The following is a 52,681-nucleotide window of genomic DNA, read 5'->3' as shown; positions in this document are numbered from 1 at the left end:
GCCACCACCTGTTGGTAGCGCGCCTGCAAGTCGGGGTTGTCCCCATCCACCGTCAGGGCAAACTTGAGATTGTTCAAGGTGTATTCGTGGGCACACCAGACCCGCGTGGCTTCCGGCAACTGCCGCAGTTGATCCAGGGATCCCAGCATCTGCTCCGGGGTGCCCTCAAAGAGGCGCCCGCATCCCCCGGCAAACAGGGTATCGCCGCAGAAGAGATCCCCGCTTTCGGGAAAGTAGTAGGCAACATGTCCCCGCGTATGGCCGGGCACAAACAGCACCTTCGCCTGCCGGCCCGCAAATGCCACCGTCTCTCCCGCCTGCAGCTCCACCGTCTGGCCCGGGATCCGTCCCCGATCCGCCTGGCTGCCGTAGACGACGGCACGGGGGTAGCGGGCCAAAAGTTGCAGGTTGCCCCCCACATGGTCGTGGTGGTGGTGGGTGTTGAAGATGGCCACCAGCTCCGCCCCTAGCTCAGCCAGTTTATCCAGCACCGGCTCGGCCACTGTCGGATCCACCACCGCTGCCGTGGCCGTCTCGGGATCGTGCAGCAGATAGATGTAGTTGTCGCGCAGGGCAGGCAGTTGCAGAATGCGCATAGCCGGCTAGTCCTCAAAAATGGCCTGCTCTACATCCTGGCGGCTTAGCGAATAGGGAAAAGACAGAGTTTTGGTGTTGCCATCAGGATAGGTATAGCGCACCCAAATGCTGGTCTCCTCCAGGCGCAGGCAGGCTTTCCAGCCGGGCCGCTCGCAAAACCACTGCTCCACATCCTGCGGGTCACGGGTGCAGCCCTGATCCTCCAGCCAGCGTTCGATGGCGTGGAGCGGGTGATTGTAGAGAGGCGTAGTTGCAGGAGGCAAAGGCATGGCGAGATGGCGCGCAGAGAAGCCGTCGAACAAAACAAAAGTTAACAACCTATTCCATTCAAGCACCTTATCAATGGGAAGCCCTGAGCGCTTTGTCTTAACCTCATCCACAAGCAACCGGAGTTGGTCAGCCCACCCCACCCTCCCGTAGCCAGGCCAAAGCAACCGCCAACACCAAACACGCCACGAAGGTGGAGCCCATCAGCAGCAGGGCGCAGAGCTCGCCCGCCGAGAGAGGCCGGGTTTCCATGCGCAGCTCCAGAGAATCAGCACCGGGGGATCCCATGTTGGCCGTCACCGCCCGCAGGCTGGCATCGTAGATGGCCCGTTTTGCCGGGTTGCTGAGGACAAGGTAGGCTTCCTGGAGTTCTTGGAAGCAACGAATCGCCACCTCTGGCGCCAGAGGAGAAGTGTCGGGATGGTAGCGTTTGCTCAACTGCCGGTAGGCCCGCCGAATGTCCTCAGGAGAGGCCCCTGGAGACAAGCCCAGCCGCTGGTAGTAGGTAAGAGAGGTCAACGAGCGCATGCAAGTCGCTGAACAGCCAAGACTGGGAGGTAGCAGAACAGCTCTCAAGAGAGCCTGACCCCAATGTAAACCACTCTTCCGGCTATGGGGATCCCTATTCTTCTCCCTCCTCTTCTTCCGACTTGGCTTTGGGGTAGTAGAAGCCGGTGTTGCGACCGCTGAGGATGGCGCGCCCAATGGTCATCGCCCGCTGGGCCTGAAGCTTGGCTTTGCCCAGCCAAACCGCATACCGCCTGCGACTGCGGGCTTTGGAGGTTTTCTTCTTAGGAACAGGCATAGCTTGTACAAAAACACAGCTTTACTAGGCTAACACTGAGTTTGCACGCTCGATCCCAATCTAAACCCGGCCCAATAAAGCGGGTCAAGCTTTTTCCGGCAACTCACAAAGGGCGAGCATCTCTGCTCAGTCTTAACTGTTGAGATCTGTCAACTCCTCTGTGCCAACCTTCTCAATCCCTTCTCCCAATGGCCTTGGAATCGGTAGAGTATAGGACATCTTCTGGGAACAGGCGCCCAGGTGATGCCGGTCACCGCCCCGCTTTTGGGTGCAAGCTGAGAATGGACTGTGGCCACCTCTTCGATTTCGATCTAGGAGATCGCTCAACCATGCGCAGCCTCTCTTCCATTCTGCTGTTCGGGATCCCGCTGCTGAGCTTGGGTTGGATGGGGATCCCGGTGGCTGCCCAATCCACCAATCCGGAGCTGTGCCAGAAGTTTCCCCAAGACCTTCGCTGCAATCTCTCTGCCCCCAGCCAGGTAGGACAAGCGCCTCAACCCACCACTCGCCCGCGCGTTGCGGTTTTGGATTTTGATTTCAGCAGCCTCAGCAATTCCTAAAGCCTGCGCGAGGCATCCCGGGGGGTGAGCGATCTGCTGGTGGATCGGCTGGTGAGAGATGGCACCTTTTCGGTTATCGAGCCCTCGCGGCTGGACGCGATCTTGGCCGAGCAGAACTTGGGGCTATCGGGGCGCTTAGATGCCAACACCGCCGCTCAGGTGGGCCGGATCCTCGGGGTCGATGCTGTGATCCTCGGCAGTGTTACCCAGTTCGATGTGTCGGTGCGCCGTTCTGGGGGTGAGGCGCGGGTCTTGACCCCCTTCGGCAGCTTCCCGCTGGCGGTGGGGGCCGAGGTGGTGGATGCTGATGCCAACGTGCAGCTCAATGCCCGCCTGGTGAGCACCAGCACGGCGGAGATCTTGGCCGTGGTCGAGGGCCGGGGCAACGTCAGCCAGTCGGATAGCACCGTCACGGTTGCCGACTTTGGCGGGGGATCGGCCACCAGCAACGAAGAAAAGCTGCTGGTTTTGGCCAGCCAACAGGCGGTGGAGCAAATTGCCCAGCAGTTGGCCGGTTTTGCCAGTCGCTTAGCGGCCCAGCCCCGCTCTTTGCCGACCGTCGATGCCTTGGTGGCGGATGTCTATGGTAACCAGGTGATCTTGACTTGAACAAGGGCAGCAGCGACGGCTACCGCGTGGGATTGATCCTGTCTGTGGAGCGCGTCGTTCGCGAGGTTAAAGATCCAGCCACGGGGGCAGTCCTGCGCAAATTGACTGAGCCCGCTGGCCAGATCCAACTGACAGAGGTGGATCAGGGATCCAGTGTGGGCCGCATTCTCAGCAGCTCTGGCTTTAAGGTGGGGGATGTGGCCAAACCTATTCAATAAAGCTTCAAGACTTTCAAGATCCCTTCCCTTTGAACCGCAGGTCTACCCGGCGGTGGAGCGGAGGATGTTTTGGAGCTGGCCGGCTGCCGGGATCGAAGCTGGCGCCCGCGGTTGCCGCGACTACCCCTGTCGCATGGACAGGATCCCTGCCTGGGCGGATTTTGGGAAGATAATGGTCTTAGCAAGGCCAGCATGGAACCTGGAACCGCCACCGTCACATTAAGCAGTTTGGCAGGGGGAGAAGATGAAGGCTTTTGTTGCAGGGGCTACAGGAGAAACAGGGCGGCGCATTGTCCAAGAGTTGGTGGGCCGCGGCATCCCGGTACGAGCGCTGGTGCGCAGCCGCGAGTTGGCCGCTCGGGTTCTGCCCCCCGAAGCAGAAGTGGTGGTGGGAGATGTGCTGGATCCGGCCACGCTGGAAGCCGGCATGGAAGGATGCACGGTGGTGCTCTGCGCTACTGGCGCTAGGCCCAGTTGGGATCCCTTTCTGCCCTACCGAGTGGACTACCAAGGCACCAAGAACTTAGTGGATGTAGCCAAGGCCAAAGGGATCCAACACTTTGTTTTGATTTCTTCTCTGTGCGTGTCTCAGTTGTTCCATCCTCTCAACTTGTTTTGGCTGATCTTGGTGTGGAAAAAGCAAGCCGAAGAATACTTGCAAAAAAGCGGCCTCACCTACACCATCATTCGGCCAGGGGGCCTGAAAAACCAGGACAACGAAGATGGCATTGTCCTCTCCAAGGCCGATACCCTCTTTGAGGGCAGCGTCCCTCGCATCAAAGTTGCCCAGGTAGCTGTCGAAAGCTTGTTTCAACCGGCAGCGAAAAACCGCATCTTCGAGATCATCGCCAAGCCCGGCGTTCCCAACCGCGAGTGGAGCGACCTCTTTGCCCTGGCAAGCTAGGTTCTGTGCTGTTAGCCATCAAAGGGTGCCTTATCTGAAGAAAAGTAGCATGAGAACCTTCCCCTTAGGGCTGAGGGCGTTATAATCTCCCCAGCCCTAGCGGAGATCCCTGAGATGGCTGTGCAACTCTTGCCTCAGTGCGAAAACTTACGGGAGCACGTTGAAACGATTCTAAACCTCTGGCAGCAGGATCCCACCCTTTCAGGAAAGCAAGATACAACCCGAATTCAAGCTTCGCTGAGCAAGGCTATTTCCCCAACCTTTGAGATTGTCTTCGCCGGTGCTTTTAGCGCCGGCAAGTCGATGTTGATCAACGCTTTGCTAGAAAGGGAGCTTCTCTACAGCGCCGAAGGACACGCCACAGGGACAGAGTGCTACATTGGCTACGCAGAGCCAAATGCTGAGAGAGTGGTGCTCACTTTTCTCAGCGAGCAGGAAGTGCAAGAACAGATGACCGCCTTCTGCGCTTTCCTAAACTTGGCTCCGTCACTCAGCAGGCTGGAAGACACTGCACTGAATCCCCTGAAGGAGCGTGCTGAGGCTATTATTCAACAGGAGGGAGGTAAAAGCAAGTCAGAGCGGGCAAAGCAGGCGGATGCCCTCCGCTTGTTGATTACAGGTTTCCAGCAGAACCGGGACAAAATTCACCCTACCGAGAACAAAGTCTTCTCGATGGAGCAGCTCAACTTCGGCAACCTAAGAGAAGCTGCGGGTTTTGCCCGGCGCGGCGCCAATAGCGCAGTTTTGCGAAAGGTGGAATACTATTGCCACCACCCCTTGCTGGAAGATGGAAACGTTATTGTCGATACTCCTGGGATCGATGCTCCAGTCAAAGCGGATGCAGAGCGTACTTATCGAAAAATTGCCGATCCGGATACGTCCGCAGTTGTTTGCGTTCTCAAGTGTGCTGCAACGGGTGAGCTGACCAAGGAAGAGACAGAGCTTATTGAGCATATTCAAAGTAATGATAGCATCAGGGATCGGGTCTTCTATGTATTTAACCGGATTGACGAGACTTGGTACAACGCACAACTAAAGCAGAGACTAGAAAACATTATCGACCAGCAGTTTCGTCAACTCCGCGTATTTAAGACAAGCGGCCTTCTCGGCTTCTATGGTTCCCAGATCAAGGCAACTACCCCCGAGGATCGATTTGGACTGGATACGATTTTTTCAGAAAGCATCAAAGAATTGGGTGGTGAGGAAGAAACGCCCCAGTTTGTCAGCGAGTTTAATAAGTACTGCACGTCGGGTAGGCTAGTTGGATCCCCGTTCCGCCCTTCTGTACATGGGTACGACACACCCATAAATAACTACGTTCGGATTCTGAGGGAGTGGGGAAAACCTTTGATTGAGTATATGATTAAAGATAGCGGTATTGAAGACTTTCGGGCTGGGATCACTCGTTATTTAACGGAAGAAAAGCGGCCACAGCTATTTTCCGCGCTGGCCGATGATTTGCAACCTCTCTGCATCGAGATGAGGAAGTCCTATCTAGATCTCTACCGAGACATTGATAGCCAGCCCAAAGAGATTGACAGCATGATTTCCTATGAGCTGACGCTGATCAATCAGCAGCTAGCCAGTATTGGCCGAGAGTTTGACGAGCATATCCAGACAGTAGTCAATAAAGTTATTAACGGAGAAAACAAAGAATTTGAGAACGATTTCCGTAAATTGCAGGCTAGGATGGTACGGAGGCTAGATGAGCTTTTGGATACTTTTTCGTTGGACAATGTTTACAGTCAAGCCGTTCGCATTCGTCCCCGCAACTCCACAGCTCCATTCTTAGCTGTATTGGTCGAAGCCTTTTATTATTTGTCCAACCATCTAGAGGACATCCTGGTAGAATCAGCCAGCACGCTTGTAGAGAACTTCTTTCGTCGCCTTGTTGATGAAGTTCGCAGCTCGAGCTACTACAGGCAGTTGTTTCGCCTACTGGGATCCGATGGGGACTTGGAGAAAAAGCTTCTTTTGGTTAAGGAGGTAACTTTGAGTTCTCTTGTCAATGGTGCCCGAAAAGAGTGCGACCGCTACCTCAGAGAAAGTCCCCGCTTCTACGACGAAGGAACATTCTCGATCTACCAGTTTCGAGAAGTCCTAAAGCAAACCAGCCAATCTTATGACATCTCTGCTATTCGCGACGCAGAGCCTGGAATCCGACAATTACTTAAGCTTGACTTCGAGCCGAAAATTAACCAGACAGTGCGTTCTAGCTTCCGACAAGAGACCAACAACACTCTAAAAACTCAACTATTGCCGGTTGCCAAGCAAGTAGCCGATGAGATTTTGCAAAAGTACCCAGAAGCAAAGCAGTTCATGGAAGCAACTCTCAGAAAAGAGGCTGAAGAGAAAATTGCGCTTAACCAACAGCGGCTAAAAGAACTGGAGGCAAGCATAGACAAGTATAACCAAGCTGTTTCTGGGATCAACCTCTGCTTGCAAGCTTTGGGCCTCAATCGTGAGATGCTGCCCTTGATTACTCGTCCTGAACCTTCCTCTGTTGGTGAGTCAGTTCAAATTTTGGCAAGTCTTCCTGAACAGCAAGTAGGTGACAGCAATGCAAGCGAAGCAGTCGCTCTTGGTCGTTCTACACCCATAGACGAGAGTTTTTCAGAGTTGGATAGCATCCTCGATGATTTGAGATAGAGCGGCTTGTCTTTGTTTTTGGCCTTTCACTTGATCCAGATAAAGTCATGGGATCCAAATCGATACCTCTACAGCAGCACCCAGAAGGGATCCTCTCTGTAAGGGAGAAAACTTTCAAGGTTGCCAACTTGGTCAAAGCAGCCCAAGAGGACTTGACCAAGAAAGAAGAGCTGCATCGCTTGTTCATTGCGGCCTTGAGATCCTCAGGGATCCTGCCGCCGGAAGACTTGCTCAACATTGCCAGTAGCCTTCTTGCTCCCAAGCCAGAAGAAAAATTGTTGCAAGAAGCGAAGTGGTTTGGGCAGGGACTTGCTTGTCAACTCTTGGTGCCGGGCAAGAAAGATTGGGAAAAAGGCAGGGTCAGATTGCGGATCATTGTAGAGTTTGAGCCAGAGGATACAGTCTCAGAGGGCGGCAGTGGATCCCCTCTGGATGACCTTCGCGAAAGTGAGAGCTAGCCTAAGCCAGAGAGACATAGAGGGGGTTGGGCAAGTGTCAAGTAATGATCAATCTCAGGAGTGCTTTGTTGAGCTAGATATTTTCCAAAATACTGTCATTGATATAGGAGGACGCCTAATCTACTCGCAAGAGTTTGCTCAGGTGTACTCAGAGATTGTTTATGAGAGTATCAGATCCTACTTATCCAGCAAACTTAGCGAAAAGGGAGTCTCGATTCTATGGAGCAACTTGAACGGAATAACTAACGTGAAAGGAATTCCTGCTAAACTCTTACGTCCTGGCTCACCGTGGATTGCTGGTAGAGTTAGGATGAGACTAGTGGTTGAGTTTGAGCCAGAAGAAACGGGATCAGGGAGCAGTAGATCGCCTTTGGATGACATTCGGGGAGATGTCAGTCAGTAAAGTCTGTGAGCAATAGGAGACAATGCTGTGGCCGATCCGATAGTTTTTAGGTCAGATGATAGGGAAACTGTCGTTGAAATTGGTGATCAAGTCTACCTTCCAAGTAGCTTGCATAGTGCAATTATTAATTACCTTCTTTCAGATACTTTCCGGACAAACGGTTACCTTCAATCAAGAAAGGTTTATGCGGACATTAGAATGCTCGTGGATGGAATAGAATCTAGAGTCTTACAGCCCAGAAAGTCGTGGATCTCTGGCAAGATATCAGTCAAAGTTTATCTCGAGTTTGTTCCTGATGACCCATATAGAGATTCTGGAGATAGCGCTCCCAGAAAACTAGAGGATTCTATACTGGATGATTTACGGGCTGTTCAAGTTGTCTCTATGTCTTGAGGTCGATAAGATGACAAAAACATCCATTAATCTTAGCCAACTGCGAGACGGAGTTATCACTTTTATCAACGAGAACAATAAGCAGGAAGTCTACATGATTTCCAAGCTTTGCGATTCTATCAATTCTTATTTCCTGAGGTTTGACCAAATGGGAAGAGAACTAGACAGTTACTTGAGTTCGTTTGAGATACAGATACAAACAGGTATTCCCTATGAAGATCAGGTTCATTTTTTCCATAAAGGAGTTCCATGCTCGATTCTTTCTCCTAAAACTAACGGTTGGCAGACCGGTAGAGTAAAAGTAAGAGTAGAAGTTACGATTGACTTTTATCCTGACAATCCTGAATTTCTGATAAAAGAACCCGACCAAGAGATATTAGAACCTCTAGATGAAAAGTCTCCACTGGACGATCTTCGCAGTATGGATGAATAACGATGAAAGAAAGAAAATCCGGCGAAAGGATTCTAATTCCAGCAGCCGTGCGGGAGTATGTTTTCCAAAGAGACGGCTTCCGTTGTCGCGGTTGCGGAAAGTCGCCCCCAGAGGTTCAGCTTCAGATCGATCACATCATCCCCATTGCCCAAGGGGGCAGCAACGACATCAGCAATCTGCAAACGTTGTGCAAAACCTGTAACCGACGCAAAAAGGATCGACGGGATCCCCGCTTTCGCCGTCACTTTGACTGGTAAGTTCTTAATCCTTTGCCCATTTTCTCTCTACAAAGCAGGAGAGCTTTCTGCCGCAAAAATAATGCTAGACAATAGGCGGGAAGCTGGAAAACGGCATTCGGGTCAGGACTCCCGGCGCTGAGCCGACTTCAACTTCCAGCCCCTCGGCAGGATTGAATTTAGTGCGCACGTATCCCAATCCCAGGTACCCTTGCGAAGTCAAGCCCGCGCTGGTCAGTAAACCAATCTTTTCCCCCTGCCGCAAAATCTCTGTGCCGGGCTGAGCCTCTCCTTGAAGGCGGATCCCCCACAAAGTTTGCCGAATGCGCCGGTAGGTTACCTGCTTGGCCAAGACTTCCTGGCCAACGTAGCAACCTTTGTCAAGGGAAACAGCTCGCCACAGGCCGGCTTCTAGGGGGTTGTAGTCTGAGGTCAGCTCTCGGTCGGCGGCGGGGCGACCCGCTTCTAGGCGGAGGACTTCCCACAGCTCAGGTGGGGCCAGCTTGGCTCCGGCTTGGAGCAAGCATTCTTCAAGAGCGACTTTCTGGTCAATGGTGCCCCAGAGGGTAAACCCCGGCTGGGCAAGACCCGTGCCACAAGCCAGATGGACAGGGATCCCCTGGATCTCCACGGCGCAGTGCTCATTGAGCCTGGTCGGAATCTCTTCTGAGCTCACCACTTGCTCCAGGAGAGCCTGACTCTGGGGGCCGAGCAACCCAAAACCAAAGGTCTGGTCCGTCTCATCTTTCAACTGTGCTCCCCGCACCAAAGGCAGCATGCGCCCCAAACTCTGCATCAGCAGGCTGCGCCGCTGGGGTGAAGTCCAGATCCAGCAGTCTTCTTCTCCCACGTACACCGTTGCCAAATCCAGGATGCCGGCGGTGGGGGTCACGAAAACCGTGTCGGCCCCCTGCCCTGGCTGGAGGGCCTTCAGATTTTGGGTGCTTTGGTTGTGCAGATAGTCCAAGCCTGGGGATCCCTTCATGCGCAAACGGCCCCACCCGGAGCGGTCTAGAAGCAGGGATCCCGTCTGTGCAACGGGTTGGCCCTCTGTGGAAACAGCAGCTAGAAGAGACATCGCTCACCCCAGAGATGGGCTTTGGTTTTCTTCTCTACCCTAGAATAGGCTAGTTCACCCTACCGTCTGTGGCAGACCCCCGGCGTACTGAACTGTGATTGAGGTTGAAGTCCACCAACAGTTGCGGCAGCTTTTGCGGCAGTCTCCCGAAGCCCTGTGGCCCCACCAGTTGACGATGGCTCGCATGGTGGCGCGGGGGTTGCGGCTGGGTCGCAGCACCTTGATCCAGGTGCCCGCTGGGGGTCAGCACCGCCTCAGTTACCTGCTGCCGGCCCTGATGTGGCCCAACCCCACCTTGCTCTGTGCCACAGCTCCTGTGCAGGCGCAAATTTTGGGGGAAGAGATCCCCTGGCTACAGCACACCCTGCAGTTGCATAAGCCCGTCCTGCAAAAAGACCGTTGGCCGGATCCCGATTTCCAGGGGTTGCTGTTGGTGGATCCCCTGGATTGGCTGCAAGCTCGCTTGAGAAAGGGATCCTCGCAAGTGCCGACAGGGATCCCTCTGATCCTGGATGGAGCCGAAGACCTGGAAGATTGGGCCTACCAGGCGCTAACGGTGACCCTGGAAGCCAGCCATTGGCAACAGCTCCGGCAAATCTTCCCTGCCGAGGCGGAGCAGCTCTCCCAGGTTCAGGTCAATTTGTCCCTTCAGCTTTTGCGGCGGCCTCTTTCCCGCTGTCTGCTTCATGCGGATGAACAGGTTCACCTGGATGCTGTGCTGTCTTTGGTGACAGGCTACCCCGGCTGGCTGCCGGATCCTTGGGATCAGCTCCGCCAGCGGCTCTGCGCCGAGGGGGATCCCGCTTCCCGCTGGGTTTGGTGGGCGGAAACTGACCGCGAGACCGGTCGCCTCACCCTTTACCACAGCCCGGCGGCTCTACACGAGTGGCTGGCGCCCATCTGGGCCACTCAGCCGGTAGTGATCATCGGCGAGGCCCTGGACCTGGATCGGCAGGCGGAGGCCTATCGTTGGCGCCTGGGCTTGCCAGATCTGACGCCCTTGCGCTTCAGCTCAGGCGAGGATTGGATCCGTTCCGGCGGGGAGCCCTTGCCGAGCCTTTCCCTCTACTTGCCGCGGCTGCCCTTGCCCAACAGCCCCCTCTTCCGGGAGCACCTGTTGCAGGAGCTAAGGAGCCTGATCCCGCAGGTGCAGGGCTTTGTGGTGGTGCTGGTGTCGGATCAACCTCTGCAGGTACAGGTGGGGGCTGCTTTGGCTGCTGAATTTGGCTCGCGGGTGCGGGTAAACAGCCTATTTCCCGGAGAAAAGGGCATTTTGGTCTGCGACTGGCCCTACTGGCTGCAGCACAAGGCCAGCCTGCCCTGTCCGGAACTGCTGGCCATTGCCACCTTGCCCTTTCCCTCGATGGAGGATCCAAGGGTGGCCGGACGGGTGCAGTATCTGCAGCGCACCCAACAGGACTGGTTCCGCCAATACCTCTTGCCAGTGGCGGCCAGCCAATTGCAGCGGGCTGTTGCACCTCTGCGACAAGGCGCAGAAGCAGGTGAAGCCTCCGGCTTGCCCACCCGCTGGGTGGCGATTTTGGATAGCCGCATCGTTGCCCGCAGCTATGGCGTTGCCCTCCTCAATGCCTTGGGGCCAGCCCTGCGCATCCAGCAGCGCAGCCAATTGTTCGTTTAGGGATCCCCTTGCCCCCAGCCCCTCTCCCTCAGGGAGAGAGATAGGCAGATTTGTATCCTAGAGAGCTAAAGCCAACAGGGATCCGGGCTATCCTGAGTTCAGTCTGCTCTCAGCTTCCTCTTCAGAAACCATGACCAGTCCTGCTCTCAGCCCCGATACAGAACGGCGCGCCCAAGCGGTTTGGAAGCCGTTGCGCCAGGCCATCGTGGAAAGCTCGGGCTTCCGCGGATGGCTCCAAGGACGGGAACTGCCCAGCCAGGAGGCTGACCTGGATCGTCTGGTACATCGCTACCTGGAGCAAACCCTCTCTCACCTGGCCTACTAGGTTCCCCACAGCAGCAACCAGAAAGGTAGGGTCAGCAGGGCCGCCACGTAGCCTAGGGCCAAGGCTGTTGCTGTTAGCTCCCGATCCAAGTCGTATTCCTCCGCCAGCACCAGGGTGGCAATAGCAGGAGGCATGCCGGTCTGCAAGACCAGCACCAGCTTGGCCAAGGGGGGATAGGGGGTCAAGGCTAACCCCAGGCCCACCAAAAGGGGCAGGACAACAATTTTGATGAAGAGGGCCGCGGCGGCGGGGCGAAAGGATCCCCAGTGCGGCACTTGGGCCAGCCGTATGCCCAAGAGGAGCAAACTCAAGGGAATCGTGCTCCAGGCAAAGGCAGTTAGCCCTTGATCAAGCCATTCTGGGAGAGGGGAGCGAGCGGTGGCCAGGCCGACAAAGAAAGCCCAGAGAGTGGGGCTGCTCAGGACTCGGAGCATAGCCTGCCGGGGAGGGATGAAGGAAGCGCTGTAGCGGCTGCCCACCCAGACTCCCAGACCGTAGGCGGTCAAGAGGGTGCCCAACAGGTCGTAAAACAAAGCCCAGCCAAAGTAGGCGCTCCCGCCCACCGCCAGACAGATGGGGTAGCCCAAATAACCCGTATTTCCCAGGGTGGCTGTCAGGTAAAAGCTGCCTCGCCGGGCTCTGCTCCAAAGCCAGGGATCCCACTCTTTCTTCCCCTGCCAGGTGTGGTGCTGCCACTGCAGCCAGGCACTGGCCAGGGCATACCCTAGCCCTGTGGCCAGCCAGCAGACCAAAGGGGCCGCCCAGAGCTGGCCAGAGAGGTCCGCCGTCTGCATAAACCCAAGGGTGCCCAGGGGAACCCCCACCCAAAACATGAAGCGGCCCAGCGCTTGGGGATTTAGCCAATGGCGCCAGGGGGGAGGTAGCCCTCTCTGCAGGACAAACCCCAGCAGCGTCCAGCCCAGCAGGGGGAGGTAGACCTGAAAAAGAGTGGTGAGCACGCCTTCTAGAAGCCAAGGGGAAGGGATCCCTGCGGAGGGGTCTGCGGCTGTTCGCGCAGGGCAAAGATGCGCAGGATCACCTCCTCCACGACGCGGTCGGGGGTGGAGGCACCGGAGGTAATACCAATCTGTACTGGCCCGTCGGGCAGCCACCCTTCTGTAACGATTGGGTCTTGGCGGAGGGGCTTGTGGCGGATGCGGTTGGGCGGTTGGATGCAGTCGGGGCCGTCAATATGGTAAGAGGGCAGCCCTTTCGAGAGGGCAATTTCCTGCAGGTGGGTCGTGTTGGAGGAATTGAACCCGCCAATAACCACCACGACATCCAAAGGCCGCTCCAGCAGCTCAAACATGGCGTCCTGCCGTTCTTGGGTGGCGTTGCAGATGGTGTTGAAGCTCATGAAGTGCTTGTCCAGCTCCTGGGGGCCATACTTGCGCAGCATCGTGATCTCAAACAGCTTGGCTATGGCACGGGTTTCCTCCTCGAGCATCGTCGTCTGGTTGGCGATGCCAATCCGCTCCAGATCCCGATCCGGATCAAAGTTGGGGGAGGTAGCCTTGCCGAAGCGGCGCCGAAATTCTGCCGCATCTCCGCCGTGCAAAATGTAGCGGGCGACCCATTCCGCCTCTTCCAGGTTCAGCACCACCAGATATTTTTGGGCAAAGGAGCTGGTGGCCACGGTTTCTTCGTGGTTGTACTTGCCGTGGATCACAGAGGTGAATTGAGCGGCGCGGTGCTTGTCCACCTGGTTCCAGACACGGGATACCCAGGGGCAGGTGGTATCGACGATCTCGTTGCCCTGCGACCGGAAAAACTCCATTTCTGAGACACTTGCCCCGAAGGCAGGCCAGATCACCACGTCCTCAGGCCGGATCTGGGAAAAGTCTTTCTTGCCGTCCGGGCCTTTCTCCACAAAGCGGATCCCCATCTCCTGCAGGTGGCGGTTGACCAGGGGGTTGTGGATGATCTCGTTGGTGATCCAGATCTGGCGATCCGGAAAGCGGCGCCGCGCTTCGTAGGCATATTCCACCGCCCGTTCCACCCCCCAGCAGAAGCCAAAGGCCTTGGCCAGATGGATGGTGATATCCCCCTGCCGATAGCAGTAGGACTGGGCGCGGATCTGCTCCACCAGGGGGCTTTTGTAGGTGGTTTGCAGCTCCCGTTGGGCCTGATCCTTGTGCTCTTCAAACCCTTTGGCAAAGTAGTTGCTGGAGCTGCGCAGGGCCTTGCGCAGGGCGCGCGGATCCTGGGGGGAGCTAGCCGGGGAAGAGGGTTGGGAATGAGGCATGGTTGTCACTCGGGCTGTGCACCGCTAACAGCAAAGGGATCCTCTCTCAGCTTACGCCCTGTCTTGAGTGCGTGGGTCACTCCGGCGGCAGGACAGCCCACAAAAATCTGAAGGGATCCCAGACTCGATCGGCAAGAGCCAGGGCGGCTAAGGCAGCGGCTGATCTTGCCTTTCCAGTTGCTGCAGCCGTTCCTGGAGCTGACGGGCAGTCAGGGAGAAGCTGCGCCCCGGCCAAAGCAAAGAGCCCAGCCCCGCCGTCAACAGGCCCAGGCCGATGGCCACGGCGATGAGCAATCCCAAGGGCAGCTCCACCGAGCGCCAAATTAAAAAATGGACGGTCAGGGGGGTGGGGTTTTGTCCGGCCAGGACTGCCACTCCCAAAGCCAGCAGCAGTGTCAAGGCCAGGTTGAACAGCAGCAGCATGAGGGATCCCGTCGCAACAGTTCTATTCTGCCTTGCTGGCCGACGGAGCAGCCCAGGGCTGCACTGTGCCATCGGGCAGGATGGCGCCGCTCAGGTCAGCGCCCGTCAGCACTGCTCCGCCTATTTTTGCCCCGCTCAGGTCGGATCCCTGCAGTTGGGCGCGGGTTAGCTTGGCTTCCCAAAGGTAGGCCCCGTGCAAGTTGGCTTCCCGCAAATCGGCAAAGCTGAGATCGGCGCCGATCAAGTTGGCTTCCCAAAGGTTGGCCCCGCGCAGGTTGGCCCCCATCAGGTTGGCGGAGCTGAGATCGGCCCCCCGCAGATCGGCCTCCTGCAAGTTAATTCCACTCAGCTTGCCAAAGGAAAGGTTGGCCCCTCTCAGATTCGCCCCCTGCAGGGTGGCGCGCACCAGATCCACGCCCACCAGGTTGGATTCTTGAAAGTTGCGCTCGCCGGCGGCATATTCTGCCAGCAGCTCCTCTGCAGTGGTCACTCGGGGCATGGCCGGGTACCCCCAATTGCCGAGTTTATTTCAGCAACCCTTGATTGCCAAACGAGGTGCTAATGACTCAATGCTAAATGTTGGCCATTATACCGTCCATCTACAGCCGCTTGCGGCTCACGGCGGGCAAGAAGGGATCCCCACCCCTGTCCCATCTGCCCTCTGGGGAGAGGGCGGGGTTGCTTCTGCCACCTTTTCAATGTGCAGCTCCAAGTAGCCGGTGGCCGGATCCGGCTGGCGGGAGAAGCGGTACTCCAGGCTGTCGGCGAGGACGATCTCGGCGGTGGTGTAGATGAGGCAGCCGGGGCGCAGGTGCCCTCCCCAAGTTCGGCCCTGGGCATCGGCAACGGCGAGGTGAAGATGGACTCCGTCCGGGCACAGGGATCCGCTCAAAGCCAGGATCTCCAGGCGTTCCGACAATAGGTAATCCTCGGTTTGATCGGCCAGGCGCAGGGTGGCTTGGCTGAGGCTGCCGACGGCGCTGAGGACAAACCCCGCCTGCAGGGGTTGCTGGCGGGCAAAGCGCTCCAATTCCTGCTTTAGGTCTTGGCCGGGCAGCAGGCGCAAGGGGTAGACGCGCAGGGATCCCGTGGGTAGAGGCTGGGGGCGGCCAGCAGCAGCGCTCCCCGGTCGCCAGCCCGGCTTGACCACCGGGTAGGCGCGGGCGATCACCAGGCAGTCGTCCGGCACGGGATAGCGGGCGGGAATGGTGGAGCCGGCGGCAATGGTGACATCGGATCCCACCTTGAGGGGGGCCACCAGCACCGAGTTGGCGCCTGTCTTGCTGCGATCCCCAATTTCGGTCAAGTGCTTCTGCTGGCCGTCGTAGTTGGCGATGATCGTGCCGGCGCCAATGTTGACCTGGGATCCCAGCTTGGCGTCGCCCAGGTAGGCCAGGTGGGCGGCGTTGGTATGGGATCCGATCTGGGCGTTTTTGATTTCCACAAAGTTGCCGATGCGGCAGCCGTCGCCGATCTGGCTGTGAGGGCGCACGTGGGCGTAGGGGCCTACCCAGACGCGATCCCCGATCTGGCTGTGGCTGACCACCGAGTAGAGGATGTGGCAATCGGAGCCGATGGTGCTGGACTCGATCCAACTGCCCGGCCCTAGACGAGTGCGTGGCCCAATGCGACAGACGCCCCGCAGGTGGGTTTGGGGTTCGATCACCACATCGGGGGCCAATTCCACCGTCTCTTCCAGGCTGACGCTGTCGGGATCCACAAAGGTGACCCCGGCTTCCATCCAGGCTTCCTTGAGGCGATCCTGCAGAATCTGGTAGGCTTGGGCCAGTTGGCGGCGGTCGTTAATGCCGACGATTTCCCGCGCATCCTCGGCGTCCAGGGCGATGGCGGTGTCCAGAAGTTTAACGGCCTCGGTGAGGTAGTACTCCTGCTGGGCGTTGTTCCGGCCCAGACGGGGCAGCACCCTTGCTAGGGCCGGCCAGTGGAAACAGTACACCCCGCTGTTGACGCGGCGATTTTGCCGTTGGGCCGGGGTGCAGTCGCGCTCTTCCACCAGCTCCAAGATTCGCTGCTGGGCGTCGCAAAACACCCGCCCATAGCCATAGGGATCCGCCACCTGAGCCGAGAGCAACGTCACATCCGGCTGGACTTGGCGGTGGCGTTCTAGCAGGGCCTGCAGGGTTTCCACCCGCAACAGAGGCACATCCCCGTTGACCACCAGCAGATCCCCCTGAAAGTCGCCTAGAACAGGCAAAAGCTGCTGCACCGCATGTCCGGTGCCCAATTGCTGCGCCTGCTCCACAAATTCGACCGGGTACTCCTGCAGGGCTCGGCGCACTTGCTCCTGCCCGTACCCCACAATCACCAGACAGCGCTGGGGTTTCAACGTCAGCACCGTGCGCAGCAGCCGCTCGATCAAAGACAGGGATCCCAGCTTGTGCAGCACCTTGGGCAACTGCGACCGCATGCGGGTGCCCTTGCCCGCCGCCAGGATCGCCACCGCCAGATCTCGTTCTGCCATGTTCCCCCCAGACTCTGCCCCCATAAAGTATATGCGGCAGGATCCTGCTCAAACTGTAGCTTGACAGAGCCGCGTGCCACTTGAGCTAGCCTAGTGGCACGTGTAGGTGGGGCAGACGATGGCGGAGAGCAAAAGCTCTGATACCCCCCTTCAGAAACGTCAGCGCCTGGTGCGCGAGGTGGCCGGTTGGCTGGCGGTGCTGGGGGTGCTGATCCCAGGGCTGCAGCGTTTTTACATGGGCCACAGGCGCTGGGGCTGGGGCTACTTGGTGCTGGGGCTGATGGTGTTCGTTCCTTCCATCCCGTTGCAGCTCCTCGGCTACGGGGTACGCGCCCTTTGTTTGCTGGAAGGGCTGTGGTTTCTCACCATGACCAATGAGGACTTCGATTTTCGCTTCAATCGAGATCTCATCGAGCTGGACTGGACCAGTGCGAAAAGTCGGGAAGTCCGGGATCCCGAGCAGCAGTTGGAGATCCAGTTGAAGCAGGGCTTGATTACCCGCGCCGAATACGAGGAGCGCCGCCGCTACCTTCGCGAGATCTCGTGAGTGGGACTGCGATTGCTCCAAGATATTTCCGACCTATCCCCCCTCCACAGCAAGCCCGTTGACACCCTCCCCACTCTCAGACCAAGAAACCGACTGGCGATGCTTAGAAGGGGTGGGCGGTTCTTCCCCATAATCTAGGGACAGGCCCGACCGACCTTCGCCAGAATCCCATAAAAGTGCGGTTTCGCGCTGGCTGAAGCTGTCCTAGTGTAACAAAATATTAAGAGGAGCCGCCGGGCTAGCGTCCCGTTTGGGAGGCCACGCTTGGATTGGTTCCTAACCGACACCTTGCATCCATCTCAGGACACATGGCCATGTACAACAATCGTCGCGGTTTTCTTCGTTGGCTGGCGCTTGGTTTTGGCTCGCTGGTGGGCCTGTTGCCTGCCTTGGCTCAGCGCCGTTTTAACCGTGCCATTGCCCAGGGTGCTGCTTCGGGCCCCAAAGCGGCTGAGCCGGAGTTCGTTAAAGTGGCAACGCTAGAAGATCTTAAAGAAGGCCCCTTCAAGGTAGAAGACGCCTTTGGGAAAAACACCGCCACCCTTTGGCTAGTCGGGGATCCCCAAAAGGAAGACTCGCTGCTGGCTCTGGATGCAGCCTGTCCCCATGCCGGCTGCGACGTGGACTGGCGGGGGGAGAACTTCGTCTGCCCCTGCCATGGCTCAGTTTTTGCCGCCGATGGCAGCCGTACCCGTGGCCCGGCCAATGCCGACCTGACCGCCTACAAAGTTAAAGTGGAGAAAGGGGAAATCTTCGTGGCCAGAACCTGACCTTGTCCCCCCAGGGTCAACCAGACTAGCCAGCAAGCGGTCGAGCCTGCTAGGGCGCCCATGCCTCGTACCTACCGCTTCTTGTTTGTCTCCACCCCCGTTGGGCCCCTGGGATCGGGAGCTGGCGGCGGGGTGGAGCTCAACTTTGTCAACTTGGCGCGGAGCCTGCTTGAGAGGGGAGCCCAAGTGCGCGTGCTGGCCCCTGAGGGATCCCACAGTGCTGACTTGCCGGAGGGAGTTATCGAGACCGTCCCAGGCCTCCCCCCGCCCTATGCCCAGAGCCAGCGCCGCGACCAGCCGGTCTGTTTTTCCACCCCTTCTCTGGTGGCCAACCTGTGGCAGCGAGCTGCCCAACTGCAGGAGCAGTTTGAGCTTATCGTGAACTGGAGCTACGACTGGCTCTCGTTCTACCTGACCGATTTTTTCCGCACGCCGGTGGCCCATATCCTCAGCATGGGCTCCCTTAGCGATGCCGTTGACCAGGCCTTGGAGCGCATCGCGCGCACCTATCCTGGCCGGCTGGCGGTACACTCGCGAGCCCAAGCCCAGACCTTTGCCTTTGCCCGGGCCCAGATGGCGGCTGGTCGGGATCCCTTTGTCTATTTGCCCTGCGGCGTCGACCTCAGCCGCTACGAGTTTGTGCCAGAGGGGAACGGATCCCTGTGCTGGGTTGGCCGCATTGCCCCCGAAAAGGGCCTGGAAGACTGCGCCGCCCTGGCCGAGAAGACGGGGAGGCCGGTGCTGATCCTGGGCCACCTGCAAGACCCGGCCTACTGGCAGCAGATTCGAGAACAGTACCCGCGGGCTCAATTGGATTACCGGGGGTTTTTGCCCACCTCTCAGATGCAGCGGCTCTTGGGCCACTGCTCGGCCTTGATCATGACCCCTAAGTGGGTGGAAGCCTTCGGCCTGGTGGCGGTGGAAGCCTTGGCCTGCGGTGTGCCGGTGATCACCTACCGCCGCGGCGGGCCGGCGGAAATTGTCCGCGATGGCGAGACCGGCTGGGTGGTGGAGCCAGACGACGTGGCAGCTCTGGCAACAGCGGTGGAACGCCTGGATCAGATCGCTAGAAGCCGCTGCCGACAGCACGCAGAAGAGCACTATTCCCTGCAGGCCATGACAGAGCGGTTTCTGGCCTGGAGCGAGCAAATTGTCCAGGATCCGATCCCGGCAGCCCGCTAGGGAGAAGACAGGCAATGGTACTATTTGATTTTGATGCCTGGGGCCGGATGACCAGCCCACTGACGCGGACACTTCGACTCACGACGGGGAAACCACCATGACGACTGGGAAAGAATCTGTTGCGCTGGTGCGATCAGAGGTTCGTCGGCGGTCACAGGTTCTGGGAACGCAGGTGATCAGCCAAGCCAATGCCGCCCGGCTTGGAGTAGTTAGCGAAGTTTGGGCAGATCTGGAAGCTAGGCAAGTCCTGGTGCTAGGAGTGCTGGAAAAGGCCTTTGCCGGATCGCCGCGTTTTCTGGAGCTGCGGCAGGTCACGGCCCTAGGACAAGACGCCATCCTCGTCCCCAGCGATGAAGTCTTCGAGGACTTGGAGTTGGAGGGTCTCAGCCGGGTAGTCGGCAGCGAGGTGATTACCGAAGAAGGGATCCGCCTTGGAAAAGTCAAAGATTTCGAATTCAACTCCGTCTCCGGCCTAATCACCGGTTTGATCCTCTCCAACCTCGGCCTGACCTTTTTGCCCGGCTTTATCCTCAGCACCTACCTGCTCTCTGCTGATGAAATCGTCTCCATCGGCGGCGATCGCCTCATCGTGGCCGATGGCGCCGAAACCCGCCTAGCCCAACTGACCAAAGGGATCTTGGAAACCCTCGGCCTGGGCAAGCCCTCCTGGCTGGTCGACACTGGCTCCGCCCCCGCCCTGCCCAGGGCCGTTGATGAACCTGCCGTCGAGGAAAACTACGAGGAAGTATACGACGAAGAATACGAGGGCGAAGAAGAGGAATATCCCGAAGCAGAGCCTGAACCCCAGGCCGAGGCGGCGCCTCCTCGTCGGCCCGAGCCTGCTCCTGCTGCCGAGCAGCCAGAATGGGAGCAAGAGTACGTCAAAGCAGAAGCCCCCCCTTCCGAGCCAGCTCCTGACTCTGCCCCGGCCGCTCCCAGCTCCCCTTTGGATAGGGACCCCTGGGAGGAGAATACCGGGGAGCCAACCTGAGCTCTGAGCCCGGCTTCGCTCCTCTCTCCCAAAGTGACGGCCTAGGGGTGACCCCATGTCAGCCGGAGCGCCTGAGCCTGAGAACTCTTCCTGGATTGGAAAAAACCAGACTGACCGGACAGTCGCCGCAAAAAGTCGGCAAAGGCGTGAGTTTTCCCTGCTCGGGGATCCCCTAGGTTGGCAGGGCAGGATCGGCCTCGGCCAAAAAGCGCAAAGCCACCGATAAAAAAGCTTGCGGCGCTTCGATGTGGGGAAAAGCAGCCCCTGGCAGTCGATAGATCGGCACCTCTGGGCGCAAGGCACGATACCGCTCCGCCTGTTCTGATCCAGTAAGGCGGTTGTTTTCTCCCCAGACCAGAGCCATCGGCTTGTCCACCACGCGAAAGTCCTCCTGAATGGGCAAGTTAAGCTTGCCGGTCAAAAAAGAACGGGGGGCAAATTGGGCCCCCGCCTGGTGGGCCGCCTGATAGTAGTAGTCCACCACCGCCTCATCCAGAGCGTACCCAGGGGAGAACAGGCTCTGCTCCGTAAATAGACGTACACTCCAGGGGGTGGTGATGACGTTGTAAAAGGCCAGCCCCAAAACCGGCAAGCTGAGAAGACCATACACCGCCTCAGCCAAAGGGATCCCTAGCGCCTCGGGGACAAGGCTGTTGTCTCCTAGAGGGGCGATGAGCAGCAGCTTCTGCCAGTGCTGAGGCTGCAGCCGGGCCGAGCGCAGCACAAACCCTGCCGAGAGAGAATTGGCAATGGCGTGGCAGGGGCGCCCGATCACCTGGCCGACAAAATCCCCGATCATCCGGACATATAGGTGGCCGGTGTACTCCAGATCGGGGCGCTCCGAGTTGCCCCAACCCAACAAATCCAAAGCGTAAACCTGATAGTGCTGGCCCAACTCCGCCATCACGGCGCGAAACTCGTAGCTGGAAGAGCCGGCCCCGATGCCGTGCAGCAGCAACAAGGGCTGGCCGGATCCCGCAACCTTGTAAAACAGACGGTGGCCGCGCCAAAAATAGTGCCTCTCCTCCCCCGGCAAGAGGCTGGGCAGAGGCTGGGTTCGAGAAGCGATCCAGGCGTTGAGCACGGCCAGGGCACTTACCCCGCCGGCCGCAACCCAGAGGCCGGTTTTGAGAACTTGGCTCAGCTCCTTCATGCTCAGCGGCCCCAGCTAAGGCCAGACGGCTACTTTTTCTTGAGGCGGTAAGTGATGCGCCCTTTGTTCAGGTCATAGGGGCTGAGCTCTACCTTGACCCGGTCGCCGGGCAAGATCTTGATGTAGTTGCGGCGGATCTTGCCGGAGATGTGGGCAAGGACGTTAAAGCCGTTGTCCAGGTCCACCCGGAACATGGCGTTGGGCAAGGACTCGGTAACCACCCCTTCCACTTCAATGGCGTCTTCTTTAGACAAGGAACCCTCCTTAAAAAACAACACAACAGAAATATCGATAGGAAACCCGCCCTGTTAAGAGCGAGTTAAGAGCCGAAACAATACTCCACCTCTTCTATCCTAGCCGTTGCCGCCCTTCAGCAAGGGATCCCTAGGACTGAAAAGGGGTGCGATCCGTCAAAATCTCAGCCCCAGAGTCCGTGATCAAGACCGTGTGCTCAAACTGGGCCGACCAAGAGCCGTCCACCGTCACCACCGTCCAGCCATCCGAGAGCACCCGCGTGGCCTCTCCCCCTGCATTCACCATCGGCTCGATTGCCACCGTCATGCCGGAGCGCAGCTTGGGATTGGGAAGGTCGCGGGTGCGGTAGTGGGGAAACTGCGGCTCCTCGTGCAAGTTGCGCCCCACGCCGTGGCCGACGTACTGCTTCACCACGGAGTAGCCCCGCCCCTGGATGTAGTCCTCGATGGCGCCTGAGACATCCTGCAGCCAGACGCCGTGGCGCACGTGGTCAATGCCCGTCTGCAGCGCTTTGGCCGCTGTGTCGATCAGGTCGCGGGCGGCATCGCCGAGGGGCTCCAGGCCAATGGTGATGCAAGAGTCGGCATGCCAGCCTTCGACCATGGCGCCAAAATCCACCTTGACGATGTCCCCCGGCTGCACCACTTTGCGGGGGCTGGGGATCCCGTGTACCACCTCATGGTTGACGCTGACACAGACACAGGCGGGAAAGCCGTAGTAGCCCTTGAAGCTGGGCAGGGCATTCAACTCCGCTACCCGCCGCTCGGCATAGGCATCGATGTCTGCCGTTGTCCAGCCTGGCTCCAGACACTCGGCAATTTCCTGCAGCACCTGGGCCACCACCCGCCCGGCCCGCCGCATCTTCTCCACCTCCCGGCGGGACTTGATCTCAATGAGCTGCATGCCCCGCCGCGGGGAGAGATTTCCCGCCCCCGTCTTGATCACGCTGTCCTCCTGAAGCCTTCCAAGAGAGCCCGCAGATGTTCTTGTACCGATTCCATCGGCTGGTTGCCATCGATCCGTCGCAGACGACCCCTGGCCTCGTAAAAGTCGATCAGCGGAGCCGTCTGCTCCCGATACACCTGCAAGCGTTTGAGGATCACCGCCTCATCGGCATCGTCGCTGCGCCCCTGCTCCTTGCCGCGGGCCAACAGCCGTGCCACCACCACGTCGTCCGGCACTTCCAGGTTGAGAACGTGGTCGTAGTCTTGCCCCAACTCCCGCAACAGCTCTTCTAAAGCCTCCGCCTGCGCCAGGGTGCGGGGGAAGCCGTCCAGGATCCAGCCCTGCGCTGGCGAGTGTTGCAACTGGCCCTTCACCATCCCAATTAACACCTCGTCAGGCACCAGCTCTCCCGCATCCATGTACACCTTAGCCTGGCACCCCAGCGGCGTTTGGGCTTTCACCTCTGCCCGCAGCAGGTCGCCTGTAGAAATTTTGGGCGTGTGGTAGATCGCTGCCAGCCGCTCTGCCTGGGTGCCCTTGCCCGCTCCCGGCGGCCCCAAAAAGATTAACCTCGGCACTATTGCTTGACCATCCCTTCGTAACGCTGCGAAATGACGTAGGTCTGGATCTGTTTGGAGGTCTCGATCGCCACCCCCACCAGGATCAGCAGCGAAGTTGCCCCCAAGCCCTGAAAAGTGGTGATGCCGGTCGCCCGCTCCACCGTCGTCGGGATGATGGCCACCGCACACAAGAACAAGGCCCCCAGCAGGGTCAGCCGGTTGAGGATCCCTTCGATGTACTCAGCAGTGGCCTTGCCCGGGCGGACTCCCGGAATGCTGGCCCCCATCTTCTTCAGGTTCTGCGCCAGATCCACCGGGTTAATGATCAAAGAGGCGTAGAAATAGCTGAAGAGGAGGATCAGCACGAAGTAGAAGGGAATGTAAAACCAAGAGGTAGGGGCCAAAAGGTTGGCCACCTGCACCAAAGTCAGGTTCTGGGTGTACTGGGCCAAGGCAAAGGGCAGGGACATCACCGAGTAGGCGAAGATGATCGGCATCACGCCCCCCTGGTTTAGCCGCAGGGGCAGGTAGCTCTTCTGCTCACGGAATAGCTTGTTGCCCACCTGGCGCTTGGCGTAGACAATAGGGATTTTGCGGCTGCCCTCCTGGACGAAGACAATGCCGACAATGGTGGCTAGGAAGACGGCCATCAACACCAAGATGCCGCCGATGGTGCTGCTATCAGCACGGGCTAGGCTGATGGTCTGGCCCAGAGCGCGGGGCAGCGTGGCGACAATGTTGACGAAGATCAACAGCGACGGCCCACTGCCCACCCCCTTCTCCGTGATCATCTCCCCCAACCACATGACAAACATGGAACCTGCCGTCAGGGCCAGGGTGGTGGAGGCCACAAAGGCCAACTCGTTGCTGGTGTTGGCGAACTCCCGCACCCAGAAGGAGATGCCGATGCCCTGGATGATGGCCCAAATCAGGGTAACGTAGCGGGTGTACTGGGAAATCTGTCGCCGCCCCTGCTCCCCCTCGTTTTTCTGCAGGTTCTCCAGGGCCGGAATGGCCGAGACCAGCAGTTGCATGATGATGGAGGCGTTGATGAAAGGCAGGATGCCGAGGGCGAAGATCCCCAAAGCGGAGATACCGCCGCCCGAGAAGACATCCAGAAAGCCAAACACAGGGCTGTTGGCGGCTTCGGCGGCAAAGCGAGCTCGGTCAATACTGGGGATGGGAATGTAAATGCCCAGCCGCACCAACAGCAACAGGCCTAGGGTAAGAAACAGACGTCTGCGCAGGCCAGAAGCCATGGCCATCTGCATGAAGGTCTCTTGGGCGGAGGGAGCGGAGCCTCGTGGGTCAGCCATAAATCTAGAAAACCTCGCGGAAGGGAAAGGCAAGGTGAGCTATTTACCACTCTACGCTGCCGGTGGGAAAGTCGGCAAAATAGAGAAGCTGCAAACTGCAGCCCAATTTTAGGATCCAGCGGAAGCAGTCTGGGATCCCACGAGCTCCACCCGACCCCCGGCTGCCTCGACCTTGGCTCGGGCTGAGGGGGTGATGGCAGCCGCTCTGATCGTCAGGGGCACGCCCACTTCCCCGTCTCCCAAGATCTTCAGCGGGCCATCGTTGGTGGTCACGATCCCCAAATCCATCAAGCTTTCCAAGCTGACCTCGCTGCCAGCGGGCAACTTGGCCAAAGCGCGCAGGTTGATCAGGGTGTACTGGGGGCGCCGCACGTAGCGGGGGAAGTGCTTGAGCTTGGGCAGCCGCCGATAGAGGGGGGTCTGGCCTCCCTCAAAGCCGGGCCGGGGACCGCCTCCTTTGCGCGCCTTCTGTCCCCGCATTCCCTTGCCACAGGAGGCTCCCTGTCCAGCAGCGATGCCACGGCCCAGGCGTCGTCGCCGCCGCGTCGAACCTGGTTGGGGGCGAATGTCTTCTAGTCGCATACTGACCTCCGGCTAACTTGCTGTTACTTACCAAACAGGCGGCGCACGTCGATCCCTCTATCTTCAGCTACCTGCTCAAAGGTGCGCATCCGCCGCAGCGCGTCAATGGTGGCACGGGCGTTGTTGAGGGGGTTGCTGGATCCCAGTTGCTTAGCCAGACTGTTGCGCACGCCCGCCAGCTCCAGAACCGTGCGCACCGCTCCCCCGGCGATGACCCCTGTCCCGGGAGCTGCCGGCATCACCAGGACAGTGGCCCCACCGCCTGATCCCCGCATGGGATGGGGTACAGACAGACCCTTGGTGAGGGGCACTTCGATTAGGTGCTTTTTGCCATCCACAACTCCTTTGCGCACAGCCCCGATGACGTCGTTGGCTTTGCCCACGCCAACCCCCACCTGGCCGCGCTCGTTGCCCACCACCACCACGGCCCGGAAGCTCAGCTTTTTGCCGCCCTTAACTACTTTGGTGACGCGCCGGATCTGGATGACCCGCTCCTGCCACTCGCTAGTCTGCTCTTCGCGGCTCTTTTTGCTTCTGCGACGTTCTCTTTGCTCAGCCATATGCCATCTCCTCAGGGCCTAGAACTGTAAGCCTGCTTCGCGGGCGGCTTCCGCCAGGGCCTGGACACGCCCGTGGTAGAGCTTGCCGCCGCGGTCGAACACCACTTGACAAATGCCTGCCTGTAAGGCCCGTTGGGCGACGGAGCGACCCACCACGGCGGCAGCCTCTCGGGTGGCCGTGCCAATGTCTTTGAAGGCTTCCCGCAGCTCCCTGTCCAGCGTGGAGGCAGAGACTAAAGTGTGCTGGGCTACATCGTCGATCACCTGGGCGTAGATGTGGCGATGGGAGCGAAACACGGCCAAACGGGGCCGCTCGGGCGTCCCGAAGACCTTGCGGCGAATGCGGCGATGGCGACGTTGGGTGGCAGCTTTGCGAGTGATTTTCATAGCTACTTCTTGGCCTTCCCGGATTTACCTGCTTTGCGACGAACCTGTTCCCCTACATAGCGAATCCCTTTGCCCTTGTAGGGCTCTGGCGGACGGACGGCCCGAATCCGCGCCGCCGTGTTGCCCACCAGCTCTTTGTCGATACCTGAGACGACGATGACGTTGTTGCCCTCAACCGCTATTTGGATCCCTGGCGGGAAAGGGATCTCCACTGGGTGGCTGTAGCCAACGTTCAAGATTAACTTGTTGCCCTGGGTGGAAGCCCGGTAGCCCACACCCACCAATTCCAGCCTGCGCTCAAATCCCCTAGATACGCCGTCCACCATGTTGGCAACCAAGGTGCGGCAGAGGCCGTGCAGTTGGCGGGCCGGGCGAGACTCGTTGACCCGGCTGACCTTGAGCGTCTGGGCTTCTTGATGCACCGCAATCAAGGGGGGCAAACTGCGAGACAGTTCTCCCTTCGGGCCTTTTACCGAGATCTGCTGCCCCTCGATCTGAACCTCTACCTTGGCAGGAAGGGCGATGGGGCGTTTGCCAATGCGAGACATGGGCCAACTCCTGGCAAGAGAACAACTCAATAGACGTAGCAGAGCACTTCGCCGCCGATGCCCTGCTTGCGAGCATCCCGGTCGGTCATGATGCCGTTGGAGGTGGAGATGATGGCAATCCCAATTCCTCCCAACACCCGAGGCAGTTCTTTGTGGTTGCAGTAAACTCGCAGCCCGGGCCGGCTCACCCGCTTCAGGCCATTGATGATCGGCTTACGACCTTTGCCCTTGTACTTCAACCGCAACACAAGCTGAGCGTGGATCCCTTCTCCCTCTTCCTTCCAGTCGCTCACAAAACCTTCCTCATGAAGAACGCGAGCGATGCTGCGGGTCATGCGTGTGGCCGGGACCGCCACCGATTCATGCCGAGCCATGGTGGCATTGCGAATGCGGGTGAGCATGTCGGCGATCGTGTCGTTGGTGTGGGCCATGGGTGGGTCGGTGCTCCTCGGAAGATCGATCAAGTCGAGACAATTGCAGATGGGCAAACCTTAAGAGGCAAAGGGCATGCCAAACTCTTTGAGCAGGGCACGGCCCTCTTCGTCGGTTTCGGCGGTGGTCACAATGGAGATGTCCATACCTCTGATCTGGTCTACAGAGTCGTAGTTGATTTCGGGGAAGATCAGTTGCTCGCGAATACCAAGGGTGTAGTTGCCCCGCCCATCAAAAGATTTGGGGCTGACGCCACGGAAGTCGCGGATACGAGGGAGGGCAATGTTGATCAGCCGATCCAAAAACGCGTACATGCGCTCCCGCCGCAGGGTCACCATCAGGCCAACCGGCATGCCCTTGCGGATTTTGAAACTGGCAATCGCCTTTTTGGCGCGGGTAATCACCGGACGCTGGCCCGTGATGGCGCTGATCTCGGCGATGGAGGATTCCAGGGCCTTGGCGTTTTGGGAGGCATCTCCCAGGCCGCGATTGATCACGATCTTTTCCAGACGCGGCACCTGATGGATGTTGGTGTAGCCCAACTCTTTTTGCAGCTTGGGAACGATGACGGTGTTGTAGAGGATTTGCAGACGCTGGGGCATGGTCGGTTCTCCTGGGGGCTCTGGGCTGGGTCAGAGCTCTATCGAAAAAGGGACGGCTAGTCGAGGATCTCGCCGGTTTTCTTGAGGACACGGACTTTGCGGCCATCGGCGGTGATTTGATAGCCAATACGGCTGGCCACTTCCTGCTTCTTGGAATAGAGCATCACCTTGCAGGCGTGGATCGGGGCTTCTTTGGTCTCGATGCGACCACTTTCGCCTTCCCGTTGCGGCTTGCGGTGGTAGGTTACTATGTTTACCCCTTCCACCAAGACCATGTTGCGTTCGGGAAAAACCTGCAGCACCTCGCCGATTTTGCCTTTGTCGTCGCCGGAGATCACCTGGACGGTATCTCCCTTCTTGATGCGCATTTTGTAGCGTAGGCTGTTGCGGTGCTTGCGAACGCCGGTCTGCCGAATCAGCCGTCGAATTTGGCTGGGCTTGAGGGGACGAACCATTACAGAACCTCCGGGGCAAGGGAGATGATCTTGGTGAAGTTTTTCTCCCGCAGCTCGCGGGCTACAGGGCCGAAAACGCGGGTTCCGCGGGGGTTGCCGTCGTCGTTGATGATCACGGCAGCGTTGTCGTCGAAGCGGATGCACATGCCGTCGGGGCGGCGTACCGTATCGACGGTGCGGATGACCACAGCCTTGACGACGTCGGATTTTTTGACCGGCATATTGGGCAGGGCGTCTTTGACGACGCCAACGATCACATCTCCCAGGCTGGCGTAGCGACGGCCACTGCTGCCCAGGACGCGGATGCACATCAGCTTGCGGGCGCCGGTGTTGTCAGCTACCGTTAACATGGTCTGCTGCTGAATCATAGTTTCTTGACCTCCCGTATGATTTCGGCCACTCGCCAACGCTTGGTGCGGCTGAGGGGACGGGTTTCCGTAATGCGCACCAGATCCCCTTCTTGACAGCGGTTCTCTTCGTCGTGGGCCTTAAACTTTTTGGTTTTGACGACGATTTTGCCGTATTTGGGGTGGGCAACCCGGTTTTCCACAGCAACGACCACTGTCTTTTGCATCTTGTTGCTGACGACAACGCCGATCTTTTCGCGAGCAGGCATTACTCCTCCTTCTGGGTCTGAGTTGAGGACAAGGACTTGCCGCGCTTGCGCTCTGACTCAACGGTCAGCAGTTGGGCCAGCTTGTGTTTGCGCAGGCGAATGAGATGGGGCTGGTTCAACTGCCGCGTGGCCTGCTGCAAACGCAGCTCGAACAGCTCTTTCTTGACGGCGTAGATCTCCTGGCTCAATTCTTCGTCGGATAGGGCGCGAGCGTCGGCAATTTTAGGCATGGGCATGGCTCAACTCTCCTCCCTCAAATAGCGCTGGCTGCTACTTCTGTTGTTTCTGGAGCTGCTTTCTGAACAGGTTCCGGCTCCTCAAAGTTAGCCTTGGTTACAAACTTGACTTTGATCGGCAGCTTTTGGGCGGCAAGGCGCATCGCCTCTCGGGCCGTGGCTTCAGGAACTCCTCCCATCTCGAAGAGGATACGGCCCGGCTTGACGACGCAAACCCAGTATTCGGGGTTGCCTTTGCCGGATCCCATGCGGGTTTCGGCAGGCCGTTGGGTAACGGGCTTGTCGGGAAAGATGCGGATCCAGATTTGGCCTCCCCGCCGGACGTAGCGGGCCATGGCCCGACGGCTGGCCTCGATCTGCCGCGCGGTGATCCAGGCGGGTTCTAGAGCCACAAGGCCGTATTCCCCAAAGTTGATGCGGTTGCCGCGAGTCGCTTTGCCTTTCATGCGCCCGCGCTGTTGCTTGCGGTATTTGGTTCGTTTGGGGCTTAACATGGCCGTTCCTTAAATCAACTGCGATGGGGATCCCTGGATTTTCGGGTGCTGGCCCTCAGGCCTCCACTGCTGAGCGGTCTTCAAAAGTGGGCCGCCGCCGCTGCTGCCGCCGCTTGGGCTGTTGCAGGGGAACTTTTTGTTCGGGCCGTTCCTGCCCGGGGAGAACTTCTCCTTTGAAAACCCAGACCTTGACCCCAATGACACCAAAGGTGGTCTGAGCGATGTGGTCGGCATAGTCGATATCTGCCCGCAGGGTGTGCAAAGGGATCCGCCCTTCCCGGGTCCATTCGGTGCGGGCGATCTCGGCTCCGTTCAGCCGCCCGGCAATTTGAATTTTGATCCCTTGCACCCCCGCCCGCTGGGCCCGCTGGATGACCTGGCGCACGATGCGGCGAAAGGCGATCCGCCGCTCCAACTGCTGGGCGATGTTTTCTGCCAGCAAAACCGCCTCGGCATCGGCACGGGTGACCTCTACTACATTGATGCGAATGGTTCGCTCGGGGCTACCGTGTGAGCTCAGCTCTTTCTGCAGGCCCTGGCGCAGGGCGTCGAGGCCGGATCCCCCACGACCAACCACCACTCCAGGGCGAGCGGCTCGGATCTCGAGGTCGATCTGATCCGCTTTGCGTTCAATTTGAATGTCGGCCAGGCCGGCGCTGCTCAACTGCTTGGTCAGGTAGGCGCGGATGAGATCGTCCTCTCGCAGCAGGGCTGGGTAGCGAGCTGGATCGGCAAACCAGCGGCTGCGATGTTCCTTAATAACGCCGAGGCGGAAACCGGTGGGGTGAATCTTCTGTCCCATGGTGGTGTCAGTTGAGGGGTAAAGTCTGGGGGTACAGGCGTCTAGGAGGCCGTCGCCGCTTCAGGTTCTATGGGCCGGACGGCGATGGTAATGTGGCAGGTGCGCTTGCGGATTGGGTAGGCACGACCTTGGGCGCGGGGGCGAAATCGCTTCAGCGTCGGCCCCTGGTCAGCGTAGGCCTTGCTGATGACCAGGTCCCGAGGATCCAGGCCGTTGTTGTGTTCGGCATTGGCCACCGCCGAGCGCAGCACCTTGCGAACCGGCTCACAGGCGGCGTAGGGCATGAACTCCAACAGGATCAGGGCATCGGCATAGGTGCGCCCCCGGATCTGGTTCAGCACGCGCCGCACCTTATAGGGGGACATGCGGATGTAGCGAGCTACCGCTTTGATTTCAGGGGATGGATCGGCCATGGCGCTCTCCTAGCTTATTGCCTCTTCTGTTCGTTGCTGGACTTAACGGCGGGCAGCTTTTTTGTCACTGCCCGCGTGGCCGCGAAAGGTACGGGTGGGGACGAACTCCCCCAGCTTGTGGCCCACCATCTGATCGGTGATGTAGATGGGCACGTGCTGCTTGCCGTTGTGCACGGCGATGGTGTGGCCGATCATGACGGGCAGGATGGTGCTGGCTCGCGACCAGGTTTTGATCATGTGCTTCTCATTGCGCTCGTTCATCTTCTCGATTTTGAGAAGCAGCTTGGCATCGACAAAAGGGCCTTTTTTGAGTGAACGTCCCATAGCAACCTCAACAGTCTGGCAAGCTGGTAAGGGTCGAAAGAAAAAGAAAATTCAGGGGCGCAGCAGATGGCCGGACTCTTATTGAGCGGCCCTCCCGCTCTTGTCCCGGCGGCCGCCACGACGGCGACCGCGCACGATGAACTTGTTGCTGGGTTTGTTGCGTTTGCGGGTTTTGTATCCCAGGGTGGGCTTGCCCCAGGGGGTGACAGGGGTGCTGCGGCCGATGGGGGCTTTTCCTTCCCCACCGCCATGGGGGTGATCGACAGGGTTCATCACCGAGCCGCGCACGTGGGGACGGCGACCTAGCCAGCGGCTACGCCCCGCTTTGCCGAGGCTGAGGTTGCTGTGGTCAACATTTCCCACTTGGCCGATGGTGGCGTAGCACTCGCCTCGGATCATGCGGACTTCGCCGGAGGGCAGCTTGAGGGAGACATACTTGCCCTCTTTGGCTACTACTTGGGCGCCGGCCCCGGCGGCGCGAACAATTTGCCCACCGCGGCCGGGATACAGCTCCACGTTGTGAACCACCGTCCCCAGCGGGATCCGCTCCAGGGGCATGGCGTTGCCAAGCTCAAAGGGGGCATCGGGCCCCGCCATAATGGTGGCTCCCACCTCGAGGTTGCGGGGAGCGAGGATGTATCGCTTCTCGCCATCTTCGTATTCCACCAAGCAGATGCGGGCGCTGCGGTTGGGATCGTACTCGATGGTCTTGACGGTGGCCGGGATCCCGCGCTTGTCGCGGCGGAAGTCGATGATGCGGTAGAGCCGCTTGTGGCCGCCGCCTCGGTGGCGGCAGGTGATGACGCCGCGGTTGTTGCGCCCTTTTTTGCGGTGGATGAATTGCAGCAGCGACTTCTCCGGTCTGGGCCGCTTGCCGTTTTCGTCCCGCGACAGCTCCTCGAAGTTGGAGACCGTCATGTGGCGGGTGCTGGGGGTATAGGGTCGGAAGGTACGAATGCCCATGGCTCGAGGGGGGGTGAAGGACGGGTGGCAATAAAACTCGAAGCGGGAAGAGGGGTTTGGTTAGGTGTCGGGGAAGAGGGTGATGGAGTCGCCTTCGGCCAAGGTCACGATGGCTCGCTTGGGACGGCTGCGATAGCCGACAGAACGGCCTACCCGCCGCTGCTTGCGGGGCAGTTTAAGGGTGTTGACGGCGGTGACCCGCACCCCAAACATCTCCTCGACGGCAGCTCGGATGAGCGGCTTGGTGGCAGTGGGCATCACTTCAAAGACGTATTTGCGCTGTTCCATCAGGGCAGTTGCCTTTTCGGTGATGACGGGACGCAACAGGACATCGGCCAGGATCCGCTTGCTCTCAGTCATTGTCTTCCTCCTCTGCTGCGGCTGTTTCGGCCTCCTCGCCAGCTGGCGGCTGGGCAAGGGGCTCTGCTTCTTGGGCTAGTTCCGCTTGTCCCTGAACTTCTCGCTCTTGTGCTTGGGCCAGCTCTTCTTCCTGGGTTTCCTGAACTTGTGGGTTTGCTAGAGCTACTTGATTAGCCTGATCAGCCTGCGCCGGGGGAGCCTCTGGCTGGGCTTGAGCTTCTGCTTGCTCTTCCTGCTCCTGGCTTTGACCTTCTGCTTGTTCGACTGGCCGAGCTTCTCGCTCTGCCGCCTGAGCCTGATCTTCAAGGCGATCGGCTTGGGTTGGAGCTGCTGCTGCCGCGCCGGATCCCCAGCGGGCCTTGAGCTTCTCCAGGGCAGAGGTGGTAATCAGCACCCAATCGACGTTGAGCAGATCAAAGACATTGAGCTGATCCAGGCCGATCAGCTTGACGCGGGCGATGTTGCGTACGGCTCGCTCGACGGCTTCCGAGCGCTCGGCGACGATAAGCAGTGCCGACTGATCCTCCATCACCCCCCAGCGCAGCAGAGCTTGGGCCACGGCGCGAGTCTTGGGCGGGTTGAGCTGATCCTGGAAATCTTCCACCACGATCAGGTCTTCCACCCGGCTTTGCAGGGCAGTGCGCAGAGCCAGTTGCCGCTCTTTGCGGTTCATGGCCAGGTTGTACTCCCGCTTGCGGGGGCCGAAGATCACTCCACCCTTGCGCCAAAGGGGGGAGCGAATGGAGCCGGCGCGGGCCCGGCCGGTGCCTTTTTGCCTCCAGGGCTTGCGGCCGCCACCGCGCACCTCAGCCCGGGTCTTGGTGTGGGCGTTGCCTTGGCGGGCGTTGGTCATCTGCCGGCGAAGAGCTAGATAGAGGATGTGGGAGGCCGTTTCGGGACGGGCAACTTTGAGGCTTAGCTCCGCGCTGCCCACCGTTTCCCCTTGCCAATTTTTCACCACACAACTTGCCATGGTTTCCTCGTCTTTGCAGATGCTGGTCAGCCTTTGCCAGGGATCCCTTTCCTAGCGTTTGTTGCCCACCTGCTTGGCAGGGGTAATCTCCAGCAGCCCCCCTTCCACGCCGGGCACAGAGCCCTTGATGATCAGCAAGTTCCGCTCCGGATCCACCTGCACCAACTGCAGTTTGCGAATGGTGACGCGGCAGCCTCCCATCCGGCCCGCCATGCGTAGCCCCGGAAACACGCGGCCAGGGGTTGTGCCGGCGCCAACAGAACCCGGTCGGCGGTGGTTCTTGGAGCCGTGAGACATGGGGCCGCGACCAAAGTGGTGCCGCTTCTGGTAGCCGGCAAACCCCCGCCCGATGGAAGTGCCGGCTACATCCAGCAACTGGCCCGGAGAGAAGATCTCGACGGTGATCTTTTGCCCCAACTGGTAAGCTTCTGGCTGGTCGACCCGGAACTCGCGCAGGTGGCGCAGCAGCTCCGTCACCCCCGCTTTGCTCAGGTGGCCCCGCTGGGCTCGCGTGAGGTGCTTTTCGGCGGTGGGCCAGTAGCCCAACTGCACGGCGTTGTAGCCGTCTGTGGCTTGGGTCTTGATCTGGGTTACCGTGCAAGGCCCCGCCTGCACGACCGTGACCGGAATGGCCAACCCTTCCGGAGAGAAGATCTGGGTCATGCCGACTTTTCTTCCAAGGATGCCAAGCGCCACGAGAACCTCCTCTCGAGCCTCTGCGACTCGCTTCTGTCAGCTTGCAACTGGCTCAATGAGCCGGATCCAGGCAGCAACGGCGCGGCAGCAGGAAGCTCAGGACTAGCTGAGGCTGCCCGCTCAGGCGAAAAAGCAACGAAAAGGAATCTTTGGATCCCCGCAGGCCAAACAGCGCCAGCAGCGCTGCTCCCTTTGCTTAATTCACCCTCAAATCACACGCCAAACTGCTTTCAAAGGACTGCTCAGACTTACCTGCAAAGAGGCAGTATCTGGTTTAGCAGTACGCTAGGTTGCCGAGAGCCGTCGTCAGAGCGGGCGGACTTAATTGGCAACAGTAGTACATCATAATGAGGTGAAGACCTGTTTGTCCAGATTTTGCCGAGAAAATGGCTCGGTCGGGGGGCAGCGACTGTGAAAGCCGCTCTGGTGGGCGAAAAGAGCTATCGACGGCAAGAGCCACCTCCTTTTAGGAGTGTGATGGGGTGGGCGGGCAGCGGGCTGACCCAGGCTTGTGTAGATCGCTACCTGGATTTGTTGCGGGCGGGAACCGATCCGGGCCGGATCTTGTTTTTGGTGCGCAGCCAGCGGCAGGCAGAGGGGGTGTTGCGGCGCTTACAGCAGCTCAGCTCGAGCTGGGTGGGCCCGTGGCGGATCGAGACGTTTTTGCAGCGGGTGGGGCGCTCTCTGGCCGATCACTGGCCGCAGGTGTGCGAGCGGGTTCCCCAGTTGCCGCGCTCGTTTGAGCCAATTCCCTTGGCCAAGGATCTGGCCCAATTTCTCTGTGGGCGAGCCTGTGCTTTGTGTCCGCGGCATGGGGAGGTCTTTGCCGATCTTGGGCTGGAGGAGTTCCAGATTTGGGATCAGATCAGCAGCGCTGCCTATATTGCGGGGGCTTCGGGTTTGGCGGCGGAAGCGGTGGGATCCCGGCTGGCGGCGGCCTGGCCGGCGGAGGGGGATCCGGGGCGGGCAGAGGCCTTGCAGGCGATGGGCTGTTGTGTGGAGCGGCTGTGGGAGGTGGGGTTGCGGCTGGGATCCCTGGACTTCGGCCTGCAAATCCGGCTGTTTGGCGAGCACATCCTGCCGCTGGCGGAGTTTTGGCAGGAGTGGGATCACCTGATCGTGGATCAGGCGGAGGACAGTTGCGGGGTGGCGCTGGAGTTTTACCGGCAAGGGCAAGCCCATCTGCAAAGCCAGTTTTTCAGCTATACCATCGGCGGCGGGGTCTCTTTGACGGGGATCCCAGAGGCCGTGGCTCGCTTTCTGAGGGAAAACACCCAGGTTCAGCTTCTGGAGGGGAGCTACCGCGGCTCAGCCGGCATGATCCGCCTGGGACTGCAGATTGCGCGGGTGCTGGATCCGCGGTTTGACCATCCCCTGACGGAGCCTCTGGCAGAGAGGCTGCCAAGGGTGCAGGTGCTGGAGGGCGAGACCCAATTCGCGGCGGTGGAGGCGATGGTTGCCCAGATCCGGCAGCTTTTGCGGGCCGGGATCCCGGCCTCTCGCATCGCCGTCCTGCTGCCTCGCATGGATGCGGGGGTGAGCTTGAGCTTGCAGGAGCAGTTGCCGGAGGTCTTGCCGATCGCCCCTTTCCCGGCGTTGATCCGCTACCCACTGGTGCGGGCTTTGCTGACGGCGGCGGAAGTGGCCCATCCCGAGTGGGGAGCTTTTCCCACCTTGCCGGCCTGGCGACTGCTCCTGGGCAGGGTGTTGGATCTGGATCCCATCCGGGCGGCTTTGCTGGCCGAAGATACCCTTGACCCGGTAGGGCGTTCCCTGCGGCCCAAGACCGCCGTGCGACAGCCGGAGCGGGTGGGGTTTGCCAACCTGGAGCGCTACCAGAAGCTGCTGGATTGGCTGCGCAGCTACCGCGGCGGGCCCTCCCTGGCCGCTTTCTTCCAGCGGTTTTTCGCCGAGCACCTAGCCCAGGGGATGGATTTGCCCCAAGACCAAGAGCTGCTGCAAGCGCTGATCGACGCGGCACAACGGTTTCGCCGGGCCTTTCCTGCGGAAGAGGATCGTGCCTTTTTGGCCATGATCCGCTCGGGACAAACCCCCAGCAACAGCCGCTTCGAGCCCGACTATTCCCGCTACCTCGTGGTGGCGACGCCGGTGGCCTATATCAACCGAGGTTTGCAGGCGGATTATCAGTTCTGGTTCGACATCACGAATCCGCTTTGGTCCCGTTCTCTTTGGCGTGTGCTTTACAACAGCCGTGTGCTGACGCCGGAGTGGGATGGGGAGGTTTTCAATGCAGCCCAAGACCTACAGGCACGTCACCAAATCCTGGCTCGCACGCTGCTCAACCTCTGTTGCCGAACTCGGAAGGGGCTGTGGCTGGTGCGCTCCACTTTTAACTACCGCGGCGAAGAGAACACCGGCATGTTGGATTACCTCATTTTAAAGGCCGCGAAGGCCATGGCCACAGCCTGAGAGGAGCAACCTTACACCCATCCCAAGCCGCAACCAGACCCAGGTTCCAGAGCATAGCGAAGCTGTCTGTTGTGTCGATCCCCAACTGGGGAGTGCTCAAGATTGTCGCCAATTTGGAATGCCCCTATCGTGGGCATATCGTGAGAGAAAGCTAGGTTCTCCTACACTGGGGAGATGGCTAAGGGCTTTGGAAAACCGGCGAAAAAACAGCCGCTCCTCTCGGCCCGACAGGCGGCAGGCCGCTTCCGGCGGGGGGAATGGGCTGGCTGCCGGCAGCTCTGTGAGCAGATCCTCGCCGCTGCCGACCGGTCTGATCTGGAAGAGGCCATTGCCTTGACGCAAGCCCATGCTCTTTTGGGGCGTATCGAGGAGGGATCCGGTCGCTACCCTGCCGCCATGCTGCACTACCAACAGGCCATCGTGGCCTGTCCCCCTGCTGCTCCCGCCAGCTTGGCCGCTGAGGTTCATGCGCTGCTGGGGGGAGTACTGCGGCAGATGGGCGAGAAAAAGCAGGCGCAACGGCTCTTCGAGCAAGCCCTGGCCCGGGATCCAGCGCTGCTGATGGCGCGGGTGGGGCTGGCCGACCTGCTGCAGATGCGAGGAGAATACGAGGCGGCTCTGGCCCATTATTTGCAGGCCTGGCAGGGATCCCAGCAAGAGGCAGACATTCCTTAGCAGATCGGCATGGGCTTTTGGAAGCAGGGACAAGTGGAGGTGGCCAGCTCTTGGTTTCGGCGGGCGCTCGCCCTGCAGCCCGAACACAGCGATGCCCGCTACATGCTGGCCATTGTGGGGGAGCTGCCCCTGCCCGACAGGACTCCTCCGGAGTGGGTGCGACGTCTATTTGACGAATATGCGCCCCGCTTTGAGCAGCATTTGCTGGAAAAACTGAACTACCAGGGGCCACAGGCTGTGCGGCAAGGGATCCTGGCTGCCGCAGGGGGAGCGTCTCCTTGGTTTGAGCGGGCGCTGGATCTGGGCTGTGGCACCGGCCTGGCGGGATCCCAGGTGCGCTCCTACGTTGGATAGTTGCGGGGTGTGGATCTCTCCGCCCGCATGGTGGAGATTGCCCGGCAAAAGGGCAAGCCTCTAGTCCTGAATTTACTGAACAACATATTGTCTTACGGAACTAAAATAGCCATACTGAATTAAGCGTGCTGCCGCGGCTATCCCAAAGTTATGTTGCTAGGTTTTTGCACCCGATTGGAACTAAATAACCGGCAAAAGACCTTGGCCGCTCAGCATGCAGGGGTAGCTCGTCACGCCTACAACTGGGGTCTGGCTATCTGCAAGCAGGCTGTTGAATCCAAACAGAAGCTACCCACGGCTATTGACCTGCACAAGCGCTTGGTAGCCGAGGTGAAGAAAGAAAATCCCTGGTACTACCAGGTCTCCAAATGCGCTCCTCAGCAGGCCCTCCGCAACTTGGAGCAAGCCTTTAAGCGCTGGCGGAGTGGGTTGGGGAAGTTCCCCCGCTTCAAACGCAAGGGAGTGCGAGACAGCTTTTACTTGGAAGGTAGCATCCGCATCTCTGGTGACCGCATCAAGGTACCTATCCTTGGTTGGTTACGCTGTGCGGAGCTGCTCCCCACTGCCACACCCAAGAACGTGGTCATTAGTCTTCGCGCTGGACATTGGTATGTCTCCTTCAAGTATGAAGCTCCGGCGCCTCAGGTGGAGAAGACCGGGGAAGTTGTGGGAGTAGACTTAGGTATCAATCGCTTGGCCACCTGTTCCGACGGGGAAGTATTCGAGAATCCAAAGCCCTATTACAAAGCGAAGAAGCGTCTGGCCAGGCTGCAACGGCGACTGAGTCGTAAGCAGAAGGGATCCGCTAACCGTAAGAAGGCAGTAGCACAGCTCGCTAAGGCCCATAAGCGGGTGGCAGGCATTCGGCAAGACAATCTGCACAAGCTAACGACCTACCTGGCCAAGAAATATCGGGTAGTGGTGATTGAGGACTTGCAGGTGAAGAACCTGCTTAAGAACCACAAGCTGGCAGGAGCGCTGTCAGATTGTGGCTTTTACGAGTTTCGGCGACAGCTAGAGTATAAGGCCCGGCTCTACGGCTGTCAGGTGGTGGTGGCGGATAGGTTTTATCCGTCCAGCCAACTGTGTTCTCGCTGTGGGCACCGACAGAAGATGCCGCTACAGGAAAGGATGTTCTGCTGCCCGTGTTGTGGTCTGGAGCTAGACCGCGACTTGAATGCAGCCCTAAACCTGTTGCGGTGGTACAGAACTACCTCAAGCTCTGGGGGAAGTGACGCCTGTGGAGATCCCTCTGGCGGGGTGGTAGGGGTGAACTCTGCCGCTAGTCATGGGTCGCTGAAGCAGGAAGAAAGCAGCGATGCTGGGCAAAGTTCTGCTTTGTTCAGCGTTGCATAAGTCTTTCGGAGCGGCATCTACGACCACCTGATTCAGGGGGACTTGCTGGAGCTGCTGCAGCAGACCTCAGAGCGCTACGACTTGCTCCTGGCGGCAGATGTGTTTATCTATCTGGGGGATCTGGCCCAGGTCTTGCCGGCCTGTGGGCGGGTGCTCAATCCCGGCGGGCTTTTGGCCTTCACCGTCGAGCAGGGATCCGCCCCCGGCTACGAGCTGGGATCCACCACGGGGCGCTCTGCCCACTCCGCCGCCTACGTGCTGCAGCAGGCAGAACGGGCAGGGCTGGATCCCGTCTATCACCAGAACTTTACCCTGCGGCGAGAGGGAGAAACCGACGTGCCCGGAGCCGTGTGGTGTTTACGTCGGCAGCCGTGATCGAAAGCGGCTGGCCCGAAATGGCTGTAGGCCCTCTATCCGCGCCCGGAAAGAATCGAGTAGAGTGGGGGCGCCCGCCTGGATTTGGATTGGGTTTTTATGAATCCGGACACCCCGCCTGCTGCGCCCTCGTCCCGCCGCTTCCCCGTTCGTCCTGTGGCAACGCTGGCCCTCGCCGCCGGCCTCCTGGCGGGGCCTACGCCCTTCTGCAGCGGCTACGGCTGCAGATGCACCGGGATCTGATCCTCTATCGGTACGCCGCTTTCTCCGGCTATGGAGATGTGACAGCGTTCGATCCCGGCCCAAGCGACCGCTGGTTTCCGCTCACCTACCCCGTATTGGCTCGCTGGGGAGGATCCGCCGACCCAAGCCGCCGCAGCTACGCCTTTGACACGCCGCTGCCCGACTACGTGGATCCCGGCGACCCTGGAGATCGCTACTTTCTGGAAGCCAAAGCCTTGCGGGACGGCTATGCCCGCCAGGCAATCTACGCCGGCAATGAGCTGCTGGCCCGCTTCCCGCAGAGCCGCTATGCCGGGGATGTGCTCATGAGTCTGGACGGCCTGACGGGAGAGGCTGCCTTCCTAGGGCGGCTGCTGGCGCAATTTCCCGACAGCGATCGCGCTCTGGAGGCAGCGCTGGGGCTGGGGCCTGTTGACCACTGAGTCTTCACCGTACTGCAGCTTCATGGCCTCTTCACAGAGCCTGCATGGAAGGCCAACAGCGGCATCCTCTGACGGGAGCTGTCTTGCGGGATCCGGGGATAAGGCTTTATCTCCCTTTTATCTCGCCGGATCTGGGTTAGCCTTGGGTTGAGTGTCCTTGGGCCCTGATGGATCCCGCGACCTTTTTGGAGCGCTACGGGTTTGAGCTAGAGGGGCAAGCCAGTCAGGCCTGGGTGGAGCGCTGGAGCAAACAGTTCCCAGCCTCTTGGATCCCGGCGGCCCTGCTGGAAGCCCTCTACCAGGGTCGCTACAAGGCCACCTCTGTGGAACAGATCCTCCGCCTCTGGCAGCGCCGTGGCGCTCCTCACCTCACCTTTCCCCCCGAAATCAGCCAATCCCTGTGGCGGGAACAACAGGAGCTGATCCGGTCTTTGGTCTCGACTGCCGCCAGCTCTTTTGCCCGCCCTCCCTCACCGCTCCCAGCCCCGCTCAGGAGAGGATCCCTCTTCTCCGGAGAATCGGCCATTTCTCTCGACTTGTTGTTGGATGAGCTGCAGGATCTCCCGCCCAAGCTGCGCCACCTGCTCGTTCATGTTCATCCTGCCCCGCCGACCTCCTCGGCGGCTCGCGCTGGTGGGACGGAGCTTTTGGTAACTTTGGAGCTGCAGCTTGCCGACCCTGTGGATCCTGACCAGCCATCCCAAGGGCAGCCTGGGTGAGTTTGCGATTTTGCCTCAGGGATCCTTGCCATCACAAACTCCGGCCTGCTCCCACCCCAGCAGAGCTTGGCGGGATGGGGGATAGGAGTGTCAGGTCTAGTCAAGACTGGCGTTGAAGGTCAAGCTCCCGCCATAGCCTATCAGGGCTGAGCGGGAGTTCTCGACGCCAGGCTCCACGGCGGCAGTGAACTGGCTGTGCACAGCCTATCCTGCCGGAGCTATCCCACTTGTCGAGCAACTGCACCAGGGCAGGCATTGAGCCCAGCCTGTCCCCCTTGATCCCCCTAGCCTAGGATGGCGGTCGCCCCGGCGAAAGCTTCCTCCCGCAGCAGGGCAGCCTTATCCGTGCGCTCCCAGGGCAGATCCAGATGGGTTTGCCCGAAGTGCCCGTAGACCGCCACGTTTTGATAGAAGCGCCCTCCCCTTTGGCGGGGCAACTCTCGCAGTTGGAACTGCGCCAGAATGGCCGCCGGCCTCAGGTCGAAGTGGCGCTGCACCAGCCGCAGCAGAGCTTCATCGGGGATGCGGCCGGTGCCAAAAGTTTCTACCAAAAGGTTGATGGGACGAGCCACCCCAATGGCGTAGCTGACCTGCACCTCGCATTTTTGCGCCAGGCCGGCGGCCACGATGTTCTTGGCCACATAGCGGGCGGCATAGGCGGCGCTGCGATCCACCTTGGTGGGATCCTTGCCGGAGAAGGCCCCGCCCCCGTGGCGGGAATAGCCGCCGTAGGTATCGACGATGATCTTGCGTCCGGTCAGGCCGGCATCCCCCTGGGGTCCGCCGATGACGAACTTGCCGGTGGGATTGGTGAGGAAGCGGGTGTTGCCATCGGGTTTGATGGGCAGCTCGGCAAACACCGGCTGCACCACCGCCTCCCAGAGATCGGCGCGGATCCGCTCCTGCACCGCTGCCTCTTCTGTAATGGCACCGATGGTCGGCGTGTGCTGGGTAGAGATCAGCAGGGTGTGAATGCCCACCGGCCGCCCCTCCTCATAGGCCACAGTCACCTGCGTTTTGCCATCCGGACGCAGGTAGGGCAGGGTGCCGTTTTTGCGAACCGCGGCCAACTGGCGGCTGAGGCGGTGGGCCAAGCTGATGGGCAGTGGCATCAACTCGGGGGTTTCGTCGCAGGCGAAGCCAAACATCAAGCCCTGATCCCCGGCCCCGATCAAGTCGAATTCATCTTCCTGAGATGTGCGACTTTCCAGAGCCAAGTTCACCCCCTGGGCGATGTCGGGGGATTGTTCATCGAAAGCCACCAACACCGCGCAGCTTTCTGCAGAGAAGCCGTTCTTGGCGTCGGTATAGCCAATTTCGGCCACCTTGTCCCGCACCAGTCGGGTGAAGTTGACATGCGCCTGCGAGGTGATCTCCCCGGTCAGGATCACCATGCCTGTATTCACCACCACCTCTGCCGCCACTCGACTTAAGGGATCCGCCGTCAAGAGGGCATCCACGATGGCGTCAGAGATCTGGTCGCAAATTTTGTCGGGGTGCCCTTCTGTCACCGACTCTGAGGAAAACAAAAACGACTTGGACAACGAACCTCTCCTTAAGACGAAACAGATACAACCAAGAACTGCCCAGAAAGCAGAGCCTGCTGCTGCCGTTCATCATCCGCCGGCCTGAGCAGGGATCCCTTCCACCTCAGCCGAGCAGAAGAACAGACCTAGGCCGTGGCCGACGCAGGAGCAAGAGCGCCGTATCGCACCGAGGACTTTGCCGCCGAAGCAATAGAGCCTCGCTCCGCTGCTGCAACCAGAGCTATTGGGAAGCGCTAAAGGGCGAAGTCGTCAGAAAAGTCCCCCTGGCAAGAGGACTGTCCTCTAGAGAAAGCTTTATTCCTTTATCTTTCGGTTACTGACTAACCGCAGGAGTTGGCACCGTAGCGGAGGCTTCCGCCGGTTGCCGCAGCTTCGTTGGGCCTGATCCCTCAGTCTGCTCTGGATAAAGAACGGAACTTGTCCTTATCGTACCCCTAACCTCGACGCATTTGTCAAAAAAATGGTTGCTGAGTGAGCCTCAGTCCAACAGCTTCTGCCACCAGTCGGTGGACTGGGCGGCCCTGAGAAAAAAGACGCTGGCCAAGCCCAAGGGAAAGAGGACGCCGAGAAAACCGACCGTCCCCAGCGCCCAAGCTAGGCGATGCAGGTGTCTTTTGCTGGCAGCGCCCGCGGCTGTTTCTGCCAAGACGGCCAACATCGATCCCAAAGCCGCCAACAGGGATCCACCCAGCCCAGCCAGATAGGCGGGCCCCAGCCACGGCTGCAACTGGGCAGCAGAGGCAATTTCCAGGCGTGGCAAGACTTGAAAACACCCTATCGCCAGCACGGCCCAGATGAAAGAGTACATCAGCAGGCTATCTCGAAAAGCGGCAGCCGGCTCTTTCATGATCCCAGCCCAATTGGGGATGAGTATGCAGCAAAACCCAACTTCTGGCTTGACAGGGATCCTAACCCATCTGCCCCAACTCTCCTGAAACCTGAAAACCTGAAAGCCAGATTAGGATGAAGAGCAGTCTGCTGAGCGAAAACTTCGGCCTGCCAGACCCCTCCTGCGGCTTCCCAACCCTCCATAGCCATGCCCCCCTCTCCCCTGCCGGAAACGCCCGGATCCCTGCCCACCTCGGCCCCCGAGCCGGAAGCCGAACAAAACCGGCGACACCGCCAAAGGATGCAACGCCGCCAGCAGATCCAGCGGCAGCGCCTGGCGAGCATGCGCGACGACAAGGGCTTGGTGATCATCTATACGGGGCAGGGCAAGGGCAAGAGCACAGCGGCCTTCGGCACCCTCTTCCGTGCCCTCGGCCAAGGGTTATCGGTGGGGGTGGTGCAATTTATCAAGGGGGCCTGGGATCCGGGCGAAGCCAAATTGTTGCGCAAGTTGGCCGCCCATCCCGAGCTGGAGCTGGGGAAAATTGCCTTTTACGCCATGGGGGAGGGCTTTACCTGGGAAACTCAGGATCGGGAGCGGGATATCGCCCACGCGCAGGCGGCCTGGGAAAAGGGGCGGGAGCTGTTCAGCAGCGGCGAGTACCACCTGGTGCTCCTCGATGAGATCAATGTTGCCCTCAAGCTGGGGTATCTCTCCCTGGAGCAGGTGTTGGCCGGCCTGGCCGAGAAACCGGAGCGAGTGCACGTGATCCTAACTGGGCGGGGCGCGCCGGCAGGCCTGATCGAGCGGGCCGACTTGGTTACCGAGATGACCTTGATCAAGCATCCCTTTCGCGACCAAGGGATCAAAGCGCAAATCGGCATCGAGTTCTAGTCCTTGGGTGGGGCAAGATGGCCATTCTGCTGGCGGCAGCCACAAGCGGCAGCGGCAAGACCACCGTCACGTTGGCTCTGTTGGCCGCCCTGCGGCGGCGGGGCCTGCGCATCCAGCCCTTCAAGGTGGGGCCTGACTACATCGATCCCCTGTTCCACACGGCGGTGAGCGGGATCCCCTGTCGTAACTTGGATCCCTTTTTAACCGATGAGAACTTTGTGCAGCGCTGCTTTCGCCACCACTGCCAGGGCAAAGATGGGGCAATTGTAGAGGGGGTGATGGGCCTCTTCGATGGGCGGGCGCCCGCATCCCCGCCAGATCCCACGAGCAGAACGGAGCCCTTTTTTGCCAGCAGCGCCCATGTGGCCCGCCTGCTGGGGATCCCCGTGGTGCTGGTCATCGACGGCAGCGGCATGGGAATGACAGTGGCCGCTTTGCTCTACGGCCTGAGCCGCTTCGATCCCGGCCTGGCCATCGCCGGCGTCATTTTCAACCAGGTGGCCTCGGAGCGGCACGGCCAGATTTTACAGCAAGCGGCGGCAGCGGTAGGGATCCCGGTTTTGGGCCAATTGCCCCGCCGTGAGGATCTGCGCCTGCCCAGCCGCCACCTGGGGCTGGTGCCCGTCTCAGAGCTGGATCACTTCCCCCACTGGCAGGAGGCCTGGGCCGACCTGGCCGAGCAGCACCTGAATTGGGACAAGCTGCTGCCGCTGATTCGAACGCTTCCCCCGGCAGCAGGAGAGCTATGGCCAGGGATCCCCTCTCTCGCGGAAAGGACTCCGTCCCGCCACCGTGAACGGGTTCGGGTAGGGGTGGCCCAAGACGCCGCCTTTAACTTCTACTACGCCGACAACTTGGACTTGCTGCGGGCCTGTGGCGCCGAGCTGCTGGCGTACTCTCCCCTGCAGGTGGGGCTGTGGCCGCCGGATCCCTGCGACGGCCTGCTCTTGGGGGGCGGGTTCCCAGAACTGTTTGCCGCCACCCTCTCTGAGAAAATAGCCCGACAGCCACCGCCGCCCGCCCACCCACCCCTGTATGCCGAATGCGGCGGACTGATGGTGCTGGGACGATCTCTCACCGATTTGCAGGGAAAGACCTACCCCATGGCCGGGCTGCTGCCCATCACGGTGGACATGGGCAGCCGGCTGTGTCTGGGCTACCGCGAGGCCACTGTTTTGCGCCCCACCCTGCTGGTCGAGGCCGGGGATCGCCTACGCGGGCACGAATTTCACCGCTCCCGCAGCACCCCCACCTCCCCCAGCCCAATCTACAGCTGGGGATCCCCGCCCCACCGGGAAGGCTGGGCCGGCCAGCGCCTGCACGCCTCCTATCTGCACCTTCACTGGGGATCCCGTCCCGATCTGGCAGTGCGGCTACTCCAGAATTTCTTAAGAATTGCTCAAGGCGCTCCTGATCCCGCTTAAAATAAAGCAGCGATGCAGCCCCAGTCTCCCGTTGCTGCGTCCGCCTTAGCCGCTTTCCGGCAATTGTCTAAAAAAGCTGCCGCCCTGCTCTGGAAGCAGATTCAAAGCAGATCAGTGAAAAGATCGCCATTCAGGGTTCAAAATCCGCTCCGATAGCAGGCTTCAGCGATCCCCAACTGCTTTGAGACTCTTTGAGCAATCAGTCTCCCTTCTTCCCAATCCCCAGGCCACAGCATCGAGTGTTTCCCTCTAGTTATCCGTGATATTCCTCAGCCTTTTCCCACCACAATTCCTCGGGAACCTACCCTACCTCCATCCGTCTGTAAGACCTAGCCCACTTGACCTCGCAAACGGGTCAACCCTTTCTAGACGTGCCACAATCGTCCTGGCCAAAGGGTGGGCAAAATCTTCACCGATAAAGCACTTCGGGATCAAGGCCCAAGCCCCGCCAAAGGAAAACTGACCGGTTCTCGGCAGGGATCGGATCCCAGCGGGCAAGAGTTTTGAATTAGGGTAAACTTTAATGTCTGTTCTGAGAGGAGTGTTAAATACAACATCCTCCTGCCTTAGACTTTGCCTAGCATGCTATTTGGCCTTCAGTAGTCTTGCTTAGTCTCTGGAGAGATGCTAAACGGATCCCTTTCTTGAGGATTTGTCGATCGTTATGCTAGATATGACTCTAAGTGACTAGGCATAAATTACTAGAACGCGCCCCGATGGGCCAACTCGCTATGGGAGGAGTGTGATGTTCGCACGGTTGGCGGAACAATACCGCAGCTACGTTCAAGACCTGGTGATGAGTTTGCAGGCTCTGGCCATTGTTTTGGAGAAGCGGGGCTACCCGGCTTCTTGCTACACCTGCGGCACCTCATTTGAGAGCGCCTCCTTCATGGTCAGCTTACGGGAGGGGCACTTGATTCGCTTTTTGGTTTCCGAATGCTCCATCAGTTGGACGGAGATGCGGGATGACCGGGAGCTAATGAAGTTAGAAGGGGCAGAAGCCATTCGCCAACTCCAGGATCTGGCAGAGCTGATCAAAGACGATCTGGTTGCTGCTGCCGCGCCGGCAGAAGCTCTAGCTGCCAGCAGTTGATTCCCATGCAGTTGGATGAGAAGCCTAGCCTACGGCCCTTTGGGCCTAGCCGAAGCTAAGCTAGACTCAAGGCGCCTCCCGAGCACCTTCCCCCTCCAACACTTGTCACCGGCCTTCATACCCCCAAGGGGATTCGAACCCCTGTCGCATCCGTGAAAGGGATGTGTCCTAGGCCTCTAGACGATGGGGGCATCCCAGAAGTGACGCGATCCTGATTGTAAAGAGAGAGGTGTAATTTTGTCAACTTAAACTTATGTCCTCTCCTAGTCGGCGTCTCCCGAGTCCCGTTCTGCCAAGTTCAGGATCAAAATCCCCAGCAGAGCCAGGCCCAGCAAGCCGGCAATCACGAGGGGTTCATCCGGGATCACATCCATGCTAGGCCTCAAGCTGTCAACTTTACAGGCTGCTGGCTCCGAGCAACGCAGCACAGCCTCAGGGCGGCAAACCGTCCTAGGCGGAGCAGCCGTCCAGTGGCTTACACTACACTAAAAAGTAACAACCCATCGCTTGGACTGGCATGATTCCCACCGTTATTGAGCAATCTGCACGCGGCGAGCGCGCCTTTGATATCTACTCGCGTCTATTGCGGGATCGGATCATCTTCTTGGGCACCCAGGTGGACGACGACATTGCCAACCTGATCGTGGCCCAGATGCTCTACCTGGAATCTGAAGACCCCGAGAAAGATATTTACCTCTACATCAACTCTCCCGGCGGCTCCGTCTATGCCGGTATGGCCATCTACGACACCATGCAGCACATTCAGCCGGATGTCTCCACCATCTGCATTGGCTTGGCCGCCAGCATGGGAGCCTTTTTGCTGGCAGGAGGTGCCAAAGGCAAACGCATTGCCCTTCCCCACGCCCGCATCATGATTCACCAACCCCTCGGTGGAGCCCAGGGGCCAGCCACCGATATCGAGATTCAGGCTAAAGAGATCCTCTTTATCAAAAACAGTCTCAACAGCCTGCTGGCCTACCACACTGGCCAGCCCCTGGAGCGCATCGAGCGCGATACCGACCGCGACAACTTTATGACTCCAGAGCAGGCCAAAGAATACGGCCTCATCGACCAGGTGATCACCAGGAGACCCCAACCATCCTTGGCCGCCGTTTCTTAGCCCCTCTGGCCGCTGCAGACAAACCCACCCAGCTCCCTTCTCAAGGGAGCTTTTGCCTTTTCCAGGGATCCCACCCAGGGATATTAAGAAAGCCAAAGAAATCTATATTTTCGGCGCCAACCAAGGGGGCTTACTTTAATCAAACTAATCGAACTCATAAAGAAAGTAACGATCAGCCTGTCTTTGCGGATGATAGCTTAGGATTAAACCAATGTAGGCTTGTGTTTGTCAAAGTTCTAGCCTAGACAGTGTATAGAAATCTCGCCACTGGATTTCCAAAATCCAGGCGGTTGAGGCTAGCGATTGGCAGCGCTTGAAAAGGAGGGTTTAGGACTTTACATCCGCTTGGATGAAGACTGTCTCGAAGCCCAAGTAGGGCCTCACAGTTGTGAGGCGAGTTCATTCACGAAAACTCGGTGGTCTGTGGTTTTGGCCCTGAGTTTTGCCTCTTGATTGCATCCGTGAATGGCATTTTCTGGTTTTGTGATTCGTTTAGAGGGAGATCAACGTGGCCTACTCAGCAACCCAAACCAAAAAGGGCTATCAAGCCGGCGTAAAGGATTACCGACTCACGTATTACACGCCCGATTACACGCCCAAGGATACCGACGTCTTGGCCTGTTTCCGGGTTACTCCTCAGCCGGGCGTTCCCCCCGAAGAGGCCGGGGCGGCTGTGGCGGCTGAATCTTCGACCGGCACCTGGACAACCGTGTGGACGGATCTGCTCACCGACTTGGATCGGTACAAGGGCCGCTGCTACGACATCGAGCCGGTCCCGGGCGAAGAGAATCAATACTTCTGCTTCGTCGCCTACCCGCTGGATCTGTTCGAGGAAGGCTCGGTCACCAACATGCTCACCTCGATTGTAGGCAACGTCTTTGGCTTCAAAGCCTTGAAAGCGTTGCGGCTGGAGGATGTGCGGATCCCGGTGGCCTACCTGAAGACCTTCCAGGGCCCTCCCCACGGCATTCAGGTGGAGCGGGACAAGTTGAACAAGTACGGCCGTCCGCTGCTGGGCTGCACCATCAAGCCCAAGCTGGGCCTTTCCGCCAAAAACTACGGACGGGCCGTGTACGAGGCGCTGCGGGGCGGGTTGGACTTCACCAAAGACGACGAAAACATCAACTCCCAGCCCTTCCAGCGCTGGCGGGATCGCTACCTCTTTGTGATGGAGGCTGTCCACAAGGCGCAGGCAGAGACTGGCGAGATCAAGGGGCACTACCTGAACGTGACGGCGCCCACCTGTGAGGAGATGTTCAAGCGGGCGGAGTTTGCCAAGGAGATCGGTGCCCCCATCATCATGCACGATTACCTGACTGCCGGATTTACCGCCAACACCAGCTTGGCCAAGTGGTGCCGCGACAACGGCATCCTGCTGCACATTCACCGCGCCATGCATGCCGTGATTGACCGCCAGAAAAACCACGGCATCCACTTCCGGGTGCTGGCCAAGTGCTTGCGCATGTCCGGCGGCGACCACCTGCATGCCGGTACGGTGGTGGGCAAGTTGGAGGGCGACCGCGCCATCACCATGGGCTTTGTGGATCTCATGCGGGAAAACTACGTGGAGGCCGACCGCTCCCGCGGCATTTTCTTCACCCAAGATTGGGCCTCCATGCCTGGGGTGATGCCGGTGGCCTCCGGTGGCATTCACGTCTGGCACATGCCGGCGCTGGTGGAGATCTTCGGCGACGACGCGGTGCTGCAGTTTGGTGGCGGAACCCTGGGACACCCCTGGGGGAACGCGCCAGGCGCCACTGCCAACCGGGTGGCCCTAGAAGCCTGTATCCAGGCCCGCAATGAGGGTCGGGATCTGGCCCGTGAGGGCAACGAGATCATCCGCGAAGCGGCCAAGTGGTCGCCGGAACTGGCGGCTGCCTGCGAGCTGTGGAAGGAGATCAAGTTCGAGTTCAAGCCCGTCGATACGCTCTAGAGATCTGCCGGGGGCAAGGGATCCCCAGAGTTCTCTTGCCCCGCTGCTTCGGCTTACCCCTGGACTGGCCATGGATCTGAAACAGATCGCCAAAGATACGGCCAAAACCTTGATCAGCTACCTGACCTATCAGGCAATGCGCACGGTGCTGGCCCAACTGAGCGAGACGGATCCTCCCAGGGCCCTGTGGCTGCAGCAGTTCTCGGCTCGGCAAAACCTTCAGGAGGGGGAAACCTACCTGCGGGCTTTGCTGGCAGAGCGTCCTGACCTGGCCTATCGCATCATGACCGTTCGCGAGCACATTGCGGCGGAGGTGGTGGACTACTTGCCGGAGATGGCCAAGACCGGCATCCAGCAAGCCAACATGGAACACCGCCGTAGCCACCTGGAACGGCTTACCTCAGCAGCGGGATCCCCGCTGGCCACGCACCCGGAAGCGGGATCCCCTCTTCAGAACCCTACACCTGAAACGGAGTAACTTCAGTCATGCAAACCTTGCCGAAAGAGCGCCGCTACGAAACTTTTTCCTACTTGCCTCCGATGACGGATCTGCAGATCCTCAAGCAGGTGCAGTACATCTTGGATCAAGGCTACATTCCTGCCATCGAATTCAACGAGTCTTCGCAGCCCACCGACCACTACTGGACGCTGTGGAAATTGCCCCTGTTCAGCGCCACTTCTCCCCAGGAGGTGCTGACCGAGGTACAGGCCTGCCGCAGCGCCTACCCCAATTGCTTCATCCGTGTGGTGGGTTTCGACAACATTAAGCAGTGCCAGGTGCTCAGCTTCTTGGTTTACAAGCCCAGCGGCCTGCGCTAGGAGAGGTCCAGAGCAATCGGTCTAGTTCCCAGCCAATCGGCGCAGAGGGAGAGCTTCTCCCTCTTTATTTATTTCTTGCTTTGCATAGCCATTCCCAATGGCAACGGCGCCATTCTCAATCTCAAAAATACAGTCATTTCAAACAGCAACGAAACGGTTCTTTGCCTCGTCATTGCTACGCAACGCTCTAACTCCCCTCTCCCAGAGGGAGAAGGGCTGGGGGTGAGGGCAGCGGCGCGGAGCGCTTGGGCATCTTTTTAGGATCCGATCCCCAAAAGCGCCCCCAGACCCACTGCTAAAAGAGCTGCTAGGGTCGTTTGAATGCCGTTCACCACTTCATTGCTCATCCAAGCCAAGCGAGGCTGCAACACCACCCCCATCCAGCTTTCTGCCAAAGTGGCCAGGATCCCGGCCAGCCAGCAGATTCCCAACCATAGGAGATTCCCTCCCACCCATTCTCCGCCAATGCCCCAGGCCAAGGCGGCCATCCCTCCTGCTGCCGCCACCCCCGCCAGGGATCCCTCCAGGCTGACGGCTCCCTCAGTGCCTGCTGGCACCGGCTGCAAGGTGGTGATCAAAAAGGTCTGACGTCCGTAGGCTTTTCCCACCTCGCTGCTGACGGTATCGGCCAACTTGGCGGCGAAGCTGGCGCTATACCCCAACCACCAGAGGGGATGGGCAAAAAGCGCATATCCCACCGCACAGGCAGCTCCCGTCAGGGCAGATCCCCAGACATTTTCCGGCCCTCGCGCCCCCTCTCGCTTTTCGGCGATCCCCTGGGCCTGCTTGCGGCGGATCCCCAGCTTGGTTACGGCGGTGCCGACTAAAAAATAGGCGGCTACGACCAGGTAACCCCGCCCTCCCAGGCCCCCCCACACCAACAGGCCCAGCAGGCCCGCGTGGAGAACCCCAGCTCGCGTCAGCGCCTTCTGGGGGCTCAGCAGGGCCAGCGCCACCAAGGCCAGATTGAGCCAGAGCGCCACCCCCCACTGACTCAGCAGCCACGCCTGACCCATGGGTGCCCTCCACCACCGGCAAGGGCGGCTAGGAACTGGCCACAACAACGGAGAGGGAGGGATTCGAACCCTCGACGGAGCTTTTGGGCCCCGTAACTTCTTAGCAGGAAGCCGCTTTCGACCACTCAGCCACCTCTCCAGAGCGGCAGAGACCTCAGCAAGCTGGGATCCAGCCGCCGGTTCACCTATTGTAGAAGATGGGATCCCACCCGGCAACTGTTCTCGAGCGGGATCCCTGCTGCAGCTCAGTTCACCACCTGCACATAGATATCGAAGCTGCCGCTGTTGTCGCCGTAGCTGCCCTTGGCGTCATTGACGTTGAAGGCGATATCCAAGTTGGGATCCAGATCCACCTCTTGCGGCTGCTCCGGCGAGGATTCCCAGACCTGCCGGGCCACCAACCGGGCGTTGGGCTGGAACAGCACCAGGCCGTAGCGGCAAAGACCGGGGTAGCGCCACTCCGAAGGCGTGGGGATCCCTTTGCCGAGAGGAGAGCGGATGCTGGTGGAGAAAGAAAAGCCATAGCGCCAAGCCACATTTTTCACAAAAAAGCGAATGCGGCTGGCCCGCAGCGGCTGCCCCTGCCAGTGCAGGATGTTGCCCGGTTCTTGGTTGACCCGCAGGCCGTAAAAGGCGATCCAGCCCTGCAAGTTCTCCTCTTGGGGTTGGGTGCCCTCGATCGCTGCGGCTTGGCTCCAGTCTAAGTCGCTGCCATCGCAGGTAATCTCTGGCGGGACTTGCGTCAAATCCATTTGTGGCAGCCCTGACGTAGCGGGTGTAGCCGATTGGGTAAACATCTATCTCTCCTTTTCTTCAAAATGACTCCAGAAGTGAGAAGCTGTAAAGAGCTTACAGGGATCCCAAAAATGAGCCGGGGAAAGGTTTTAAAGACAAACCTATTCCTCTCCCTGCTGCTGGATGGAGAATCTCAGATGAACTGTGACATCGGGGCTGAGAACCTCAGGCTCTTCCTCGATCGGGCAAGAGATTAAGGTCTCAAGCTCTTTGTAATAGGTCAACTTTACTTGATGGATGGCGGCTATTCCCAGAGAAATAGACCTTTGCAATACTTTTTTAGGGAACCATAGGAATCTGTTAATTCCCCAAGACTTGATTGCCAACCAAGGCCGAAACCCAGATCCTTACTCAGCGCAGATCTTCTGGGACCTCGTATTCCAAAACACATTAATTTGTGCAATGCCCCTGTTACAGCCTTTTAATTTAAAATAGGGTACAGGTATTCAAGAGGAAGGAGAGAAAGGAATGCCGACTCATTCTTTGGATTTGCGGCAAAGAGTTGTAGCAGCCTATCAGGCAGGTAACACCTCCATCCGCCAGGTAGCTAAACGCTTCATGGTTACCAAAAGAACAGTACACCGCTGGGTGCGTCAGTACCAACAAACTCAAGATTTAGCCCCTAAGAAAGCAGGCACCAAGCGAGTGGGCATTTTGGAACAACATCGGCAGGAAGTGATGGCAATTATTACAGAACACCCAGACTTCTACCTGTGGCAGTATCAAGAACTGTTGCGCGAGCGCTTAGGAA

65 protein-coding genes, 2 tRNA genes, 2 pseudogenes and 1 riboswitch (1 of these 70 only partly in view) are annotated in these 52,681 nt (G+C 59.2%); of the genes and pseudogenes, 29 read left to right on the top strand and 40 right to left on the bottom strand.

All coding sequences use genetic code 11. The annotated features are described in order from the left end of the window. The 4 genes from gloB to SYN60AY4M2_RS02525 form a co-directional block, all read right to left on the bottom strand. A protein-coding gene (gene gloB / locus SYN60AY4M2_RS02540) for a hydroxyacylglutathione hydrolase (RefSeq protein ID WP_011430001.1) crosses the window boundary here: on the bottom strand, window positions 1–596 show its 5' portion. 163 nt of this gene lie to the left of the window's left edge; only the first 596 of its 759 coding nucleotides appear in the window; it begins with the start codon at window positions 594–596; the stop codon falls past the left edge of the window. A 6-nt stretch (window positions 597–602) separates the two neighbouring features. Beyond that, complete coding sequence (locus SYN60AY4M2_RS02535) at window positions 603–866, bottom strand: DUF3143 domain-containing protein (RefSeq protein WP_041438969.1); 264 nt, start codon at window positions 864–866, stop codon at window positions 603–605. Window positions 867–993: 127 nt separating this feature from the next. After that, a complete protein-coding gene (locus SYN60AY4M2_RS02530) occupies window positions 994–1,392 on the bottom strand; it encodes a J domain-containing protein (RefSeq protein ID WP_011430003.1) in 399 nt (132 codons plus the stop codon). A 94-nt stretch (window positions 1,393–1,486) separates the two neighbouring features. Then, on the bottom strand, window positions 1,487–1,669 hold the full coding sequence (locus tag SYN60AY4M2_RS02525; RefSeq protein WP_011430004.1) for a 50S ribosomal protein L32: 183 nt from the start codon (window positions 1,667–1,669) through the stop codon (window positions 1,487–1,489). A gap of 329 nt (window positions 1,670–1,998) precedes the next feature. Between SYN60AY4M2_RS02525 and SYN60AY4M2_RS14325 the strand changes: the two genes are divergently transcribed. The 8 genes from SYN60AY4M2_RS14325 (at window position 1,999) to SYN60AY4M2_RS02485 (ending at window position 8,553) form a co-directional block, all read left to right on the top strand. Continuing rightward, entirely contained in the window at window positions 1,999–2,229 is a 231-nt protein-coding gene (locus SYN60AY4M2_RS14325) for a hypothetical protein (RefSeq protein WP_240527684.1), read from the top strand. A gap of 24 nt (window positions 2,230–2,253) precedes the next feature. Beyond that, the gene (locus SYN60AY4M2_RS14320) at window positions 2,254–2,838 is read left to right on the top strand and encodes a CsgG/HfaB family protein (protein WP_240527683.1); all 585 of its coding nucleotides are present in this window, start codon (window positions 2,254–2,256) and stop codon (window positions 2,836–2,838) included. After that, window positions 2,835–3,056, top strand: a complete 222-nt coding sequence (locus tag SYN60AY4M2_RS14315; protein WP_240527682.1) for a hypothetical protein — start codon at window positions 2,835–2,837, stop codon at window positions 3,054–3,056. The genes SYN60AY4M2_RS14320 and SYN60AY4M2_RS14315 overlap by 4 nt, the downstream gene beginning before the upstream one ends. A gap of 244 nt (window positions 3,057–3,300) precedes the next feature. After that, window positions 3,301–3,960, top strand: coding sequence for an SDR family oxidoreductase (locus tag SYN60AY4M2_RS02515; protein ID WP_099812211.1), 660 nt, complete (start codon window positions 3,301–3,303; stop codon window positions 3,958–3,960). Between the two features lie 114 nt (window positions 3,961–4,074). Beyond that, window positions 4,075–6,609: a dynamin-like GTPase family protein gene (locus SYN60AY4M2_RS02510; protein ID WP_099812210.1), complete on the top strand. Its 2,535-nt coding sequence runs from the start codon at window positions 4,075–4,077 to the stop codon at window positions 6,607–6,609. 47 nt (window positions 6,610–6,656) lie between these two features. Further along, a complete protein-coding gene (locus SYN60AY4M2_RS02505; protein WP_099812209.1) occupies window positions 6,657–7,067 on the top strand; it encodes a KGK domain-containing protein in 411 nt (136 codons plus the stop codon). 758 nt (window positions 7,068–7,825) lie between these two features. After that, window positions 7,826–8,296, top strand: a complete 471-nt coding sequence (locus SYN60AY4M2_RS02490) for a KGK domain-containing protein (RefSeq protein ID WP_099812207.1) — start codon at window positions 7,826–7,828, stop codon at window positions 8,294–8,296. Window positions 8,297–8,298: 2 nt separating this feature from the next. Next, complete coding sequence (locus SYN60AY4M2_RS02485) at window positions 8,299–8,553, top strand: HNH endonuclease (RefSeq protein ID WP_011430012.1); 255 nt, start codon at window positions 8,299–8,301, stop codon at window positions 8,551–8,553. A gap of 64 nt (window positions 8,554–8,617) precedes the next feature. Here the strand turns inward: SYN60AY4M2_RS02485 and SYN60AY4M2_RS02480 are convergent, their stop codons facing one another. Further along, on the bottom strand, window positions 8,618–9,610 hold the full coding sequence (locus tag SYN60AY4M2_RS02480; protein ID WP_099812206.1) for a folate-binding protein YgfZ: 993 nt from the start codon (window positions 9,608–9,610) through the stop codon (window positions 8,618–8,620). 94 nt (window positions 9,611–9,704) lie between these two features. Between SYN60AY4M2_RS02480 and SYN60AY4M2_RS02475 the strand changes: the two genes are divergently transcribed. Then, entirely contained in the window at window positions 9,705–11,249 is a 1,545-nt protein-coding gene (locus SYN60AY4M2_RS02475; protein ID WP_099812205.1) for a hypothetical protein, read from the top strand. Between the two features lie 130 nt (window positions 11,250–11,379). Next, window positions 11,380–11,574 (top strand): hypothetical protein, encoded by a 195-nt coding sequence (locus SYN60AY4M2_RS02470; RefSeq protein ID WP_099812204.1) that lies wholly within the window; start codon window positions 11,380–11,382, stop codon window positions 11,572–11,574. Here SYN60AY4M2_RS02470 and SYN60AY4M2_RS02465 read toward each other — a convergent pair. The 6 genes and pseudogenes from SYN60AY4M2_RS02465 to glmU all read right to left on the bottom strand — a co-directional run. Beyond that, window positions 11,571–12,533, bottom strand: a complete 963-nt coding sequence (locus SYN60AY4M2_RS02465; protein WP_099812203.1) for an AEC family transporter — start codon at window positions 12,531–12,533, stop codon at window positions 11,571–11,573. The genes SYN60AY4M2_RS02470 and SYN60AY4M2_RS02465 overlap by 4 nt on opposite strands. A 5-nt stretch (window positions 12,534–12,538) precedes the next feature. Then, the gene (locus tag SYN60AY4M2_RS02460; RefSeq protein ID WP_099813204.1) at window positions 12,539–13,819 is read right to left on the bottom strand and encodes a 4-hydroxy-3-methylbut-2-enyl diphosphate reductase; all 1,281 of its coding nucleotides are present in this window, start codon (window positions 13,817–13,819) and stop codon (window positions 12,539–12,541) included. Window positions 13,820–13,966: 147 nt separating this feature from the next. After that, window positions 13,967–14,242, bottom strand: coding sequence for a lipopolysaccharide assembly protein LapA domain-containing protein (locus tag SYN60AY4M2_RS02455; protein ID WP_011430018.1), 276 nt, complete (start codon window positions 14,240–14,242; stop codon window positions 13,967–13,969). Between the two features lie 22 nt (window positions 14,243–14,264). Continuing rightward, complete coding sequence (locus SYN60AY4M2_RS02450; protein WP_011430019.1) at window positions 14,265–14,741, bottom strand: pentapeptide repeat-containing protein; 477 nt, start codon at window positions 14,739–14,741, stop codon at window positions 14,265–14,267. 117 nt (window positions 14,742–14,858) lie between these two features. After that, the gene (locus tag SYN60AY4M2_RS14310) at window positions 14,859–15,392 is read right to left on the bottom strand and encodes a PPC domain-containing DNA-binding protein (RefSeq protein ID WP_346426061.1); all 534 of its coding nucleotides are present in this window, start codon (window positions 15,390–15,392) and stop codon (window positions 14,859–14,861) included. Beyond that, window positions 15,375–16,724, bottom strand: a pseudogene (gene glmU / locus SYN60AY4M2_RS02445) (bifunctional UDP-N-acetylglucosamine diphosphorylase/glucosamine-1-phosphate N-acetyltransferase GlmU); the annotation flags it as partial. The gene SYN60AY4M2_RS14310 and the pseudogene glmU, both read right to left, overlap by 18 nt. 118 nt (window positions 16,725–16,842) lie before the next feature. Here glmU and SYN60AY4M2_RS02440 point away from each other — a divergent pair. The 4 genes from SYN60AY4M2_RS02440 to SYN60AY4M2_RS02425 all read left to right on the top strand — a co-directional run bounded on the left by SYN60AY4M2_RS02440 (window position 16,843) and on the right by SYN60AY4M2_RS02425 (window position 20,214). Continuing rightward, complete coding sequence (locus SYN60AY4M2_RS02440) at window positions 16,843–17,271, top strand: hypothetical protein (protein WP_099812202.1); 429 nt, start codon at window positions 16,843–16,845, stop codon at window positions 17,269–17,271. 314 nt (window positions 17,272–17,585) lie between these two features. Beyond that, complete coding sequence (locus SYN60AY4M2_RS02435; protein WP_011430022.1) at window positions 17,586–18,041, top strand: Rieske (2Fe-2S) protein; 456 nt, start codon at window positions 17,586–17,588, stop codon at window positions 18,039–18,041. A gap of 60 nt (window positions 18,042–18,101) precedes the next feature. Then, window positions 18,102–19,223 carry a glycosyltransferase family 4 protein gene (locus SYN60AY4M2_RS02430; RefSeq protein WP_099812201.1) on the top strand — a complete coding sequence of 374 codons (1,122 nt, stop codon included), beginning with the start codon at window positions 18,102–18,104 and terminating at the stop codon, window positions 19,221–19,223. Window positions 19,224–19,320: 97 nt separating this feature from the next. Beyond that, window positions 19,321–20,214, top strand: a complete 894-nt coding sequence (locus SYN60AY4M2_RS02425) for a PRC-barrel domain-containing protein (protein ID WP_011430024.1) — start codon at window positions 19,321–19,323, stop codon at window positions 20,212–20,214. A gap of 172 nt (window positions 20,215–20,386) precedes the next feature. Here the strand turns inward: SYN60AY4M2_RS02425 and SYN60AY4M2_RS02420 are convergent, their stop codons facing one another. The 23 genes and pseudogenes from SYN60AY4M2_RS02420 to rplC form a co-directional block, all read right to left on the bottom strand. Beyond that, the gene (locus SYN60AY4M2_RS02420) at window positions 20,387–21,367 is read right to left on the bottom strand and encodes an alpha/beta fold hydrolase (protein WP_011430025.1); all 981 of its coding nucleotides are present in this window, start codon (window positions 21,365–21,367) and stop codon (window positions 20,387–20,389) included. Window positions 21,368–21,396: 29 nt separating this feature from the next. Then, the gene (gene infA, locus SYN60AY4M2_RS02415; protein WP_011430026.1) at window positions 21,397–21,621 is read right to left on the bottom strand and encodes a translation initiation factor IF-1; all 225 of its coding nucleotides are present in this window, start codon (window positions 21,619–21,621) and stop codon (window positions 21,397–21,399) included. Between the two features lie 130 nt (window positions 21,622–21,751). Beyond that, on the bottom strand, window positions 21,752–22,525 hold the full coding sequence (gene map, locus SYN60AY4M2_RS02410; RefSeq protein ID WP_011430027.1) for a type I methionyl aminopeptidase: 774 nt from the start codon (window positions 22,523–22,525) through the stop codon (window positions 21,752–21,754). A gap of 38 nt (window positions 22,526–22,563) precedes the next feature. Beyond that, window positions 22,564–23,145, bottom strand: a complete 582-nt coding sequence (locus SYN60AY4M2_RS02405) for an adenylate kinase (protein WP_011430028.1) — start codon at window positions 23,143–23,145, stop codon at window positions 22,564–22,566. After that, window positions 23,145–24,443, bottom strand: a complete 1,299-nt coding sequence (secY, locus tag SYN60AY4M2_RS02400) for a preprotein translocase subunit SecY (RefSeq protein ID WP_099812200.1) — start codon at window positions 24,441–24,443, stop codon at window positions 23,145–23,147. The genes SYN60AY4M2_RS02405 and secY overlap by 1 nt, the downstream gene beginning before the upstream one ends. Before the next feature lie 108 nt (window positions 24,444–24,551). Next, entirely contained in the window at window positions 24,552–25,025 is a 474-nt protein-coding gene (gene rplO / locus SYN60AY4M2_RS02395; protein WP_011430030.1) for a 50S ribosomal protein L15, read from the bottom strand. 23 nt (window positions 25,026–25,048) lie between these two features. Continuing rightward, on the bottom strand, window positions 25,049–25,585 hold the full coding sequence (rpsE, locus tag SYN60AY4M2_RS02390) for a 30S ribosomal protein S5 (protein ID WP_011430031.1): 537 nt from the start codon (window positions 25,583–25,585) through the stop codon (window positions 25,049–25,051). A gap of 18 nt (window positions 25,586–25,603) precedes the next feature. Further along, window positions 25,604–25,972 carry a 50S ribosomal protein L18 gene (gene rplR, locus SYN60AY4M2_RS02385; RefSeq protein ID WP_011430032.1) on the bottom strand — a complete coding sequence of 123 codons (369 nt, stop codon included), beginning with the start codon at window positions 25,970–25,972 and terminating at the stop codon, window positions 25,604–25,606. 2 nt (window positions 25,973–25,974) lie between these two features. Further along, window positions 25,975–26,520 (bottom strand): 50S ribosomal protein L6, encoded by a 546-nt coding sequence (gene rplF / locus SYN60AY4M2_RS02380; RefSeq protein WP_011430033.1) that lies wholly within the window; start codon window positions 26,518–26,520, stop codon window positions 25,975–25,977. Window positions 26,521–26,546: 26 nt separating this feature from the next. Beyond that, the gene (rpsH, locus tag SYN60AY4M2_RS02375) at window positions 26,547–26,951 is read right to left on the bottom strand and encodes a 30S ribosomal protein S8 (protein ID WP_011430034.1); all 405 of its coding nucleotides are present in this window, start codon (window positions 26,949–26,951) and stop codon (window positions 26,547–26,549) included. A gap of 60 nt (window positions 26,952–27,011) precedes the next feature. Further along, on the bottom strand, window positions 27,012–27,554 hold the full coding sequence (rplE, locus tag SYN60AY4M2_RS02370) for a 50S ribosomal protein L5 (RefSeq protein ID WP_011430035.1): 543 nt from the start codon (window positions 27,552–27,554) through the stop codon (window positions 27,012–27,014). Between the two features lie 56 nt (window positions 27,555–27,610). Continuing rightward, window positions 27,611–28,009 carry a 50S ribosomal protein L24 gene (gene rplX, locus SYN60AY4M2_RS02365; protein ID WP_011430036.1) on the bottom strand — a complete coding sequence of 133 codons (399 nt, stop codon included), beginning with the start codon at window positions 28,007–28,009 and terminating at the stop codon, window positions 27,611–27,613. Next, on the bottom strand, window positions 28,009–28,377 hold the full coding sequence (gene rplN / locus SYN60AY4M2_RS02360; RefSeq protein WP_011430037.1) for a 50S ribosomal protein L14: 369 nt from the start codon (window positions 28,375–28,377) through the stop codon (window positions 28,009–28,011). Before rplN ends, rplX begins: the two co-directional genes overlap by 1 nt. Continuing rightward, a complete protein-coding gene (rpsQ, locus tag SYN60AY4M2_RS02355) occupies window positions 28,374–28,625 on the bottom strand; it encodes a 30S ribosomal protein S17 (RefSeq protein WP_011430038.1) in 252 nt (83 codons plus the stop codon). Before rpsQ ends, rplN begins: the two co-directional genes overlap by 4 nt. After that, window positions 28,625–28,861: a 50S ribosomal protein L29 gene (rpmC, locus tag SYN60AY4M2_RS02350; RefSeq protein WP_011430039.1), complete on the bottom strand. Its 237-nt coding sequence runs from the start codon at window positions 28,859–28,861 to the stop codon at window positions 28,625–28,627. The genes rpsQ and rpmC overlap by 1 nt, the downstream gene beginning before the upstream one ends. 17 nt (window positions 28,862–28,878) lie before the next feature. Beyond that, the gene (rplP, locus tag SYN60AY4M2_RS02345; protein ID WP_011430040.1) at window positions 28,879–29,355 is read right to left on the bottom strand and encodes a 50S ribosomal protein L16; all 477 of its coding nucleotides are present in this window, start codon (window positions 29,353–29,355) and stop codon (window positions 28,879–28,881) included. 55 nt (window positions 29,356–29,410) lie between these two features. Further along, entirely contained in the window at window positions 29,411–30,157 is a 747-nt protein-coding gene (gene rpsC / locus SYN60AY4M2_RS02340) for a 30S ribosomal protein S3 (protein ID WP_011430041.1), read from the bottom strand. Between the two features lie 41 nt (window positions 30,158–30,198). Beyond that, window positions 30,199–30,570 carry a 50S ribosomal protein L22 gene (gene rplV, locus SYN60AY4M2_RS02335; RefSeq protein WP_011430042.1) on the bottom strand — a complete coding sequence of 124 codons (372 nt, stop codon included), beginning with the start codon at window positions 30,568–30,570 and terminating at the stop codon, window positions 30,199–30,201. 42 nt (window positions 30,571–30,612) lie between these two features. Next, window positions 30,613–30,894, bottom strand: a complete 282-nt coding sequence (rpsS, locus tag SYN60AY4M2_RS02330; RefSeq protein WP_011430043.1) for a 30S ribosomal protein S19 — start codon at window positions 30,892–30,894, stop codon at window positions 30,613–30,615. A gap of 78 nt (window positions 30,895–30,972) precedes the next feature. Next, window positions 30,973–31,857 carry a 50S ribosomal protein L2 gene (rplB, locus tag SYN60AY4M2_RS02325; protein ID WP_011430044.1) on the bottom strand — a complete coding sequence of 295 codons (885 nt, stop codon included), beginning with the start codon at window positions 31,855–31,857 and terminating at the stop codon, window positions 30,973–30,975. 60 nt (window positions 31,858–31,917) lie between these two features. Beyond that, complete coding sequence (locus tag SYN60AY4M2_RS02320) at window positions 31,918–32,217, bottom strand: 50S ribosomal protein L23 (RefSeq protein ID WP_011430045.1); 300 nt, start codon at window positions 32,215–32,217, stop codon at window positions 31,918–31,920. Between the two features lie 346 nt (window positions 32,218–32,563). Continuing rightward, window positions 32,564–33,190: pseudogene (gene rplD / locus SYN60AY4M2_RS14305) on the bottom strand (50S ribosomal protein L4); the annotation flags it as partial. A 51-nt stretch (window positions 33,191–33,241) separates the two neighbouring features. Next, window positions 33,242–33,886, bottom strand: a complete 645-nt coding sequence (gene rplC / locus SYN60AY4M2_RS02310; protein WP_011430047.1) for a 50S ribosomal protein L3 — start codon at window positions 33,884–33,886, stop codon at window positions 33,242–33,244. Window positions 33,887–34,297: 411 nt separating this feature from the next. Between rplC and SYN60AY4M2_RS02305 the strand changes: the two genes are divergently transcribed. The 7 genes from SYN60AY4M2_RS02305 (at window position 34,298) to SYN60AY4M2_RS02275 (ending at window position 40,460) form a co-directional block, all read left to right on the top strand. Then, window positions 34,298–36,316, top strand: a complete 2,019-nt coding sequence (locus SYN60AY4M2_RS02305; protein WP_143596958.1) for a hypothetical protein — start codon at window positions 34,298–34,300, stop codon at window positions 36,314–36,316. Window positions 36,317–36,490: 174 nt separating this feature from the next. Next, complete coding sequence (locus SYN60AY4M2_RS02300) at window positions 36,491–36,991, top strand: tetratricopeptide repeat protein (protein WP_041438233.1); 501 nt, start codon at window positions 36,491–36,493, stop codon at window positions 36,989–36,991. A gap of 9 nt (window positions 36,992–37,000) precedes the next feature. Next, on the top strand, window positions 37,001–37,345 hold the full coding sequence (locus SYN60AY4M2_RS02295; RefSeq protein WP_049749740.1) for a hypothetical protein: 345 nt from the start codon (window positions 37,001–37,003) through the stop codon (window positions 37,343–37,345). A 150-nt stretch (window positions 37,346–37,495) separates the two neighbouring features. After that, complete coding sequence (locus SYN60AY4M2_RS02290) at window positions 37,496–38,701, top strand: RNA-guided endonuclease TnpB family protein (protein WP_011430049.1); 1,206 nt, start codon at window positions 37,496–37,498, stop codon at window positions 38,699–38,701. A 15-nt stretch (window positions 38,702–38,716) separates the two neighbouring features. Continuing rightward, window positions 38,717–39,076 carry a methyltransferase domain-containing protein gene (locus SYN60AY4M2_RS02285; RefSeq protein ID WP_143596959.1) on the top strand — a complete coding sequence of 120 codons (360 nt, stop codon included), beginning with the start codon at window positions 38,717–38,719 and terminating at the stop codon, window positions 39,074–39,076. Window positions 39,077–39,165: 89 nt separating this feature from the next. Beyond that, window positions 39,166–39,741 carry a hypothetical protein gene (locus SYN60AY4M2_RS02280; RefSeq protein ID WP_143596960.1) on the top strand — a complete coding sequence of 192 codons (576 nt, stop codon included), beginning with the start codon at window positions 39,166–39,168 and terminating at the stop codon, window positions 39,739–39,741. Between the two features lie 167 nt (window positions 39,742–39,908). Next, complete coding sequence (locus SYN60AY4M2_RS02275; protein WP_099812198.1) at window positions 39,909–40,460, top strand: hypothetical protein; 552 nt, start codon at window positions 39,909–39,911, stop codon at window positions 40,458–40,460. Window positions 40,461–40,744: 284 nt separating this feature from the next. On the opposite strand, the gene metK is transcribed toward SYN60AY4M2_RS02275, so the two are convergent. Both metK and SYN60AY4M2_RS02265 read right to left on the bottom strand, forming a co-directional pair. Next, on the bottom strand, window positions 40,745–42,004 hold the full coding sequence (metK, locus tag SYN60AY4M2_RS02270) for a methionine adenosyltransferase (protein ID WP_041438239.1): 1,260 nt from the start codon (window positions 42,002–42,004) through the stop codon (window positions 40,745–40,747). Window positions 42,005–42,306: 302 nt separating this feature from the next. Further along, window positions 42,307–42,417, bottom strand: a riboswitch (SAM riboswitch). 68 nt (window positions 42,418–42,485) lie between these two features. Beyond that, window positions 42,486–42,854, bottom strand: coding sequence for a hypothetical protein (locus SYN60AY4M2_RS02265; protein WP_011430055.1), 369 nt, complete (start codon window positions 42,852–42,854; stop codon window positions 42,486–42,488). A gap of 189 nt (window positions 42,855–43,043) precedes the next feature. Between SYN60AY4M2_RS02265 and cobO the strand changes: the two genes are divergently transcribed. The 3 genes from cobO (at window position 43,044) to SYN60AY4M2_RS02250 (ending at window position 46,247) form a co-directional block, all read left to right on the top strand. After that, complete coding sequence (gene cobO, locus SYN60AY4M2_RS02260) at window positions 43,044–43,730, top strand: cob(I)yrinic acid a,c-diamide adenosyltransferase (protein ID WP_011430056.1); 687 nt, start codon at window positions 43,044–43,046, stop codon at window positions 43,728–43,730. Between the two features lie 17 nt (window positions 43,731–43,747). Next, window positions 43,748–45,154: a cobyrinate a,c-diamide synthase gene (locus tag SYN60AY4M2_RS02255; protein WP_099812197.1), complete on the top strand. Its 1,407-nt coding sequence runs from the start codon at window positions 43,748–43,750 to the stop codon at window positions 45,152–45,154. Window positions 45,155–45,899: 745 nt separating this feature from the next. Continuing rightward, window positions 45,900–46,247 carry a DUF1815 family protein gene (locus SYN60AY4M2_RS02250; protein WP_011430058.1) on the top strand — a complete coding sequence of 116 codons (348 nt, stop codon included), beginning with the start codon at window positions 45,900–45,902 and terminating at the stop codon, window positions 46,245–46,247. Between the two features lie 118 nt (window positions 46,248–46,365). On the opposite strand, the gene SYN60AY4M2_RS02245 is transcribed toward SYN60AY4M2_RS02250, so the two are convergent. Continuing rightward, window positions 46,366–46,438 (bottom strand) — tRNA-Glu (locus SYN60AY4M2_RS02245). Window positions 46,439–46,764: 326 nt separating this feature from the next. Here SYN60AY4M2_RS02245 and clpP point away from each other — a divergent pair. The 4 genes from clpP to SYN60AY4M2_RS02225 all read left to right on the top strand — a co-directional run bounded on the left by clpP (window position 46,765) and on the right by SYN60AY4M2_RS02225 (window position 50,119). Beyond that, window positions 46,765–47,367, top strand: a complete 603-nt coding sequence (gene clpP, locus SYN60AY4M2_RS02240; RefSeq protein ID WP_011430060.1) for an ATP-dependent Clp endopeptidase proteolytic subunit ClpP — start codon at window positions 46,765–46,767, stop codon at window positions 47,365–47,367. Between the two features lie 508 nt (window positions 47,368–47,875). Then, complete coding sequence (locus SYN60AY4M2_RS02235; protein WP_011430061.1) at window positions 47,876–49,300, top strand: form I ribulose bisphosphate carboxylase large subunit; 1,425 nt, start codon at window positions 47,876–47,878, stop codon at window positions 49,298–49,300. A gap of 70 nt (window positions 49,301–49,370) precedes the next feature. Next, window positions 49,371–49,778: a chaperonin family protein RbcX gene (locus tag SYN60AY4M2_RS02230; RefSeq protein ID WP_011430062.1), complete on the top strand. Its 408-nt coding sequence runs from the start codon at window positions 49,371–49,373 to the stop codon at window positions 49,776–49,778. Window positions 49,779–49,786: 8 nt separating this feature from the next. Then, complete coding sequence (locus tag SYN60AY4M2_RS02225) at window positions 49,787–50,119, top strand: ribulose bisphosphate carboxylase small subunit (protein ID WP_011430063.1); 333 nt, start codon at window positions 49,787–49,789, stop codon at window positions 50,117–50,119. Between the two features lie 257 nt (window positions 50,120–50,376). Here the strand turns inward: SYN60AY4M2_RS02225 and SYN60AY4M2_RS02220 are convergent, their stop codons facing one another. The 3 genes from SYN60AY4M2_RS02220 to SYN60AY4M2_RS02210 all read right to left on the bottom strand — a co-directional run bounded on the left by SYN60AY4M2_RS02220 (window position 50,377) and on the right by SYN60AY4M2_RS02210 (window position 51,887). Continuing rightward, window positions 50,377–51,135 (bottom strand): DUF92 domain-containing protein, encoded by a 759-nt coding sequence (locus SYN60AY4M2_RS02220; protein WP_041438244.1) that lies wholly within the window; start codon window positions 51,133–51,135, stop codon window positions 50,377–50,379. A 48-nt stretch (window positions 51,136–51,183) separates the two neighbouring features. Next, window positions 51,184–51,274: transfer RNA gene (locus SYN60AY4M2_RS02215), tRNA-Ser, on the bottom strand. Window positions 51,275–51,380: 106 nt separating this feature from the next. Then, on the bottom strand, window positions 51,381–51,887 hold the full coding sequence (locus SYN60AY4M2_RS02210; protein WP_228375466.1) for a hypothetical protein: 507 nt from the start codon (window positions 51,885–51,887) through the stop codon (window positions 51,381–51,383). 511 nt (window positions 51,888–52,398) lie between these two features. Between SYN60AY4M2_RS02210 and SYN60AY4M2_RS02200 the strand changes: the two genes are divergently transcribed. After that, window positions 52,399–52,681, top strand: a 283-nt coding sequence (locus SYN60AY4M2_RS02200; RefSeq protein WP_143597218.1) for a helix-turn-helix domain-containing protein, incomplete at its 3' end; no start/stop codon positions are given.

The sequence above is a fragment of the Synechococcus sp. 60AY4M2 genome, assembly GCF_002760375.1.
Lineage (GTDB): Bacteria > Cyanobacteriota > Cyanobacteriia > Thermostichales > Thermostichaceae > Thermostichus.
Note: the sequence above shows the minus strand (reverse complement) of the source record. Positions and strands in the feature narration are given on the sequence as shown.

Excerpts from the sequence above, each read along its gene's own strand:
- SYN60AY4M2_RS02525 (WP_011430004.1), bottom strand. The coding sequence starts at position 1,669 with ATGCCTGTTCCTAAGAAGAAAACCTCCAAAGCCCGCAGTCGCAGGCGG.
- SYN60AY4M2_RS02425 (WP_011430024.1), top strand. The coding sequence starts at position 19,321 with ATGACGACTGGGAAAGAATCTGTTGCGCTGGTGCGATCAGAGGTTCGT.
- rplF (WP_011430033.1), bottom strand. The coding sequence starts at position 26,520 with ATGTCTCGCATTGGCAAACGCCCCATCGCCCTTCCTGCCAAGGTAGAG.
- SYN60AY4M2_RS02220 (WP_041438244.1), bottom strand. The coding sequence starts at position 51,135 with ATGGGTCAGGCGTGGCTGCTGAGTCAGTGGGGGGTGGCGCTCTGGCTC.
- rpsC (WP_011430041.1), bottom strand. The coding sequence starts at position 30,157 with ATGGGACAGAAGATTCACCCCACCGGTTTCCGCCTCGGCGTTATTAAG.
- rplB (WP_011430044.1), bottom strand. The coding sequence starts at position 31,857 with ATGGGCATTCGTACCTTCCGACCCTATACCCCCAGCACCCGCCACATG.
- SYN60AY4M2_RS02450 (WP_011430019.1), bottom strand. The coding sequence starts at position 14,741 with ATGCCCCGAGTGACCACTGCAGAGGAGCTGCTGGCAGAATATGCCGCC.
- secY (WP_099812200.1), bottom strand. The coding sequence starts at position 24,443 with ATGGCTGACCCACGAGGCTCCGCTCCCTCCGCCCAAGAGACCTTCATG.
- rpsS (WP_011430043.1), bottom strand. The coding sequence starts at position 30,894 with ATGGGACGTTCACTCAAAAAAGGCCCTTTTGTCGATGCCAAGCTGCTT.
- SYN60AY4M2_RS02275 (WP_099812198.1), top strand. The coding sequence starts at position 39,909 with ATGGATCCCGCGACCTTTTTGGAGCGCTACGGGTTTGAGCTAGAGGGG.
- rplE (WP_011430035.1), bottom strand. The coding sequence starts at position 27,554 with ATGCCCCAGCGTCTGCAAATCCTCTACAACACCGTCATCGTTCCCAAG.
- map (WP_011430027.1), bottom strand. The coding sequence starts at position 22,525 with ATGCAGCTCATTGAGATCAAGTCCCGCCGGGAGGTGGAGAAGATGCGG.
- SYN60AY4M2_RS02230 (WP_011430062.1), top strand. The coding sequence starts at position 49,371 with ATGGATCTGAAACAGATCGCCAAAGATACGGCCAAAACCTTGATCAGC.
- SYN60AY4M2_RS02515 (WP_099812211.1), top strand. The coding sequence starts at position 3,301 with ATGAAGGCTTTTGTTGCAGGGGCTACAGGAGAAACAGGGCGGCGCATT.
- SYN60AY4M2_RS02485 (WP_011430012.1), top strand. The coding sequence starts at position 8,299 with ATGAAAGAAAGAAAATCCGGCGAAAGGATTCTAATTCCAGCAGCCGTG.
- rpmC (WP_011430039.1), bottom strand. The coding sequence starts at position 28,861 with ATGCCCATGCCTAAAATTGCCGACGCTCGCGCCCTATCCGACGAAGAA.
- rpsQ (WP_011430038.1), bottom strand. The coding sequence starts at position 28,625 with ATGCCTGCTCGCGAAAAGATCGGCGTTGTCGTCAGCAACAAGATGCAA.
- SYN60AY4M2_RS02490 (WP_099812207.1), top strand. The coding sequence starts at position 7,826 with ATGATTTACGGGCTGTTCAAGTTGTCTCTATGTCTTGAGGTCGATAAG.
- rplX (WP_011430036.1), bottom strand. The coding sequence starts at position 28,009 with ATGGTTCGTCCCCTCAAGCCCAGCCAAATTCGACGGCTGATTCGGCAG.
- SYN60AY4M2_RS02210 (WP_228375466.1), bottom strand. The coding sequence starts at position 51,887 with ATGGATTTGACGCAAGTCCCGCCAGAGATTACCTGCGATGGCAGCGAC.
- SYN60AY4M2_RS02255 (WP_099812197.1), top strand. The coding sequence starts at position 43,748 with ATGGCCATTCTGCTGGCGGCAGCCACAAGCGGCAGCGGCAAGACCACC.
- SYN60AY4M2_RS02510 (WP_099812210.1), top strand. The coding sequence starts at position 4,075 with ATGGCTGTGCAACTCTTGCCTCAGTGCGAAAACTTACGGGAGCACGTT.
- rplV (WP_011430042.1), bottom strand. The coding sequence starts at position 30,570 with ATGGCCGATCCATCCCCTGAAATCAAAGCGGTAGCTCGCTACATCCGC.
- SYN60AY4M2_RS02320 (WP_011430045.1), bottom strand. The coding sequence starts at position 32,217 with ATGACTGAGAGCAAGCGGATCCTGGCCGATGTCCTGTTGCGTCCCGTC.
- SYN60AY4M2_RS02290 (WP_011430049.1), top strand. The coding sequence starts at position 37,496 with ATGTTGCTAGGTTTTTGCACCCGATTGGAACTAAATAACCGGCAAAAG.
- clpP (WP_011430060.1), top strand. The coding sequence starts at position 46,765 with ATGATTCCCACCGTTATTGAGCAATCTGCACGCGGCGAGCGCGCCTTT.
- SYN60AY4M2_RS02460 (WP_099813204.1), bottom strand. The coding sequence starts at position 13,819 with ATGCCTCATTCCCAACCCTCTTCCCCGGCTAGCTCCCCCCAGGATCCG.
- SYN60AY4M2_RS02455 (WP_011430018.1), bottom strand. The coding sequence starts at position 14,242 with ATGCTGCTGCTGTTCAACCTGGCCTTGACACTGCTGCTGGCTTTGGGA.
- SYN60AY4M2_RS02295 (WP_049749740.1), top strand. The coding sequence starts at position 37,001 with ATGGGCTTTTGGAAGCAGGGACAAGTGGAGGTGGCCAGCTCTTGGTTT.
- cobO (WP_011430056.1), top strand. The coding sequence starts at position 43,044 with ATGCCCCCCTCTCCCCTGCCGGAAACGCCCGGATCCCTGCCCACCTCG.
- SYN60AY4M2_RS02435 (WP_011430022.1), top strand. The coding sequence starts at position 17,586 with ATGTACAACAATCGTCGCGGTTTTCTTCGTTGGCTGGCGCTTGGTTTT.
- SYN60AY4M2_RS02250 (WP_011430058.1), top strand. The coding sequence starts at position 45,900 with ATGTTCGCACGGTTGGCGGAACAATACCGCAGCTACGTTCAAGACCTG.
- rpsE (WP_011430031.1), bottom strand. The coding sequence starts at position 25,585 with ATGGCTGAGCAAAGAGAACGTCGCAGAAGCAAAAAGAGCCGCGAAGAG.
- SYN60AY4M2_RS02505 (WP_099812209.1), top strand. The coding sequence starts at position 6,657 with ATGGGATCCAAATCGATACCTCTACAGCAGCACCCAGAAGGGATCCTC.
- SYN60AY4M2_RS02265 (WP_011430055.1), bottom strand. The coding sequence starts at position 42,854 with ATGAAAGAGCCGGCTGCCGCTTTTCGAGATAGCCTGCTGATGTACTCT.
- rplO (WP_011430030.1), bottom strand. The coding sequence starts at position 25,025 with ATGCGACTAGAAGACATTCGCCCCCAACCAGGTTCGACGCGGCGGCGA.
- rplN (WP_011430037.1), bottom strand. The coding sequence starts at position 28,377 with ATGATTCAGCAGCAGACCATGTTAACGGTAGCTGACAACACCGGCGCC.
- SYN60AY4M2_RS02535 (WP_041438969.1), bottom strand. The coding sequence starts at position 866 with ATGCCTTTGCCTCCTGCAACTACGCCTCTCTACAATCACCCGCTCCAC.
- rpsH (WP_011430034.1), bottom strand. The coding sequence starts at position 26,951 with ATGGCCCACACCAACGACACGATCGCCGACATGCTCACCCGCATTCGC.
- SYN60AY4M2_RS02470 (WP_099812204.1), top strand. The coding sequence starts at position 11,380 with ATGACCAGTCCTGCTCTCAGCCCCGATACAGAACGGCGCGCCCAAGCG.
- SYN60AY4M2_RS02530 (WP_011430003.1), bottom strand. The coding sequence starts at position 1,392 with ATGCGCTCGTTGACCTCTCTTACCTACTACCAGCGGCTGGGCTTGTCT.
- rplR (WP_011430032.1), bottom strand. The coding sequence starts at position 25,972 with ATGAAAATCACTCGCAAAGCTGCCACCCAACGTCGCCATCGCCGCATT.
- SYN60AY4M2_RS02300 (WP_041438233.1), top strand. The coding sequence starts at position 36,491 with ATGGCTAAGGGCTTTGGAAAACCGGCGAAAAAACAGCCGCTCCTCTCG.
- SYN60AY4M2_RS02480 (WP_099812206.1), bottom strand. The coding sequence starts at position 9,610 with ATGTCTCTTCTAGCTGCTGTTTCCACAGAGGGCCAACCCGTTGCACAG.
- SYN60AY4M2_RS02430 (WP_099812201.1), top strand. The coding sequence starts at position 18,102 with ATGCCTCGTACCTACCGCTTCTTGTTTGTCTCCACCCCCGTTGGGCCC.
- SYN60AY4M2_RS02440 (WP_099812202.1), top strand. The coding sequence starts at position 16,843 with ATGGCGGAGAGCAAAAGCTCTGATACCCCCCTTCAGAAACGTCAGCGC.
- rplP (WP_011430040.1), bottom strand. The coding sequence starts at position 29,355 with ATGTTAAGCCCCAAACGAACCAAATACCGCAAGCAACAGCGCGGGCGC.
- SYN60AY4M2_RS02225 (WP_011430063.1), top strand. The coding sequence starts at position 49,787 with ATGCAAACCTTGCCGAAAGAGCGCCGCTACGAAACTTTTTCCTACTTG.
- SYN60AY4M2_RS02420 (WP_011430025.1), bottom strand. The coding sequence starts at position 21,367 with ATGAAGGAGCTGAGCCAAGTTCTCAAAACCGGCCTCTGGGTTGCGGCC.
- SYN60AY4M2_RS14325 (WP_240527684.1), top strand. The coding sequence starts at position 1,999 with ATGCGCAGCCTCTCTTCCATTCTGCTGTTCGGGATCCCGCTGCTGAGC.